Source organism: Cupriavidus yeoncheonensis, from assembly GCF_905397275.1.
Taxonomy (GTDB): Bacteria; Pseudomonadota; Gammaproteobacteria; order Burkholderiales; family Burkholderiaceae; genus Cupriavidus; species Cupriavidus yeoncheonensis.
Genome location: NZ_CAJPUY010000006.1, coordinates 220,026 through 275,518 on the forward strand (window position 1 = coordinate 220,026; position 55,493 = coordinate 275,518).

The window sequence follows — 55,493 nt, forward strand, 5'->3', positions numbered from 1 at the left end:
TCCGGTGCCGACCGCCGCGGCCGCGGTGGTGATCGCGGTGACCTGCGTGCTCGGCAACTGGCAGCTCAACCGCGCGCACGAGAAGCTCGCGCGCGCCGAACGGTTGCACGCGCTGGCCGCGCAGCCGCCGGTGACCCTGACTGCGGTGCCCGCGCCCGGCGACGTGGCGGACCGCACGGTGCGCGTCACGGGGCGTTTTGACGCGGACCGGACCGTCTTGTTGGATAATCGCCCCCACGGCAACGGTACGGACAGCCGCGCCGGCTTCCTGGTACTGACGCCCCTGCAGATCCGGAGTGACGGCGCCGCCGCCCGCAGCGTGCTGGTGCTGCGTGGCTGGCTGCCGCGCGATGTCCAGGACCGCACGCGCATTGCGCCATTCCCGACGCCAGCCGGCGAAGTGACCATCGAAGGCACGGCACTTGCCGCAGTGCCCAGGGTCTATAGCCTGGGCCAGCCCGCGAGCGCCGAAGCCGGCCACCGGATCCGGCAGAACGTGGACCTGGCTGCCTACGGGGCCGAGACCGGCGTGGCGTTGCAGCCGATCGTGATCGAGCAGCGCACCGATACCGGCGACGGCCTCGCGCGCGACTGGGCCCCGGCCGACCTGGGGGCCGACCGGCACTACGGCTACGCCTTCCAGTGGTTCGGCCTGGCCGCGCTGACGCTGGTGCTGATGGTAGCGCTGGGCTGGCGCCGCGCGCGCCGGCTTGCCGGGGCAGGACCCACTTGACGGCCATCTGGCCACGAACAACAGGCGCGCGCCATCGGGCGGGCGCCACGACCAACGAACGACAGACGTACGCATGCCACACCAAGACTCCGCCCCGGCCCCGGCCGGCACGGCATCCGCGCCGGACTCGCGCATCGACGCCCGCACTCGCCGCGGCCGCCTCCAGATGCTGCTGCTGTTGCTGGTGTGCGCATCGCCGGTGATCGCGTCCTACCTGACCTTCTACGTCTTCAAACCGGCCGGCGGCGCCACCAACTACGGCGCGCTGATCGATCCGCAGCGTCCGATGCCGGCCGTGCGCGTCGCCAACGAGCGTGCCGAAGCCGTGCCGCTCGAAAGCTTCCGCGGCAAGTGGCTGCTCGTGACGGCCGATCCGTCGGCCTGCGACGAGGCCTGCGCAAAGAAGCTCTTCACCATCCGCCAGATCCGCGCGGGCCAGGGCCAGGACCGCGAGCGGATCGTGCCGGTCTGGCTGATCACGGACCAGGGCGCCGTCGACGAACGCCTGTCCGCGGCCTACAACGAGCCGTACGCAGGCGTGCGCTTCCTGCGCATTCCGCCTGACGTGGCACGTCAATGGCTGCCTGCGGCCGAAGGCGGCCGCATCGAGGACACCATCTTCCTGGTCGATCCGCTCGGCAACCTGATGATGCGCTTCCCGAAAGATCCCGATCCCAAGAAGATGAGCGGCGACCTCAAGAAGCTGCTGCGGGTCTCGCGCATCGGCTGAGGGGCGACAGGCATGCTGCTTCAACTCGCCATCATCGGCGTCCTGATCGCGCTGTTTCCGATCTCGTATGTCCTGGTCCGCGGCGACCGCAACAAGTACCGCAAGCTGGTCTGGATCACCGCGTTCCTGACGCTCGACCTGATCATGTTCGGCAGCTTCACGCGACTGACCGATTCCGGCCTCGGCTGCCCGGACTGGCCGGGCTGCTACGGCCATTCCAACCCGCATGCGGCGATGGAGCCGATCCACGCCGCCGAGACCGCGCTGCCGAGCGGCCCCGTGACGCTGGCCAAGGCGTGGATCGAGATGATCCACCGCTATTTCGCCATGGCGGTGGGTGTGCTGATCATCACGCTGATGGTGCTGGCGTGGGTCAAGCGCCGCGAACTGAAGCAGTCGCCGTGGTTTGCCACCGGCGTGCTGCTGCTGGTGTGCGTGCAGGGCGCGTTCGGCGCCTTCACGGTGACGATGAAGCTCCAGCCTGTCATCGTCGTGACGCACCTGCTGCTCGGCATGAGCCTGCTGGCGGCGCTGATCTGGCTCGGCTCGCGCAATGATCAGCCGCATCCCGTGGCGCCGCAGGCCGGGGCGTTGCGCTGGCCCGCGCGCGCGGCCCTGTTGCTGCTGGTGATCCAGATCTTCCTGGGCGGATGGGTCAGCACCAACTACGCGGTGATGGCCTGCACCGATTTCCCGCTGTGCAACGGCCAGCTGGTGCCCGAGATGGACTTCGCGCACGGCTTCACGCTATGGCGCCAGCTCGGCATGACGGCCGCAGGCGACTACATTCCGCATGCGGCGCTGGTGGCGATCCACTGGGTGCATCGCTGCTTCGCGGTGGTCGTGCTGGGCTACCTGGCATGGTTCGGCCTGCGCGCGCGCAGGCTCGAAGGGCTGGGCGGCACGTCACGCTGGCTGCTGGCCGCGCTGGCGCTGCAACTTGCCACGGGGCTCTCGAACATCGTGCTGGACTGGCCGCTGGTGGCCGCCGTGCTCCACAACGGCGGGGCGGCGGTGCTCCTGCTGCTGCTGGTGCGACTCAACTACAATATAGGGCTCGCGACCCGACCCGCCGGCGCCGCTTCCAGCGTGCCGGCCGCCGCTCGCGCCACATGAAAGACAAACTCCCTCCCGTGGTTACTGCAACACAACCCCATCCCGTGGGCCGGGTGCGCCACCTGGTTCGCCAATATGCCGCCCTGACCAAGCCGCGCGTCACGCAGCTCGCGGTGTTCTGCGCCATCATCGGCATGTTCCTGGCCACGCCGGGCATGGTGCCGTGGCGCGTGCTGATCGGCGGCGCCGCAGGCATCTGGCTGCTGGCCGGGGCCGCGTTCGCGATCAATTGCCTGGTCGAGCAGAAGATCGACGCACTGATGCGCCGCACGGCCTGGCGCCCGTCGGCCACGGGCGAGATCACCACCACCCAGACGCTGATCTTCTCGGCCGTCCTCGGCGGCGCCGGCATGTGGCTGTTGCATGTGTTCGCCAACGACCTGACGATGTGGCTGACCTTCGCCACCTTCCTGGGCTATGCGGTCGTCTACACCATCCTGCTCAAGCCGGCCACGCCGCAGAACATCGTCATCGGCGGCCTGTCGGGCGCCATGCCGCCTGCGCTCGGCTGGGCGGCCGTGGCCAATGACGTGCCGGCCGAGGCCTGGTTCCTGGTGCTGATCATCTTCACCTGGACCCCGCCGCATTTCTGGGCGCTGGCCTTGTATCGCCGCGCCGACTACGCCAAGTCCGGGCTGCCGATGCTGCCGATCACGCATGGCGAAAAGTACACGCTGCTCAATATCCTGCTGTACACGCTGGTCATGATCGCCGCGACGCTGCTGCCGTTCGTCTACGGCATGAGCGGCTACATCTACCTGGCCAGCGCGCTGGTGTTGGGCGCATGGTTCCTGAAGTACTCGTGGACGCTGTACCGCGACTACTCCGACGAGCTGGCGCAGCGCACATTCCGCTTCTCGATCCTGTACCTGTCGATCCTGTTCGCGGTCCTGCTGGTCGATCACTACTTCAAGTTCGTGCCGCAGGCCTGAGTGGCCTGCCTGTCTGTGGCCCGCCTGTAAGTGGCCTGCGACATCTTGTCGCGGCCGCGGCGGCGCCGGGCACGGATGGGCGATACTGTGTGCTGCCCTCGCCATCGCGGTGCCGCTGCCTTTCCGGCGCCCCCGACTTCCAATCTCGCATGACCAAGCCAAGCCAATCCCCCGGGCTCCTCGCCTCGTTCCGCCGCCTTGCCGCGCTGGCCTTCCTGGCGCTGGCGCTTGCCGCCTGCGGCCAGCAGAAGGCCTCGTTCCGCAACGTCGACATCAGTGGCGGTGCGGACTTCGGCAAGGACTTTTCACTGACCGACCACAACGGCAAGGTCCGCACGATCGCGGACTTCAAGGGCAAGGTCGTGGTGATGTTCTTCGGCTATACCCATTGTCCCGATGTCTGCCCGACCACCATGGCCGAACTCAAGGCGGTGATGGAGCAGCTCGGCCCGGACGCCGACAAGGTCCAGGTGCTGTTCGTCACGGTCGATCCGGAACGCGATACGCAGGCGCTGCTGGCGCAGTACGTGCCGGCGTTCGATCCGCGCTTCCTGGGCATGCGGCCGGCCGATGATGCGGCGCTGCAGAAGGTCGCCAAGGATTTCAAGGTGTACTACGCGAAGGTGCCGGGGTCTTCGCCGAACAACTACACCATGGATCACTCGGCCGGCAGCTACGTGTTCGACCCCGAAGGGCGCTTGCGACTGTTCATTCGCCACGGGCAAGGGCCGGAGCCGATTGCCCACGATATCAAGCAGCTGCTGTCCTGAGCGCAGCGCAGGAATGGCAAAAGGCCGGTCCAGGGGACCGGCCTTTTGCATGGCGCCAGCGGATTGCCCGGGCGCCGCGCGATCAGGCAAACGCCTGCAGCGCGCCCTTCATCTTCTTCATGGCCGCCGCCTCGATCTGGCGGATCCGTTCGGCCGAGACACCGAATTCATCGGCCAGCTCATGCAGCGTGGCGCCGCCCGAGCCGTCGTCCTCGACGTGCAGCCAGCGCGCCTCGATGATGCGGCGGCTGCGCTCGTCCAGGCGCGTCAGTGCCTCTTCCAGCCCCTCGACCTGCATGCGGTCTTGACGCTTGGCTTCCAGCACGCGCGTGGGCTCGTTGTGGTTGTCCGCCAGGTAGGCGATCGGGGCGAACTCTTCCTCGCCGTCGTCGATCTGCCCTTCCAGCGCGAGATCGCCACCCGACAGGCGGGTTTCCATCTCCATCACCTCTTCAGGCTTGACGTTGAGTTCGCGCGCAACGGCTTCGATCTGCTCCGGCGTGAACGCATGGGAGCCCTTCTTGTGGCTGCGCAGGTTGAAGAACAGCTTGCGCTGGGCCTTGGTGGTCGCCACCTTGACCATGCGCCAGTTCTTCAGCACGTACTCGTGGATCTCGGCCTTGATCCAGTGCATGGCGTACGACACCAGGCGCACGCCCTGGTCCGGGTTGAAGCGCTTCACGGCCTTCATCAGGCCGATATTGCCTTCCTGGATCAGGTCGGCGTGCGGCAGGCCGTACCCAAGGTACTGGCGTGCGATCGACACCACCAGGCGCAGGTGGGACATCACCATCTGGCGTGCGGCATCAACGGAATCATGGTCGCGCAGTTCGCGCGCGAGACGCTGCTCTTCCTCGGCGGTAAGCAGGGGAATGCGATGGATCGCCTGGATATAGCTTTCCAGGTTGCCCACGGTGGCCGGGAAGGTCAAGGCAAAGCTTCCGGCGAGCTTGGGCGCCGTCGGCAGACGGCTGTTCAGCACGGTTTGGTCGGCAGGCAAGACTGCGTTCACTCAATTACTCCTTTCGCATCCGGCGGTTCGGTTGCCGGTGCGCCGCTCCGGTGGATGGGAGGGCGCAGCATTGCAACACATCTTAGCACTCAAGCCGGGTGAGTGCTAATTGGAGTCCCTAAGCTGCCGATAGTTCCTGATGATTGTCATCTATCTTCGGATAGCATTCCCCACATCAAGGTGCTTAGGCTGCATATCGGCAGTCCGGACACCTTGAGTTAGAGGGCCGTCGGGCCCCTCGGTTCGCACCGCCCGGCGGGATACTGTATTGCGCCAGCCGCTACACTGACAGTGCTGGCGCGAGCACCGCCACCGCCTCATCAAGAGCCTGTCACACGATCCGGAGTACCTATGTCTGCCATCGAACACCTGCTCAAGCCCCATGTGCGGGACCTGGGCGATTTCACCGTGCGTCGCCTGCTGCCCGCGGCTGCGACCCAGACCGTTGGCCCGTTCATTTTCTTCGACCATATGGGTCCGGTGACGCTGCCGCCGGGTCATGGCGCCGATGTGCGTCCGCATCCGCATATCGGCCTGGCCACGGTGACTTACCTGTTCGACGGGGAGATCGTGCACCGCGACAGCCTTGGCAGCGAACAGGTCATTCGCCCCGGCGACGTCAACTGGATGACCGCCGGCAACGGCATTGTCCATTCGGAACGCTCGCCCGAAGCCGTGCGTGAAGCCGGCGCGCGCCTGCATGGCATCCAGACCTGGGTGGCACTCCCCAAGGACCATGAAACCGTGGCGCCGTCGTTCTTCCACCATCCCGGCGCCACGCTGCCCAAGATCGAGCGGGCGGGCGTGCGCATGACGGTGATCGCCGGAGACGCCTTTGGCAACACTTCCCCCGTCAAGGTATTCAGCCGCACGCTATACGTGGCGATCGAACTGGATGCCGGCGCCAGCATCGAGATCCCGCCCGAGCATGCCGAGCGGGGCGTCTACCCGGTCGACGGCAGCGTGGCGCTCGACGGCGAGGCGCTGCCTGCGGAGCACATGGTTGTGCTGGCGCCTGGCCAGACGGTGACGCTGACCGCCACCGTGCCGTCGCGCGTGATGCTGCTTGGCGGGGATCCCACTGACGGCCGCCGGTTTATCTTCTGGAACTTCGTGGCCAGCAGCAAGGAAGCGATCGAGGCCGCTTCCCGGCGCTGGGAGGACGACGGCTTCCCGCATGTCCCCGGCGAGACCGAGCGGATTCCGCTGCCACCCCGCAAGACCTGAGGCGCAGGCGCCTGGTGCCGGTCAGAGCGGGCTGGCCCAGGCCACGCGCGTGCCCTGGCGCAGGCATTCCTGAATCGCGCGCACCTGCGTGGCGATCGGGGCGGGTACCGGCACCGCGCCGTCCAGCACCCTGCGCGTCCAGGCTGCCGTGTCGGCCACGTCGCTTCCCTGGGGCAGTTCCGGCACATCGGCAATCGAGCCGCTGGTGGGGTCGACGATGGTCTGCTGGTGGCCGTCGTGCAGCCAGTCGATGCGGCTGCCGCGGCGCGCGTCGGCCACCACCTCGCCTTCGGTGCCGCGCGCCAGCAGCACATTGGCGGGCTCATGCGAGAAATAGTCGGTCAGCGTTTCGCGGTACTCGGGGTGCGTATAGCTGTACAGGCGCAGTGCCTCGGCAGGGGAGTGCGCGCCGACCGGTTGCAGCATCTTGGCCACGGTGTGGGAGGAGTTGCGCAGGCCGATGACATTGCGGCGATCGAGCAACTGCGCCAGGCCCGGCGACAGCACATCGACCGGTACCACCGCCAGCGGCCCGTGGGCGCCGTCGCCATCGCGCAGGCGCGCCGTGGCGTCATCGGTCGATGCGCACAGCGATACGCCGAGCGCCTCGAACAGGCTCAGGCTGGTCACGCGGCCCTGGAATTCGCGCGAACCATGCACCAGCACCGGAATCTCCTCGCGCGCCAGCAACAGGGCCAGCAGCGGCACCAGGTTGGGCTGCTTGCGCGCGCCGTTGTAGCTCGGGATGACCACCACCTGGCGGTCGCCCGGCGCGGCCAGCGGCAGGCAATGCGCGTGCGCGGCTTCGAGCATGCCGGCCAGTTCGTGGGGGGCTTCACCCTTGATGCGGTAGGCCATCAGCACCGCGCCCAGCTCCAGGTCCGACACGCGGCCGGCCAGCATGGCATCGAACAGGGCTTGTGCGTCTTCGCGCGGCAGCGCGCGGGCGCCGTTCACGCCGCGGCCGATTTCCTTGATATAGCGTGCCGCGGAAAACGGGCCCGCGGCAGGTGTGGCGTTGGATGTGGTCATGGGCGGGCAGCGTGGGGGTGATTGGAGATCTCGCTTCATGATAGCGGAGCGCCGCCGCCACGCCCATGGCGGCAGGTGCGTCAGCGGTCGCTCAGGCCGCTTCCTGCAGGGCCGGGTTGCGCTGCTTGCGGTAGAGGAAATCCAGCACCGCCGTGCGGCAGGCGTGGTAGTCCCTGTCATCGGCCAGCGCCACGCGCTCGCGCGGACGCGGCAGGCCGACGCTCAGGATCTCGCCGATCGTGGCCGCCGGGCCGTTGGTCATCATCACGATGCGGTCGGCCAGCAGCACGGCCTCGTCCACGTCGTGCGTGACCATGACCACGGTGCTGCGGGTCCGCTCCACGATCTTCAGCAAGGCATCCTGCAGGTGCGCGCGTGTGAGCGCGTCGAGCGCGCCGAAGGGTTCATCCATCAGCAGGACCTTGGGCGCCATGGCCAGCGCGCGCGCAATGCCTACGCGCTGCTTCATGCCGCCCGAGATCTCGTGCGGGAACTTGCCTTCCGCGTGCGTCAGGCCCACCAGCGCGAGCGTGTCGTGCGTACGCGCCTTGAGCTGCGCCTTGCTTTCGCTGCTGCCGAACACGCGCTCCACGCCCAGGTGGACGTTGTCGAAGCAGGTCATCCACGGCAGCAGCGAGTGGTTCTGGAACACCACCGCGCGCTCGGGCCCCGGGCCGGCGATTTCCCGGCCCGCGCAGATCAGCGCGCCGCTGGTCGGTGTGGCAAGGCCCGCGACCAGGTTGAGCAGCGTGGACTTGCCACAGCCCGAATGGCCGATCAGCGTGATGAACTCTCCCTGCGCGATCTGCAGGTTGATGTCGCGCAGCGCCACGAATGGCCCCTTGCGCGTCTTGAAGGTCTGCCCGACGTTTTCGATGCTGACGAACTTTTCCATGGCCGTTTCCGTTGGGTTTGCGCTCGGTGCAGTCAGTTGTTGCCGTAGCTGAAGCGCCGGGCCAGCGCCAGCAGCGCATGTTCCAGCAGCAGGCCGATCACGCCGATCACGAAGATCGCGATGACGATGTGCTCGACCTTCAGGTTGTTCCACTCGTCCCACAGCCAGAAGCCGATGCCGGTGCCGCCGGTCAGCATCTCCGCGGCCACGATCACCAGCCACGCGGTGCCGATCGACAGCCGCACGCCGGTCAGCATGTACGGCAGCACGGCCGGGAACAGCACGCGCGTGAACACCTTCCATTCGGACAGGTCCAGCACGCGTGCCACGTTCAGGTAGTCCTGCGGCACGCGCGTGACGCCGACCGCGGTATTGATCACCATCGGCCAGATCGAGCAGATGAAGATGGCCCAGATCGCGGCAGGGTTGGCGGCCTTGAATAGCAGCAGCCCGATCGGCAGCCACGCCAGCGGCGACACCGGCCGCAGCAGGCTCATGACTGGCGCCGCCATCGCGTTCAGGAAGGCGAAGCGCCCCAGCACGAAGCCGGCCGGGATGCCGACCAGCGCCGCCAGCCCGAAACCCGCCCCGACACGCGCGAGCGACGCCAGCACGTTCCAGCCGATGCCCTGGTCATTGGGGCCATTGCGGTAGAACGGGTCGGCAAAGAGCGGAACGGCGGCGTTCCACGTGGCGCCAGGCGTCGGCAGCGCCGGGATCAGCGTGGCGATGCCGTGCCAGGCGAGCACGAACAGCGCAAAGCCCAGCAGCGGCGGCACGCATTTGAGCACGGCGGCGCGCAGCGCCTCGCGGCGTTCGGCGCGGCGTGCCTGGGCTTCGATTTCCAGCGCGCGGCGCCGCGCGCGTTCGCTGACGTCGGGGTCGGCCTGCAAGCCGGTGGCGCCTTCCGGCGCGGGTCTGGCGATGGCATTCACGTCTGGCTCCTTGGTTCAGGGGCAATCCGAAACGATGGCGATGGCCCGCGCATCAGGCGTCGATGCTGAAGCCGTCGGCGTAGGCCTTTGGGTCCTTGGTGGCATCCCACACCACGCCGTCGATCAGCTTCGCGGTGCGGAAGTCGCTCTTGGGCAACGGCACCTGCGCCGCGGTGGCGGCCTGCTTGTAGAGATCGATGCGGTTGACCTGCCTGGCCACGGCGAGATAGTCGGGATGGGCCTTGAGCAGGCCCCAGCGCTTGTGCTGCGTCAGGAACCACATGCCGTCCGACAGGAACGGGAAGTTGGCAGAGCCATCCTGGTAGAACTTCATCGAGTCGGGGTCATCCCAGGTTTTGCCGAGACCGTTGCTGTAGCGGCCCAGCATGCGGTCCAGGATGATGTCCATGTCGGTGTTGACGTAGGACTTGGCGGCAATGGTCTCGGCCGTCTTGCGCCGGTTCGAGGCCGATGCGTCGATGTACTTCGAGGCTTCGAGGATGGCGGCCACCATGGCGCGCGCCGTGTTCGGGTACTTCTGCACGAACTCGGCGGTGGTGCCGAGGGTCTTCTCGGGGTGGTCCTTCCAGATCGCCTGCGTGGTTTCGACCGTGAAGCCGATCTTGTCGGCAATCGCGCGCGCGCCCCACGGCTCGCCCACGCAGAAGCCGTCCATATTGCCCACGCGCATATTGGCCACCATCTGCGGCGGCGGCACGGTGATGGCCTTGGCGTCCTGCATCGGGTTGATGCCGTTGGCAGCCAGCCAGTAGTACAGCCACATGGCGTGCGTGCCGGTCGGGAAGGTCTGCGCGAAGGTGTAGTCGCGCTTTTCCCTGCTCATCAGCGCCTTCAGGCTGGCGCCGTCCTTCACGCCTTTCTCGGCCAGCTTGGACGACAGCGTGATGGCCTGCCCGTTGTGGTTCAGACTCATCAGGACCGCCATGTCCTTCTTCGGGCCGCCGATGCCGAGCTGAACGCCATAGATCAGTCCGTACAGCACGTGGGCGGCGTCGAGTTCGCCATTGACGAGCTTGTCGCGCACGCCGGCCCAGGAAGCCTCCTTGGTCGGCGTGATCCTGATGCCGTACTTCTTGTCCAGTCCGAGCGTGGCAGTCATGACCACCGAGGCGCAGTCCGTCAGCGGAATAAAGCCGATGCGCACCTCGGGCTTTTCCGGTGCGTCCGAGCCTGCCGCCCATGCGCCGGCGCGCACCAGCGGATCGACCAGCGTCATCACGCTGGCCCCGGCAATGGTGGCCAGCGCGCGGCGGCGGCCGCTGCTGGCCGGCGCCGCGTCGGCAGTGGCGAGGTCGGCATCGACCGCGGCGTGTTGCGGCTTGGCAATCCTGAGGCGAGAGGGCATTGCTGGGCTCCAAGAAAAAGGCGTCCCGATCCGCAGCCCGTGTTCGCCAGAAGACGGGTGCAGCTCAGGACGCCGTTGTCCGTGGCGTGACACGGCCCGCGTTGGCCGCGCCCGCCTGAATTTTGATCGGCCCTCGTTGGCCGATGCACGGATAACGCAATGGCTGTGCCAGGCTCAGTGGTGGCCTGGCGGCCCGTGAAAGGGTCAAGAACGGGATTCCGGGGCGAGTCATGTCCGCCGGCCGCGCAGGCCGGGCACCGGAGGAAGCGCCACTATCATGCATCGGCGCCAGATTTGTGCATTGCACCAGCCGCGTGCCGCAGCCGCACCGCACGCAGATGCTCAGCCCATCACGTCGATCACGCGCTGGGCCGCATCCACGATCTTCAGACCGCGTTCCATGGCCATGCTGCGCAGGCGCTTGTAGGCCTCGTCCTCGCTGATGCCGCGCGCCTGCATCAGCAGGCCCTTGGCGCGCTCCACCACCTTGCGCTCGGCCAGCTTCAGGCGCGTGGCGTCGAGTTCGGCGCGCAGTTGCTGGTCCAGTTGGAAGCGGGCGTAGGCGACGTCCAGCACGGTCTTGACGCGCTCGGCGCGCAGGCCATCGACGATATAGGCGGTGATGCCGGCCGACAGCGCGGTCTTGATGCGCTGCGCGTCGTCGTTGTCGGTGAACAGCACGATCGGGCGCGGCGCGTGCTGCGTGGACACGCACACGTGTTCCACGGTATCGCGCGCGGCGGACTCGGACGCGATGATGATCAGGTCCGGCTGGCTGGCCGCGATGACATCGGGCAGGCGCAGGTCGGCGTCCACGGTCTGGATGTCGGTGAAGCCGGTGCTGACCAGCCCGCCGCGGATGGTCTCGACATTGAGCGGATCGGCGTCATGCGGATCGCGCACCAGCAGGATGCGCAGCATGCGCGTGCCCGCTGCGGAGCCCTGAGTGGGCTGGCTGGACTGGCTTGGCGAGGGGGGCGGATGGCGGCGAGTCATGGGTTTCGTGGGTTGCCTTGCGTCATGCAAGATCCGCGCCGGGTACCCGGTCCGGCGCGTCCGCTGGCACATTGGGGGCTTTCCCGTATTCACTGTATGCCGTCGTACGCAGCCCTGCGGGCAAGGTGTATGCTGTTGCCCTGCTGCGCCCGGGGGTGTCTGCTGGCGACGCCGCTCACTCGTGCGCAGGGATATCAGAACAAGCCTGGAGAGATGCATGACCGAATTCGTTTTTGCCCCGCCGGCACCCGTTGGCGTGCCCGTGCGCGGCAGCAACGCTAGCTTCCCGGTGCGCCGCGTGTACTGCGTCGGCCGCAACTATGCCGCCCACGCCCGTGAAATGGGCTCGGATCCGGACCGCGAGCCGCCGTTCTTCTTCTGCAAGCCGTCGGACGCGGTCAGCTACGTGGCGGACGGCACCGAGGGCACTTTCCCGTACCCGCCGGGCACCAGCAACGTCCACTATGAAGTGGAAATGGTCGTGGCGATCGGCAAGGGCGGCAAGGACATCCCGGTGGAGCAGGCAGCCAGCCATGTGTTCGGCTACGCCGTAGGCCTGGACATGACGCGCCGCGACCTGCAAAACGAATCGAAGAAGACCGGCCGCCCCTGGGAGACCGGCAAGGCCTTCGACCGCTCGGCCCCGATCGGCCCGATCGTGCCGGTATCGGCCATCGGCCATCCCGAGAAGGGCGAGGTGACGCTGTCCGTCAACGGCGTGGAAAAGCAGCGCGGCGACCTGGCCGACCTGATCTGGTCGGTGCCGGAAATGGTGTCGTACCTGTCGAAGCTGTTCGAACTGCAGCCCGGCGACGTGATCTTCAGCGGCACGCCCGAGGGCGTAGGCCCGGTGGTCAAGGGCGACGTGATGCAGTGCCACGTCGGTGGCGTGGGCGACCTGACCATCAAGGTGGTCTGAGCCGATGAAGCTCTACAGCTATTTCCGGAGCTCGGCGTCCTATCGCGTGCGTATCGCGCTGGAGCTGAAGGGCCTGCCGTACGACTACGTGCCGGTGCACCTGCTCAAGGACGGCGGCCAGCAGCTGCTGCCCGAGTTCCGGGCGGTGAACCCGGACGGCCTGGTGCCCGCGCTGGTGCTCGACGACGGCCAGGTGCTGCAGCAGTCCGTGGCCATGATCGAGTATCTGGACGAGGTCCATCCCGAGCCGAAGCTGCTGCCCGGCAATGCGCTGGACCGCGCCTACGTGCGCGGGCTGGCGCTGGAGGTGGCCTGCGAGATCCATCCGCTGAACAACCTGCGCGTGCTGAAGTACATCAAGCGCACGCTGGGCGTGGCCGACGAGGCCAAGGACGCGTGGTACCGGCACTGGATCGAACTGGGCTTTGCCGCGTTCGAGGCCAACCTGGAGCGCCAGGGCAAGGCCGGCCGCTTCTGCTTCGGCGATACGCCGACGCTGGCCGACATCTGCCTGGTGCCGCAGGTCTTCAACGCGCAGCGCTTCAATATCGACGTGAGCCGCTACCCGACCATCGCGCGGATCCAGGAAGCGTGCATGGAACTGCCGGCCTTCCGGAAGGCGCAGCCCAAGGAGCAGCCCGACGCGGAGTGATGCGCCGGCTCAGCCATGAAAAAACGCCCCGGTCTCCGGGGCGTTTTCTTGTTGGGTCGGCGCAATCAGCCGAGCAGCGCGTCGGCGAACTCCTCGGCCTTGAACGGCTGCAGGTCTTCGACCTTTTCGCCGACGCCGATGAAGTAGACCGGCACCGGGCGCTGGCGCGCAATCGCTGCCAGGATGCCGCCCTTGGCGGTACCGTCGAGCTTGGTCACGATCAGGCCGGTCAGGCCGAGCGCGTCGTCGAACGCGCGCGTCTGCGCCAGCGCGTTCTGGCCGGTGTTGGCGTCGATGACCAGCAGGACCTCGTGCGGGGCCGTGGGCATCGCCTTGCTGATCACGCGCTTGACCTTCCTGAGTTCTTCCATCAGGTGCAGCTGCGTGGGCAGGCGTCCCGCGGTGTCGGCCATCACGATGTCGATGCCGCGCGCGCGCGCCGCATTGACCGCGTCGAAGATCACGGCGGCCGGATCACCGCTTTCCTGCGCCACCACGGTCACGTTATTGCGCTCGCCCCAGATGGTCAGCTGCTCGCGCGCGGCCGCGCGGAAGGTATCGCCGGCGGCCAGCAGCACGGACTGGCCGTAGTGCTGGAAGTGCTTGCACAGCTTGCCGATGCTGGTGGTCTTGCCGGCGCCATTGACGCCCGCGATCATCATCACCAGAGGCTGCTCGCGGCCCAGCGCCATGGTCTTTTCCAGCGGACGCAGCAGCTGGATCAGCAGGTCGCGCAGCGCGGCCTTGACGCCCTCGGCGGTGTCGATGTGCTCGCTGCGTACGCGCTTGCGCAGTTCGCCGAGCAGGTATTCGGTCGCTTCCACGCCCGCGTCGGCCATCAGCAGGGCGGTTTCCAGCTCCTCGAACAGGGCTTCGTCGACCTTCATGCCGACAAACAGCGTACTGATGTTGCGGCTGGTCTTGGACAGGCCGGTGCGCAGGCGCTGCATCCAGCCGCGGCGGGCTTCGGCCGTTTGCACCGGCGCCGGGGTCAGCTCCAGATCCTCAAGCGCGACCGGTGCCGGTGCCAAAGCCACCGGCGCGGCTGGCGCGACCGTCGCGACCGGCGCGGGGGCTGGGGCAATGGGCTGGGCCGGGCTGGCGACAGGGGAGGGCTCCGGGGCCGGGGCCGGAGCCGCGGCGGGCGGTTCTGCCGGCGCAGGGGCCGGCTCGGCCTTGCGCTTCTTCCAGAAACTAAACATTGGGGAAAGGGGTCAATACCCCGTCAGGATCGGCCGCCGTCCGGCGGCGTCGTTAATCATCAAGGCCTTACGCAATATTCCGGCACGCCACCAGCCTCTCGTTGTGGGGCGTGCCTGCTATTGCGTATAGTTCGTAACACAGCGGATTCATGGATACATGAATCGATCGGCAAAATTCTAGCAGACGGGGTTGCATGGACCATTGCACAGTCGTGACCGGAACGGGCGGCGCCCGCCCTGAACCCTTCGCCGCCCATGCCGGGGGCCGGGCGTCCCTGCAACGCCTGGCCAGGCAGGCACTGCCCGTCCTGCTGCTGGCCGCGTTGCCGTGGTCGGCCGGCGCCGAGGCGCAGCGCACGGTCGCATCGCCCATGCCGTCCGGGCAGACTGCCCCGGTTGGCGCCACGGCGCAGGGCACGACGGAATACCGCTTGTCCAACGGCCTGCGCCTGATCGTCAAGGAAGACCACCGGGCGCCCACGGTGGCGCACCAGATCTGGTACCGCGTCGGCGGCGTCGACGAGGTCAGCGGCACCACCGGCGTCGCCCACATGCTCGAGCACATGATGTTCAAGGGCACGCCCAAGGTCGGCGTGGGCGAGTTCTCCAAGCAGGTCGCGGCGCTCGGCGGGCGCGAGAACGCCATGACCAACCGCGACTTCACGTTGTACTACCAGCAGATCAGCAAGCAATACCTGCCGAAGATGATGGAGCTGGAGGCCGACCGCATGGCCAACCTCATCTTCAACCAGGGCGAGTTCGAGCGCGAGATGAAGGTCGTGATGGAGGAGCGCCGCCTGCGCACCGACGACTCGGCGCGCGGCACGGTCTACGAGCAGTTGCTCGCCGCCGTCTATGTCGCCGCGCCTTACCGGCACCCGGTGATCGGCTGGATGGACGACCTGGTCAACATGCGCCTGGAAGATGTCCAGGCCTGGTACCGCGGCTGGTACGTGCCCAACAATGCCACGGTGATCGTCACCGGCGACGTCAATCCGGCCGAGGTCCGTGCCATGGCCGAACGCTACTACGGCAAGCTCAAGCCGCGCACGCTGCCGCTGCGCAAGGACCAGGACGATCCGCCGCAGATCGGCATCAAGCGCATCTGGGTCAAGGCGCCGGCCGAGAACCCGTACATGGTGATGGCCTACAAGGTGCCGCGCCTGCGCGACGTGGAAAAGGATGTCGACCCGTACGCGCTGGAGGTCCTGGCCGCCGTGCTCAACGGCTACGACAACGCGCGCCTGACCCGCGAGCTGGTGCGCGAGCAGCGCCTGGCCGACGACGTCAACGTCGGCTACGACAGCATCAACCGCGGCAACTCCCTGTTCGTGCTCGACGGCACGCCGGCCGACGGCCATACCACCGACCAGATCGAGGCGGCGCTGCGCGAGGAGATCCAGCGCATCGCCAAGAGCGGCGTCTCGCCCGAGGAGCTCAAGCGCGTCAAGGCGCAGGTCGTGGCCAGCCAGATCTACAAGCGCGATTCGGTGTTCGGCCAGGGCATGGAGATCGGCGTGGCGGAGATCTCCGGCATCTCGTGGCGCGACATCGACCGCATCCTCGACAAGATCAAGGAAGTCACCCCGGCGCAGGTGCAGGCCGTGGCCGCGAAGTACTTCAACGACGACAACCTGACCGTGGCCACGCTGTTGCCGCAGCCGGTTGACCCCAACAAGCCCAAGGCCAAGGTCCCCGAAGGCCTGCGCCACTGAGAATCCACGCATGTCGTTAGCTGAGATGAGCGAGATGAGCGAGATGACTATTCCTTCGCCGCGCGCGCTGCGCCGGCTGGCTGGCGCGGCCCTGGGTGCGCTGGCGCTTCTGGTCGCGCACGGCGCGCTGGCCGCCATTCCGATCGAACACTGGACCGCCTCCACCGGGGCGCAGGTGTTTTACGTGCACAGCCCGTCGATCCCGATGCTGGACGTCAATGTCGACTTCGACGCGGGCAGTCGCTATGACCCTGCCGGCAAGGCCGGCCTGGCCACGCTCGCGGCGGCGCTGCTCGACAAGGGCGCGGCCGCGCGCAACGGCCAGCCGGCGCGCGACGAGGCGCAGATTGCCGACGCCTTTGCCGATACCGGTGCCGTCTTCGGCGGCGCCGCCGGCGGTGACCGCGGCGGCATCGGCATGCGCACGCTGACCGCGCAGCCGGAGCTTGACCAGTCCGTGGCACTGGCCATGCAACTGGTCCAGGCACCGACCTATCCGGACGCCGTGGTGGGCCGCGAAAAGCAGCGCCTGATCAGCGCCATCCGCGAAGCCGACGCCAAGCCGGGCGTGATTGCCGACAAGGCGCTCGCCAAGGCGATGTATCCGGGCCACCCGTACGGCGTGTCGGCCACGGCGGCCTCGGTGGAGTCGATTTCGCGCGATGACATCGTCAAGTTCTGGCGCGACAACTACGGCGCGTCGCGTGCGGTGGTCACGCTGATCGGCGCGATCGACCGCAAGCAGGCCGAAGCCATTGCCGAGAAGCTGACCAGTGGCTTGCCGCAGGGCAGTGCGGCCCCGGCCATGCCGCAGGTGCAGATGACCATCCCGGCCAGCGAGCAGCGCGTGCCGCATCCCGCGCAGCAGGCGGCGGTCGTGACCGGCCAGCCGTCGATCGCACGCGGCGACCCGGATTACTTCGCGCTGCTGGTCGGCAACTACGTACTGGGCGGAGGCGGCTTCAGCTCGCGCCTGACGGATGAAGTGCGAGAGAAGCGCGGACTCACCTACGGCGTGGACAGCTACTTTGCGCCGTCCAAGCAGCCGGGTCCGTTCGGCATCAGCCTGCAGACCAAGAAGGAGCAGACCAAGGAGGCGCTCGCGCTGGTGCGGCAGGTGCTGGCCCGCTTCGTCGCCGAAGGCCCGACCGACGCCGAACTCAAGGCGGCCAAGGACAACCTGGTCAACGGCTTTCCGCTGCGCATCGACAGCAACCGCAAGCTGCTGACCAATGTGGCCAATATCGGCTGGTACGGGCTGCCGCTCGACTACCTGGACACCTGGACGGCGCAGGTCGGCAAGGTTACCGGCCAGCAGGTGAAGGCGGCGTTCGGGCGCCATGTCCATCCCGACGCCATGGCCACGGTGATTGTCGGTGGTCCGGAGTGAACGATAGTCCTCCGGGGCCCGCCGCAGGCAGCGCGCAACGGCCAGTGATGGCCGAAGCGCCGACAGGCTCTACAATCACGGCATGAATTCGCGTTCCCGATCTCCATCGCCCGCCGCGAGCGGGCGATCGTCTTCTCCGGCGCCGCGCCAGGCGCCGTCCCAGGTCCGCATCATCGGTGGCCGCTGGAAGCGCACGATGCTGCCCGTGCCCGAAGCGCAGGGGCTGCGGCCCACGCCTGACCGCGTGCGTGAAACCCTGTTCAACTGGCTGGGGCAGGACCTGGCCGGCCTGAATTGCCTGGACCTGTTCGCGGGCTCCGGGGCGCTCGGGTTCGAAGCGGCCTCGCGCGGTGCCCAGGCCGTCACGCTGGTCGAATTCAACCCGCGTGTGGCCAGGCAGCTCCGGGACAACCAGTACCGGCTCGACGCCGCCCAGATGCGCGTGATGCAAGGCGACGCATTCGCCATCGCCGCGCAGATGCCGGACGCCAGTTTCGACGTGATCTTCCTGGACCCGCCCTTTGCCGAGGATTGGCTGCGGCCTGCACTCGAGCATGCGGCGCGGCTCCTGCGCCCCGGCGGCGCCGTGTACGTGGAGACAGACCGTTCGCTGACCGGCGCGGATGCGCCGGTGCCGGCATCGCTGGAGATCGTCCGCCAGGCACGTGCCGGTGCGGTGCATTTCCACCTGCTGCAGCACCGCAACGCCGGGAACGGCGCGGCCTGACACGGGCCGCGGCGCACGGTTCGATGCGGCAAAAGCACAAGGCGACGACTTCCAATTCACGGATTTAGCGTTACACTACGCCGCTGTTATAACGCTCGCGACGCATCAACCACCCGGCGCAGCCGGTAGGCAGGGCGGTCCGGAAAAGGGCCGGCAGCGGGCAGATCAAGGAGGAAGTATGGCCATCGCGGTCTACCCCGGTACGTTTGATCCCATGACCCGGGGGCACGAGGATCTGGTCCGCCGCGCGTCGAACATTTTCGACGAGCTGGTGGTTGGCGTGGCGCACAGCCCCAACAAGCGCCCGTTTTTCTCGCTCGAAGAGCGCATCAGCATCGCTCGTGAAGTGCTGGGCCACTACCCCAATGTGCGTGTCGAGGGCTTTGCCGGGCTGCTCAAGGATTTTGTCCGCAAGAACAACGCGCGCGTGATCGTGCGCGGCCTGCGCGCCGTGTCGGATTTCGAGTACGAGTTCCAGATGGCGGGCATGAACCGCTACCTGCTGCCGGACGTGGAAACCATGTTCCTGACGCCGTCCGACCAGTACCAGTTCATCTCCGGCACCTTCGTGCGCGAGATTGCCGTGCTGGGTGGCGATGTCAGCAAGTTCGTGTTCCCGTCGGTGGAGCGCTGGCTGCAAGAGAAAATCGCCAAACCGGAATAGAATACCGGTTTGAGACGCGTCGATTCGCGGCCAGTTCGGGCGCGGGCGCGTCAGCTGGAAGGAAACACCATGGCGCTACTGATCACCGACGACTGCATCAACTGCGACGTTTGTGAACCCGAGTGCCCGAACGAAGCCATTTCGATGGGGCCCGAGATCTATGAGATCGACCCCAACAAGTGCACCGAATGCGTCGGGCATTTCGATGAGCCGCAGTGCCAGCAGGTCTGCCCGGTTGCCTGCATCCCCAAGGACCCGAACCGCGTCGAGACCCACGAAGTCCTGATGCACCGGTACCGGCTGCTGACCGCGGCCAAGCACGCGGCCTGACTGATCGGGGCTTCGGCGAATTCGCAACAAAAAACCCGCCTTCCGGCGGGTTTTTTGTTGTCTGGGGGTCAGCGCGTCGTGTGCAGCGCCATCATCGCGCGCTCGGACTCGCCGCGTGCCAGCAGGCCCAACGGGTCAACGCAGCGGTCGATGGCTTCGTCGATCGCCTGCTGTTCTTCCTTGCGCGGCGGCTTGAGCACGTAGTTGACGACATCCTCGCGACCCGCTCCGGCGCCGCCGGGCAGGTTGCGCGGATGCCCCACGCCCAGGCGCAGGCGCCAGAATTCCTGCGTGGTCAGGTGGGCGGCAATGTCCTTCAGGCCGTTGTGTCCGCCCGCGCCGCCGCCGCGCTTGAGCTTGGCGGCGCCGGGAGGCAGGTCCATCTCGTCATGCGCGACGACGATCTCGTCGGGCAGGATCTTGTAGAAGCGGGCCAGCGATACCACTGCCAGGCCGGACCGGTTCATGAACGTGGACGGCTTGAGCAGCCAGATGTCCTGGTCCCACAGGCGTACCCGTCCTGCCAGGCCGTGGAAGCGGCCTTCCACGCGCAGCGTGGTGCCGCCCATGCGGGCAAGCTGGTCCACCAGCCAGAAGCCGGCGTTGTGGCGGGTAGCCTCGTACTCCGCACCGGGATTGCCGAGGCCGACGATGAGCTTGATCATGCGATGAACTGGATTGGATGGCGGCAGGGTTCATGTCGAACCGCGGCGCCAAGCATACGCCAAAAAAAACCGCCGGCATGACCGGCGGTTCTTTCCGTCATGCTGCCAGGCCGCAATGCGGTCTGGCAGCACAGGCAGCTTAGGCAGCCGGCGTTTCGCCTTCGCCTTCAGTGCCTTCAGCAGCCGAAGCGGCACCAGCCGGCAGCGAGATGCTGGCGACAGCCGGGTTGTCGTCGCCGTGGGTCACGACGGTCACGCCCTTCGGCAGCTTCAGGTCAGCCAGGTGCAGGGTCTGGCCCAGTTCCATCGTGCCGACGTCCACTTCGATGAACTCGGGCAGGTCGGCCGGCAGGCACGACACTTCCAGGTCGTTCACGATGTGGTTGACCAGGCCGTGGCCCAGCTTCACGCCAGGAGCGGTTTCCTGGTTCATGAAGTGCAGGGGCACCTTGACGTGGATCTTTTCGGTGGCCGACACGCGCTGGAAATCGACGTGCAGCACCATCGGCTTGAACGGGTGCATCTGGAATGCGCGCAGCAGGGCCTTTTCCGACTTGCCAGCGACTTCCAGGTCCAGGATCGACGAGTGGAAGGCTTCCTTCTTCAGGGCGTGCCACAGCGCGTTGTGATCCAGTTCGATCATCTTCGGATCGGCGGCGCCGCCATAGATGATGCCGGGGGTCTTGCCCGAATTGCGCAGGCGGCGGCTCGCACCCGTTCCCTGTACGCTACGCTCGAAAGCGACTACTTTCATGATGACTCCAAAGTAAAGAAGGCTGTCCGCGACCAGACAGCCCTGTTGTGGCGCAATCGAAACTGATGCGCCGGTCACATCACGCCGATCGTCGAAAAAACCGCAATCGGCGCAGCAAAGCCGGAAATTCTATCAGGAACCCGCGAACAGCGACATGATCGAGTCGCCCTTGACGATACGCGTGAACGTTTCGGCCAGCAGCGGGGCGGTCGACAGCTGGCGGATCTTGCCGCATTTGGCAGCCTCTTCCGACAGCGGGATGGTGTCGCACACCACCACTTCGTCCAGTGCCGAGTCCGCGATGCGGGCAGCCGCGCCGCCGGACAGCACCGGGTGCGTGCAGTAGGCGAAGACCTTCTGCGCACCGCGTTCCTTCAGCACTTGGGCCGCCTTGCAGAGCGTGCCGCCGGTGTCGATCATGTCGTCCATGATCACGCAGTTGCGGCCGTCGACTTCACCGATGATGTTCATCACCTCGGCCACATTGGCCTTGGGACGACGCTTGTCGATGATCGCCAGGTCGCAGTTCAGTTCCTTGGCCAGCGCACGCGCGCGGACCACGCCGCCGACGTCCGGCGACACGACCAGCAGGTCACCGTAGTTCTTCTCGCGCAGGTCGCCCAGCAGTACTGGCGAAGCGTAGATGTTGTCGACGGGGATATCGAAGAAGCCCTGGATCTGGTCGGCGTGCAGGTCCATCGTCAGCACGCGCTCGACACCGGCGACTTCGAGCATGTTGGCCACAACCTTGGCCGAGATTGCCACGCGCGCCGAACGCGGGCGGCGATCCTGGCGGGCATAGCCGAAGTAGGGCATGGCGGCGGTGATGCTGCGTGCCGAGGCGCGCTTGAGCGCGTCGACCATCACCATCAGTTCCATCAGGTTGTCGTTGGTCGGCGCGCAGGTGGACTGCAGCACGATGACGTGCTTGCCGCGTACGTTTTCCTGGATATCAACCTGAACTTCGCCGTCGGAGAAACGGCCAACGAGCGCCTTGCCCAGCGGAATGCCGAGGTGCTGTACGACAGCCTCCGCGAGTTTGGGGTTGGCGTTGCCGGTAAATACCATCAAGCCTTCGCTGCTCATTCGGGGCACCTGTCTTGCTGCTGGGGGAGCTTGGTGTCACCGGCAGAACCGGTGACTAATACTGAGGGTCCGTGAGGACACCATAGGAATGTAATGGCAGGGGAAGAAGGATTCGAACCTTCGAATGCCGGAATCAAAATCCGGTGCCTTGACCAACTTGGCGACTCCCCTACACAACCTTGCCGCTCTTCGTGGTACCTGAATGCTGTACCGCGCCGAACGATAACTTGCTATACGAACGCTGCGAGCGGATGATGTGCCAGACTGCGCACACATCTGCCATCCCACTCGGAAGGCAACCGCTTCAGGATCTGCTGCGCCGTCTGCTCGTCGGGAAAACGTGCAAACACGCAGGCTCCGGAACCGGTCATCCTTGCATGCTGATTGAACTGCTTCAGCCATTCAAGGGCTCGGGCAACTTCGCCGAACTTCGCTGTTGCTATCGCTTCCAGATCGTTGCGACCGAAAGCGAATTTGTTTGTGCAAGCAGCGAAGACCGCAATTATGGAGAGTGGGGTATTCCTTGTCAAGCACTCGTCCGAAAAAATTTCAGCGGTCGGCACATGTTGTTTCGGATGGATGATCACGAACCAGCTATCCGGCAACTCCACCGGGGTCAGTTCTTCGCCGATGCCTTCGGCGAAGGCGTTTTCCCCGAATACGAAGACCGGCACGTCCGCACCCAGCGCCAGCCCGATCCGCATCAGCTCCGCGCGCGCCAGGCCAAGTCCCCACAGGTGGTTCAGCGCGAGCAGCGTCGTGGCCGCGTCGGATGAACCGCCGCCGATGCCGCCGCCCATCGGCAGGATCTTGTCGATCTCGATGTCGGCGCCGTAGCGCGTGCCCGTCGCCTGCTGCAGCGCGCGTGCGGCCCGCACGACGAGGTCGGTCTGCGCTGGCACGCCCGGGATGTCGGTGGCGCGCGTCACGATACCGTCGTCGCGGCGCCGGAAATGCAGCGTGTCGCACCAGTCCACCAGCTGGAACACGGTCTGCAGCGTGTGGTAGCCATCCGGGCGCCTGCCCGTTACGTGCAGGAACAGGTTGAGCTTGGCCGGCGCAGGGCAATTGCGCAATTGCGGCGGCGGCAGTTGGATGGTTCCGGTCAAGGCGTTTCCTCCGGGTCGATCACGAGCTTGACCGACAGCGGCGTGGGGCCGCGGTCGCGCTCCAGGTCGATGCGGCGCGGTCGCGCCGCGGTCGTCTGCGCGCTGGCGGGCGCATCCTGCCAGGCCACGTAGCGCACGCTCCAGCCGTCCTGTGCCAGCGTGGCGAGGCGGCCCTGGGCATCGCGCGTGGCGTTGGCCGGGCGGCCGGCCGAAGGGCGGCCGTGCAGCCAGTCGCGCATGCCGGCCACCGGCAGCGCAAAGCCAAGCGCGTCCTCGAGCAGGCTGTCGACTTCCGGCGCATTGCGTGGCGGCTTGTTGGGCAGGTCGAGGGTCGCGCCCGAAGGCGTGGCGGTGACGACGGCCAGCGTCTGGCCGAGCGGCGACAGCAGGTCGAGGCGCACGTTGCGGCCTTGTTCCTCCCAGCGGAAGCTGCCCTGTACGCCTTCGTCGCGGCCATAGCGGACGTAGTTTGCCGAAAAGCGGCCGGTGTAGTGCCGGCTTGCAGCGGTCTCGCCGGTATCGAAGCCGCGCGAAGGCGCTACGCTGGCGCAGGCCGCCAGCAGCATGGGCGCGCCAAGGCAAAACAGGGCCAGGCGGCGGGATCGGTTCATGGTCGGCATTCAGGAAAGCGGGGCCGCCCTCGGGTGGGACGGCCCGCGACAGATGGCGCGGCCGGTCGCATGGACCGGCCCTGGGCTTACTTGGACAGCAGGACGTTGTAGCGGCGCAGGGTATCGACCAGGGTTTCGTTTTCTGGCTCGATCTTGGCGGCTTCGGTCCATGTCTTGCGGGCTTCGTCGCGCTCGCCGAGCTGCCACAGCACCTCGCCCAGGTGCGCGCCGATCTCGGCCTCGGGAGCCTTGGCGTAGGCGTTCTTGAGCAGTTCCGCCGCCGGCTGCAGTTCGCCCATGCGGAATTTCACCCAGGCCAGGCTATCCATGATGTACGGATCGTCCGGCCCGAGTTCGGAGGCGCGTTCGAGCAGCTTGCGCGCTTCGGGCAGGCGTACATTGCGGTCGGCCAGCGAGTAGCCGAGCGCGTTGTACCCCTGCTTCTGCTCGGGCTGCAGCGCGATCACGCGCCGCAGGCCCTGCTCCATCGTGTCGTAGCGCTTCTGCCGCTCGTCCAGCATGGCGAGCTCGTAGATCCAGTCGGCGTTCTCCGGCTCGGCCGTGATGCGATCGTCGAGCAGCTTGCGCGCGCGGTCGTAGGACTTGGTTTCCATCAGCGTGGCGATCTCGGCCTGGCGGATTGCCATCATGCGCTGCGAGCGCTGGGCAGGATCGGGGATGTCCTCGGCATCGCTGAGCATGTCGCCGAAGATGGCCTGGGCATCGTCGAGCTTGCCCATGCGTGCGAGCAACTGCGCGCGCTTGGCCGCGGCGGCCGGTGCCAGGCGGCTGTCCTCGATGCGTTCGAGCCACTGGATGGCGCCCGGGTAGTCCTTGCGCTCCTCGGCAATCTGCGCCAGGTACTGGAAGGCGATGTCCGGATTGGCCGTCGGCACCTTCTCGGCAAGCTGCAGGTATTCCTTCAGGTACTGCTCGGCTTCGCCGAAATCCCGGGCCTGGAGGCTGGTCAGCCCCAGCGCGAGCGGCACGCGCGGGTCGTTTGGCGCGACCTTGCGCAGTGTCTCGAATTCCTGGCGCGCAGCCGGCATGTCGTTGCGCATCAGGTACAGGCGCGCCAGCGTGATGTGGCCGCTCACCGATCGCGGCGACTTGTCGAGGAAGCGGCGCAGGCCGGCAACCGCCTTGTCGGGCTCGCTCTCGGCGCGCAATTCGGCCGCCATCAGCGCCGCGGGCTCGAAATCGGGGCGCAGCCGCAGCGCTTCGTCGAGCGCCGCGAGCGCGGCCGGCATGTCGCCCGCGATCTCCTGCGCCCGGGCAATGGCAAGCTGCGTCTCCGGCAGGCGCGCATCGTCGCGGGTCAGGTCCTGCAGCATCGCTGCCGCGCCGGCGGGATCGCTCGTGCGCGACATCTGCTGCTGAAGCTGGAGGATGCTCTCGGCACGGTGGTTGGCGGGCACGCCGGACAACTGCTGGGCCAGCAGCGGCCGCGCTTCGCTCCAGCGGCCGTTGAGCACCAGCAGGGTCGAGAGCACTTGCCGAGCCCCCGGAGAGCCTGGGGCAATGTCGCTCCACAGTCGCGCGGCGTCGAGCGCCTGCTGCGGGATGCGCGCGTTGAAGGCAATCTCCGTCGCACGCTGCGCGAAGCGCGGGTCGCGCGTGGAACGGGCCAGTTCGATATAAGTGCGGTAGGCCGGGCCGACCAGTCCGCGCTGCAGCGAGATCTCGGCGGCCATCACGCTGTACATGATGTCGCCGCTCAGCGATACGTTCGGCAGCGTGACGCCGGCGGGCGCCTTGTCGGGCTGCGCCGGCGCGGCCTGGACCGCGCCGATCGCGGCAAGCGCTAGGCAGGCGGCCGCGGTCAGGGACCGGATGTGGCGCCCCGGACCTGCCGCCGGCCGCGCGGACATGCCTGGGCGCACAGTGATGGCCTTCGCGGGGAAGTCCATGGCAGCGGGTCTCGCAACGGGATCCGGAAAAAGTTCCGACATGTGATGATTGCTCCGGCGCGCTCAGGCGTTCGAATGATAGGGGCATTGTAGCCTGCCGCTACAATGCGCTGCTTGCCGGCGCGGCAAGGCGTGCGCGCTGCCGGCAGGAGTTTGGAGCGGTAACCAACGGAGAGGTTCGATGCCTGAATTGCCGGAGGTCGAAGTGACCCGGCGCGGCCTGCTGCCGCATGTGGTGGGGCGGCGTATTGCCGACGTGACCGTGCGCCATCGGGGCTTGCGCTGGCCGATCGACGACGACCTGGAGGCGCGCCTGGCCGGACGCCTGGTGCAGCGTATCGAGCGGCGGGGCAAGTACCTGCTGCTGGAGTGCGTCGACGAAGCCGCGGGCGACGCCGGCTGGCTGCTGGTCCACCTCGGCATGACCGGCACGCTGCGCGTGCTGCCCGATGCGCCGCCCGCCGGCGCCCACGACCACCTGGACCTGGCGCTGGACGATGCCGGCGGCAACCGCATCGTGCTGCGCTTTCGCGATCCGCGCCGTTTTGGCGCCGTGCTCTGGAGCCCCCTGAACGAGGCCATGCTGCCCGGGCACCCGCTGCTGCGCGGGCTCGGCATTGAGCCGTTCGATCCGCATTTCGACGGTGGCTGGCTGCACCGCCATACGCGCGGGCGCTCCGCGGCGATCAAGACCGTGCTGCTGGCCGGCAATATCGTGGTGGGCGTGGGCAACATCTACGCCTCGGAAAGCCTGTTCCGCGCGGGCATCCGCCCGACCACGCCGGCGGGCCGGCTGAGCCTGGCGCGCTGCGAGCGGCTGGCGCTGGCGGTGCGCGAAACGCTGGCGCAGGCCATCGAACGCGGTGGCAGCACGCTGCGCGACTTTGTCGGCAGCGACGGCGCCAGCGGCTATTTCCAGCTCGACTGCTTTGTCTACGACCGCGCCGGAGAGCCTTGCCGGGTCTGCGGCACGCCGGTGCGGCAGATCGTCCAGGGCCAGCGTTCGACCTTCTACTGCACGCACTGCCAGCACTGAAGTGCGGCGCCTGAGCGGCTGTGGGAGGCCATGCCGGACCGGTGTCGATGGCTCGGCGCAACACTCTCCTGCCAAGGGGCGCGAATTCCACAAAAGGGCCCCGGAAACCTGTATCTTGTGCGCAGTCATAAAAAGTTACAAAAACACGACTCGCTTGCAAAGTCGGCACTTGCGCCAGATTGCCGGAGAGGAACCAGCCTAACCGCCGCCATGACAACGCTCGCTCACCAGTTTGAACAATACGGCGCCTGGAGAACCGGGGTACTCCAGTCGCTGGCCGAATTCCAGTCGTGGCTGCAGCAGCACGACCTCTATGATGCGACAGCCGAAGACCGCGTGCAGCGTATCCAGAGCGTGCTGCGCAGCGACCGGCTCAAGGTCGCCTTCATCGCCGAGTTCTCGCGCGGCAAGAGCGAACTGATCAACGCCATCTTCTTCGCCGACTACGGGCGCCGCATCCTGCCGTCGTCGGCCGGGCGCACCACCATGTGCCCGACGGAGCTGCGCTACGACGAGCAAGAACCGCCCAGCATCCGCCTGCTGCCGATCGAAACCCGGCTGCAGGAAGCCTCGACCGCGGATTTCCTGGAGGCCGGCACGTCGGCCTCGCACTGGCACTCGGTGCCGCTGGACCCGTCGTCGCCCGAGGGCATGCTGGCGGCGTTCCAGCATGTGGTCGAGACCATCCGCGTGCCGCCGGCCCAGGCCCAGGCGCTGGGCCTGTACCACGAGGAAGACCCGGACGCCGCTTATGCGGTGGATGCCGAAGGCATGGTCGAGATCTCGCGCTGGCGCCACGCGGTCATCAATTTCCCGCATCCGCTGCTGCGCCAGGGGCTGGTCATCCTCGATACGCCGGGGCTGAATGCGATCGGTACCGAGCCCGAGCTGACGCTGCGCCTGATCCCGGATGCGCACGTGGTGGTGTTCGTGCTGGCCGCGGACGCCGGCGTGACCAAGAGCGACCTGGAACTCTGGCGCGGCCACGTGGGCGCCGGCCATCGCCGCGGCTGCCTGGCCGTGCTCAACAAGATCGACGGCCTGTGGGACCCGCTGAAGTCTCAGGCCGAGATCGCGAAGGAGATCTCGGGCCAGGTCACCTCGACGGCGCAGGTGCTCGGCATCGAGCAGGGGCGCGTCTATCCGGTGTCGGCGCAGAAGGGCCTGGTGGCCAAGGTCACGCATGACCAGACGCTGCTGGCACGCAGCGGCCTGCCGCATTTCGAGCACGTGCTGTCCGATCAGCTGATCCCGCGCCGGCGCGAGATCGTCGCCGACCAGGTCCACCGCTCCGTGCAGGACATGGCGCGCGGCGCGCAGCAGCTGCTGCAGAGCCGCCGCCGCGACATCGTCGAACAGCTGTTCGAGCTGCGCGGCCTTCGCGGCAAGAACCACGCGATGGTCAAGCACATGCTGATGCGCGTGCAGGGCGAGAAGGAAGAGTTCGAGCAGAGCATCAGCAAGTTCCAGGCGTTGCGCCTGGTGTTCGGCCGCCACAGCGCCGACATCATCAAGAGCCTGCAACTGCGCGACGTGCGCCGCACCATGCGCAACGCGCGCGAGCAGATGAAGGAGCGCTTCTTCTCGCGCGGCCTGCGCGAGGACATGGACGCGCTGTTCGCGCAGCTGACCACGCTGATCACCGATGCGGATAACAAGATCAGCCAGCTGCACCAGCTCATCGACAGCATGTACCGGCGCTTCAACGCCGAACATGGCTTCACGCTGCCGGCGCCGATGCAGTTCGTGACCTCGCGCTATGTCGCCGAACTCAGCGAGATCCTGCAACTCGTGCAGTCGCACTTCGGCGCGGTCAGCATGCTGACGCGTTCGCGGCCGAACCTGGTGCAGGGCGCGTTCGATACCATGGCCAGCCGCGTGCTGGAGAATTTCCGCGACCTGAACCGTGATATCGAAGTCTGGCTCAAGTCCGTGATGACGCCGCTGGAAGCGCAGGTACGCGAGCACCAGAAACAGCTGCGCCGCCGCGTGGATTCGATCGAACGCATCCACGAGGCCACCGACACGCTGGAAAGCCGCATCGCCGACCTGGAAGAGGTGCTCAATGGACTGGACGAGCGCAGCGGGCGCATCGAAGCCCATACCCAGCGCATCATCCGTCCGGATGGGGCTGACACGGTAGGCGCGCAGCTCGCCGTGGCCTGATCCCCGGCCGGCCGGTATATCATGTGGCGCCGCCTCCGTGCGGCGCTTTTTCTTTTGCGCGGCCGCTTTGCCTGCCGCGCAATTCATGCCCCCGATTGCTCCCGATGCCCCGCAAGTCCGCCCCCGCCCCCGCCGCGCCCGCCAATGCCAGTGCCGTTGCCGTGCCGCCCGATATCCATGTTCCCGCCGACTTCGGCGCGCGCGTGGTCGACTGGCAGCGCGTGCACGGCCGGCACGACCTGCCGTGGCAGAACACGCGCGACCCGTACCGGATCTGGCTGTCGGAGATCATGCTGCAGCAGACGCAGGTGAGCGCGGTTATCGACTACTTCCAGCGCTTCGTCGCGCAGCTCCCGACGGTGCAGGCACTGGCTGCCGCGCCTGCCGACCAGGTGATGGCGCTGTGGGCGGGGCTGGGCTACTACTCGCGCGCGCGCAACCTGCACCGTTGCGCCATGCAGGTGGTCAGTGACCATGGTGGCCGGTTTCCCACCGATCCCGCCGTACTGGCCACGCTGCCGGGCATTGGCCGCTCCACCGCCGCGGCGGTCGCGGCCTTCAGTGCCGGCGTGCGATCCCCCATCCTGGACGGCAACGTCAAGCGCGTCTTTGCACGCGTGTTCGGCATTCACGGCCACCCGGGGGAACGCATCATCGAGAAACGCATGTGGGAGCTGGCGGAGGCCGCGCTGCCCTCGGCGGGGCCGCGCCAGGCGGACGACATGGTGGCCTACACGCAGGGCCTGATGGACCTGGGCGCGACCGTCTGTTCACGCGGCAAGCCGGCATGCCTGGCCGATGCCGCGGCCTGCCCCCTGTCGGCGGATTGCGTGGCGCGCCGCGATGGCCTGACCGCTACGCTGCCAACACCCAGGCCGCGCGCGGCGGTACCGGAGCGCAGCACCGTGATGGTCATGGTGCGCCATGGGCGCGACGTGCTGCTGCAGCTTCGCCCGGACAGCGGGGTCTGGGGCGGCTTGTGGAGCCTGCCCGAAATGCCGGTGGCAACGGTGCCGTTCGACGCGGAACTCGCGGAGGACGATGCCCTGGGCTATGCGCGCGCATTCGGCGAACCCGCGCGCGCGGCGCTGGCCGGCGAACTGGTCCACGTCTTTACGCACTTCCGGCTGCTGATCCGCGCGATCCGGGTCGACATGGCCGCGCTGTCGCTGCGCGAACCGGATGCGGGGCCGGCCCAGAGGTGGCTTTCGCTCGATGATCTCGACGCGCTCGGCACGCCGGCGCCGGTGCGCAAGCTGCTCGAACTGCAGGCCCGCGGCGGACTGTTCTGATTCGCGCGCAGGGAACTGGGCCCGCTACACCATGTGGTGCTGCCGCATGTAGCGGTGCACGATCTCGATGCGCATGCCCGCGTCGGGCAGCGCCATCAGCATCTGCTTGGCCTTGAGCGGCACCGGCAGCAGTTCGCACAGGCGGTTGGTGACCCAGCTCGGGTCGTCCCACAGGTAGGGCTCGGCAACCGGCATGCGGTCGGGCTGCTCGGCATGCAGCCGCGTGACGATCCGGCGCAGCACCGACAGGCATTCGCCCAGCAGTTCGAGCTTGCAGTCGATGATGTCGGCGGGCAGCAACTCGGCGCTGGCAACGATCAGGCCGTCGTCGCGCTTGCGGTGCTCGATCACGCGGAAGCGCTGGCGTCCGCGCGTTTCGATCAGCAGCACGCCAAGCTGCTCCATGTTGCAATCAACGATCTCGGCCAGGCAACCGATCGATTCGGGCACGGTTGCCTGGCCGGAGCGCGCGACTTCCTCGCCACTGGCGATCAGGCATACGCCGAACGGCACCGCGTCGCGCAGGCAATTGCGCACCATGTCCACATAGCGCCTCTCGAATACGCGCAGCGGCAGGCGGCCGTCCGGGAACAGCACCGTATGCAGTGGAAAGAGGGGCAGGTCATCCAGCGTCGGCGGCGTCTCGTCGACGGGAGTGGTGTGGCGGAGAAGGTCTGTCGAAGACATGCGATGGCTGGCGTTCCACTGGATCGGGGAAACCGGCCGCCGGATCGGGTGCGGCGACCGCCATGGCTGCCAGGCTTGACGTACCTGGCGACAGAGCAAAAACGCACGCAGGCAGCTATGCCGCCGGTGCGAGTTCGCGGTGTCTCACCAGCACATTACCATGCGCGCGGAAATAGTTGGCGAGCCTTTCCGCAATATAGACCGAACGGTGCTGCCCGCCGGTACAGCCGATGGCCACGGTCAGGTAGCTGCGGTTATCCGCAATGAAACTCGGCAGCCACTTTTCGACATAGGCGCGGATGTCCTCGGCCATCGCCAGCACCATCGGCTGGGCCTGGAGGAAGTCGATCACCGGCGCGTCGCGGCCGGTCAGCGGGCGCAGCGCCAGGTCGTAGTAAGGGTTGGGCAGCGAGCGCACGTCGAAGACCAGATCGGCGTCGCTGGGCACGCCATGCTTGAAGCCGAACGACTCGAACAGCAGCGTGAGACGCTGGCTGTCCTCGCGGATCAGCTCCTTGATCCAGCTGCGCAGCGTATTGGTGCGCACGTTGCTGGTGTCGATGCGGTGCGCGGACTCGGCCAGCGGGCTGAGCAGTTCGCGCTCCATCTCGATGGCTTCCATCAGCGCGCGGTCGTTGAACGCCGCCCGTTCGTCTTCGGAGGCGGGGGCGCCATTGGTCAGGATCGACAGCGGGTGCCGGCGCCGCGTTTCAGAATAGCGTTGCACCAGCGCGTCGGTGCTGGCCGTCAGGAACACGACTTCGACCTGATGGGTCTCGGCCAGTTCGCGGACCGTATCGGGCAGGTGCTCCAGCGATTCGCGGCTGCGGATATCGGTGGCTACGCCGAGGTGCGTATAGCCCTCGGCCGCAAGATAGCGGGCCAGGTCGGGAATGAATTGGGCCGGCAGGTTATCGACGCAGTAGTAGCCTGCATCTTCAAGCACGTTCAGTGCGACGGATTTGCCGGAGCCGGAGATGCCGGTGATGAGGATGATGCGCATAGCATCGCAAGCATAGCATCCGGAAGTGGCCGCGTCATGACAGTGGCCGCTCGGACAAAAATGGCGAACCGCGTGGTTCGCCATCCTGGTCAGAGTCGACCGCTGATTACTTCGACAGGCAATCCTTCATGAACGACTTGTAATCGTCGCCCTTCTTGCCCTTGCCTTCCTTGCTGCAGGCCGACATCTTTTCCTGCTGGGTCTTGGTCGGCTGCACGCCCTTGGCCGAGAGGCACTGCTTCATGAAGGCCTTGCGATCGTCGCCTTTCTTGTCGGCAGCCTGCGCGTTGCAGTCCTTCATCTTCTGTTGCTGCGCGGTGGGAGCCTTTGCGGCGGATGCCGGCGCGGTCTTCGACATGGCGGCGGGCGCTGCCGGGGCCGCGGGTGCGGGCGAAGTCGCGGGAGCGGCCGGCTGGGCAAACGCGCCGGTGGCCAGCAACGGCGTCACCAGCACGCACATCGCGATCAGTTTCTTCATGCTTGCTCTCCTGGCTGTGGAAGACTTCATGGCCGCTTTTTCGCCAGCCGATGGCGGACGCGCGGCTCAGGACTGGGCTCGATGCCCATTACAGCACAAAACGGAGGGTGCCCCCACCGCGTTGACTAAATTGTCAACGCCGATGTAAGCAATTGAAAACGTGTCGCGATGCCCGCTCAGAGCAGGCGGCCCTGTCCGCGCGAGACCGCATCGGCCTGCATCGCGGCGCGCTGGCGATCCATGAAATCGCGCAGGGTATCGATGCCGCGCAGGCGCAGGATGGTGTTGCGCACGGCGGCCTCGACCAGCACGGCGAGGTTTCGGCCGGCCGCCACCTGGATCTTGACCATATGGATCGGCAAGCCCAATACGTCCAGGTACTGCGAGTCGAGCGGCAGGCGCTCGAACTCGCCGTCGTTGCGGCGCACCAGCTGGACCACCAGCTTGATCTTCATCTTCCGCCGCACGGCGGTCTCGCCGAAGATGGTCTTGATGTCGAGCAGGCCCAGGCCACGCACCTCCAGCAGGTTCTGCAGCAGCGGCGGGCAGCGGCCTTCAATGAAATCGGGCCCCAGGCGCACGAAATCCACCGCGTCGTCGGCCACCAGGCCGTGGCCGCGCGAGATCAGCTCCAGGCCGAGTTCGCTCTTGCCCAGGCCCGACTCGCCCATGACCAGCACGCCCATGCCGAGGATGTCGAGGAACACGCCGTGCATGGTCACGCGCGGCGCCGAAATGCGTGACAGGTACAGCCGCAGGTGGTCGATGACCGCCGCCGAGGAAACCGGCGTGGTGAATAGCGGCGTGGAAGAGCGCGTGCAGCGCAGTTCCAGGTCCGGCGGTGGCTCCATGCCGTCGGCCACCACCAGGAACGGCGGCTCGAGCAGGATCAGCTCGCCCATCTGGCGCTTGCGGGTCTCGTCGTCCAGGCGCTGGTAATAGGTGATTTCTGGCTTGCCGAGCACCTGGATCCGGTTCGGGTGGATCAGGTTCAGGTGGCCAACCAGGTCCGCGGCCGACGTGGCCTCGCGGGCAAACTCCACGTCGAAGGCGCGATCCGCACCCTCCAGGCCAGCCACCCACGAGAGTTTGATGTCGGCTGCGTTGTCGTCGAAGATCGACTGGGAGGTGACGCCGGTGAGTTCCATGCGTTATGACTTTCGGGGCGGGGACCGTGCCGGACTTTACGATTGTCCGGTCTGTTGCGAGCCCGGGGGGAGGATCAGGGATGCCACTGCGTCAGGAGCTGATGAACCGCTTCCGGCGTGGCCAGTGTTGCCAGCCCTTCGCGCATGTCGCGATCCGATAGCAGCTGGGCGATTTCAGAAAGGATTTCTAGGTGCTGCTGCGTGGCCTGTTCCGGCACCAGCAGAAAGATCAGCAGCGAGACAGGCTTGCCATCCGGCGATTCGAACGGGATCGGCTCGGCCAGCCGCATGAAGGCAGCCAGTGGTTGCTTCAGCCCCTTGATGCGTCCATGTGGAATGGCCACGCCCGCGCCGAGACCGGTCGAACCCAGCGACTCGCGCGCGAACAGGTTGTCGGTCACGGTCGCCCGCGCCACACCATGGTTGTTCTCGAATAGGAGCCCGGCTTGCTCGAATACACGCTTCTTGCTGGTGACGCTGACGTCGAGGTTGATATTGCCGGGTGGCAGCAGTTTGGCCAAACGATTCATGGGCGATGCGAGGATTTCAGTTAGCAGGCAGATCGGACTGCCCAGCCCGGAAACGAAGTGGGGCCGGGTTGCGGCCAGGCCATGGTTTAACAGGCGTTCGGCCATTATAGAGCAGCGTCTCTCCTGTTCTTGTGCAATGCAACGCCGGTCCCCGTATGGCACCGGTCGGTGCTCGTGCCGCCACACCTGGGTAGGGCGGGCGCACCGGAGTCACCACCAGCTATGTCTTGGAGAGCATACACCGTGCTGCGCCAGTTGCGAAACACTTGCGTCCAGGGCTTGCGCGAGACGGAAGCAACAGATGCAAAAAAGCCGCGCTACATGGCGCGGCTTGCTTTTATCAGTCCAGTTTCAGCGGCCAGCCTTGCAACCGGCAGGCTTGATCATTGCTGTAGTTGTGATTCGGCCATCTGGTACTTGACCGCCTCGCGGTCGTGGCCTTGCACGCGATCCTTGTAACGAAGCACCTGACGGTCCAGCTTGTCGACGAGTGCGTCGATTGCCGCATATAGGTCTTCGTGGTGGGCTTCAACAAAGATGTCCTTGCCCCGGAGGTGCAGATTGATTTCCGCGTACTGCCGCCTGTCCTTTTCCTTATGATTGTCGACTGAGAGTAGCACGCTGACGCCAATGACTTGATCGAAATGCCTGACGATACGCTCCAGCTTCGTTTCCACGTACTCACGCAGAGGCGGCGTGATGTCCAGGTGGTGTCCACTGATCTTGAAGTTCATAGCGCTTCTCCTTCTGAAAGAGCTGCACCAGGCAGGCGGTGCAACTCGGCTACAAAGTCTTGCGGAGATTGACAGCAGGGATCTTCAGGGCTTCGCGATACTTGGCGACGGTACGGCGCGCGACAACGAAGCCTTGTTCACCGAGCAATTCGGCAATTCGGCTGTCGGAAAGAGGGCTCCTCGGGTCTTCGGCTCCTATAAGTTGCTTGATCAAGGCGCGGATCGCCGTTGATGAAGCCGCCCCACCGGTTTCGGTGGAAACGTGGCTGCCAAAAAAGTACTTCAGTTCGAAAGTACCCATCGGCGTTGCCATATATTTATTGGTCGTCACCCGGGATATGGTTGACTCGTGTAATCCCAGTGTATCGGCAATCTCCCGCAAAACCAAGGGGCGCATCGCGATTTCGCCGTGCGTGAAGAAGTTCTTCTGACGCTCGACAATCGCCTGCGAAACTCGCAGGATCGTGTCGAACCTTTGCTGGATATTCTTGATCAGCCAGCGCGCTTCCTGCAGCTTTTGCTGCAGGCCCGCGGCGCCGGATTCCCCCTTGGCACCGCGGAGGATCTGCGCGTACATGTCGTTGATGCGCAGGCGCGGCATCACGTCGGGGTTGAGCTGCGCGAGCCAGCCACCGCCGCCCTTGCGCACGAATACGTCCGGCACCACGAAGTCGGCTTCAGGGCGGCTGTATGCGTGGCCTGGGTAGGGCGCGAGCGAGCGGATCAGTTCATGCGCGGCCTTTAGCGCCGCTTCGTCCACCTGCAGTGCTTTTTTCAGGCGCGTGTAATCGCGCACGGCAAGCAGTTCCAGGTGGTGGTTGACGATCGACAATGCCAGCTCGCGCTGCGGGTGCTGCAGCCGGCGCAATTGCAGGCTCAGGCATTCGGCAGCATTGCGCGCGCCCACGCCGGGCGGGTCGAAGCTTTGCAGCAGCGTGAGGATCGCGTGCACTTCGTCGAGTTCGAATTCGAGTTCCTCTGGCAACTCGGTGCAGATCTCTTCGAGCGACGCGCTCAGGTAGCCATCGTCGTCGAGCGATTCGATCAGGAAGATCGCAAGCCCCTTGTCGCGCGTCGAGATCTTCAGTGGCGCGAGCTGCTCCATCAGGTGTTCGCGCAGGGTGGGCTCGGCATCGCGAAGCTGCATGGGCGTCTTCTCGTCGTCCTCGCCCTGCGGGCGCCGCGCGAAATCGTCCAGGCTCCAGTCGCTGCTGTAATCGTCGCCACCGCTGTCGCCGCCGTAGCCTTCTTCCTCGCTGCCCCCGCTGCTGGCGTTCGCCTCGCCATTGCCTTGCGGCTCGGCAGGTGCGGGTGCCGGTGCGCTCTGCAGATTGACCGAGCCATCGGCACCCACGCGCAGCGGGCTTTCGATCCAGTCGTTCTCGCGCTCCAGCAGCGGGTTTTCCGTCAGTGCCTGCTCGACTTCCTGCTGCAGCTCCAGCGTGGAAAGTTGCAGCAGCCGGATCGACTGCTGCAGTTGCGGCGTGAGTGCCAGATGCTGGGAGAGACGGAGCTGTAGCGACGGTTTCATGCGACCTATTCTATGCGCATCTTTCCGATGTTGGAACGGAAATTGCTATCGCTGTTGCTGCCTGATCGTTTCCACCGAGGGCAGCTGTCGCTCACGGCCTCACATGCGGAAGTTCTCGCCCAGGTAGACGCGGCGGACCGACTCGTTGGCGATGATCTCTTCGGGCTGGCCCGACGCGAGTACGGTGCCTTCGCTGATGATGTACGCGTGGTCGCAGATGCCAAGCGTCTCGCGCACGTTGTGGTCGGTGATGAGCACGCCGATGTTGCGCGCCTTCAGGAAGCTGACGATGCGCTGGATCTCGCCGACGGCGATCGGGTCCACGCCGGCGAACGGTTCGTCGAGCAGGATGAAGCGTGGCGACGACGCCAGTGCGCGCGCGATCTCCACGCGGCGGCGCTCGCCGCCCGACAGCGACAGCGCAGGGTTGTTGCGCAGGTGGGCGATCTGCAGGTCGTCCAGCAGCGTGTCAAGGCGGCTGTCGATCTCGGCCTTGGGCAGCGGCTTACCTTTTTCGAGCTGCAACTCCAGCACCGCGCGGATGTTCTCTTCCACATTGAGCTTGCGGAACACCGACGCTTCCTGCGGCAGGTAGGACAGGCCCATGCGCGCGCGCTCGTGGATGGCCAGGCCGCTGATGTGCTGGCCGTCGAGCACGATATCGCCCTCGTCCAGCGCCACCAGGCCCACGATCATGTAGAACGAGGTGGTCTTGCCCGCGCCATTCGGGCCGAGCAGGCCCACCACCTCGCCGCTTTTCACCTCGAGCGACACGTCCTTGACCACCGTGCGCGACCCGTAGCGCTTCTTCAGGTGGCGCACGACCATCGTGCTGCTGTCGGCACGGGCGTCGGTGGCGGCGGAAGCGGTGGTGGGGGCGAGCATTGCGGTATCGGTCATGGTGGCGGTGATGCGCTCGGGCGCGTGATTCAAGGCTTGCTGGACGGCGCGGGCGCCGGCTTCAGGTCGAGGGGCGGGGCAGCGGCCGCACCGCTTGCCTCCCGGCGCGGCGAAAGCACCGCGCGCACGCGTCCCGACGGGTTACCGGCCGAAGTGTTGTCGCCACCGCCGGCCGCTGTGTAGAACTCGTTGCGGCTGTCGTAGGTCAGCACCGCGCCGCGGATCTCGTCGACCAGCTTGGCACCCTGCAGCCGCGCCATGCGGGCGTGGCCGATCAGCTTGGACATTTCCTGCTTGCCGTCGTATTCGATGCGGTCGCCCCAGCCGTCGATATATTCGTCCACGCCGTCACGCTTCTGGCGGATATAGGCCTGCTTGCCGCCCTTGGCCGTCGCCACCGCGTACTGGTAGCCCTCGGGGTCGGTGCGGATCTCGGCCGCGTCCGACTTCAGCACCATGGTGCCCTTGGTCAGGACCACGTTGCCGGTCAGCGTGTAGATCTGCTTGACGTCGTCGTAGCTGGCGTTGTCGGCTTCCAGGACCAGCGGCTTGTCCTTGTCCGCGCGTTCGGCATGGGCACCCAGCGGCGCCAGCGCCGATAGCGCCAAGAGCGCGGTGGCCACGGCCAGCAGCAGCGGGGCGGCGCGCCGGCGGGACAGGGTCGTCAGGGAAGCAATCATGTTGGCAAGGGTCGGAGGAAGGCGGAAGCTCGGGCGCGATGCCCAGATCCGCGGTGCCGCCCCGTCGCGCGCGGGCGGCTGTTGTTGTCAGGATCCCGGAGTCCGGGTGGGCGCACCGGTGATGATGGTGCCGCGTACGTTGCCCAGCAATTGTACTTCGCGGGTAACGTTGTTGAAGATCAGCCCGTTGGCGGTCATGACCGACGGGCCGCGCGTGAGCTTCACGGCCTTGTCGGTCTTGACGATGTCGTCATTGACCAGGACCTGGAAGTACTCCGACGCGGCCGTCATCAGCGGGTCCTTGGCGGCATCGGCGCCCTTTTGCCGCTCGATGAAGCCGTTGCCGTACAGGTCGATGACGGAGCCTTCGGCATTCATGCGGCCGCGATCGGCGCGCGCAGTCACCGGCGGGCGCTCGGGCTGGTAGGCGCGCATGGCCGGACGGGCCACTTCGTAGGTCTGGTCGTCGCCGAAGTGGACCATCTTGTCGCCGGTGAAGCGCATCTTGGTGCTGCCGTCCTGTGCGAGCTCGGTGGCAGAGAAGCGTTCCATGTAGTAGTCGGGCTCGTGCTTGCGTACGATCGGCGCCGTGGTGCCTTCCTGCTGCGTATTGATCTGCACCAGCCAGAACGTGCTGCCGGCCACCACTGCCATCAGCAGCAGCGGCAGCAGCCGCAAGACGATCCCGGTGAGGGAGGACAGGAGAGCCTGCATGGTCTCGTTGCGTGCGCGCCGCGGTTCAGATGACCTTGGCCCGGGTCAGGTCGTGGATGTGCAGCGCGCCCACCAGGCGCCCGTCATGGTCGACCACCAGCAACTGGTTGATGCGGTTGGCTTCCATGACCTGCACGGCTTCGACGGCGAGCTGGTCTTCATGGACCACGTGCGGGTTCCGGTGCATCACGTCGCCGATCGGCACGGTCCTCCAGTCGCGCGGCGTTTCCAGCAGGCGGCGCAGGTCGCCGTCGGTGAACACGCCAATGGCAACGCCGTCCGGGTCGACCACCGCGGTCATGGCCATGCCCTTGCGCGTGATTTCCATCAGGGCCTGGGCCAGCGGCGTGTTCTCGCGGACTTCAGGCACGGCATTGCCGCTGCGCATGACGTCGCGCACGTGGGTCAGCAGCTTGCGCCCGAGCGCGCCGCCCGGGTGCGAGCGGGCAAAGTCTTCTTCACCGAAGCCGCGCGCATCGAGCACCGCCACCGCCAGCGCGTCGCCAAGCGCCAGCGCCGCGGTGGTGCTGGCCGTCGGCGCCAGGTTCAGCGGGCAGGCTTCCTTTTCGACGCCGGCATCCAGATGGGCGTCGGCCAGCTTGGCAAGGTTCGATTCCGGGTTGCCGGTGATCGAGATCAGGCGGGCGCCGATGCGCTTGACGATCGGGACGATCGACAGCAGCTCGCCGGTCTCGCCGGAATTGGAGAAGGCGATCAGCACGTCGTCGCGCGTGACCATGCCGAGGTCGCCGTGGCTGGCCTCGGCCGGGTGCACGAAGAAGGCCGGGGTGCCGGTGGAGGCCAGCGTGGCGGCCATCTTGCGGCCGATATGGCCCGACTTGCCGATGCCCGACACCACGACGCGTCCGCTGCACTGGAGGACGAGCTGCACGGCGTGCGCAAAGTCGGCGGTCAGGCGCCCGGAAAGCGCGGCGACCGCGTCGGCTTCAATCTGGAGGGTACTGCGGGCGAGCCTGAGTGCTCGATCCGCATCGAAATTGGCTATCATGGCGACGAAGTATACCAACGAATGCGGCGACGCCCGGGCCGTCCCGGCGAGCGCCGCGCTTGCCGTGTTCCGCCGGCAGGGCGCCCGGGGCACAGCCGGCCAGCCCTGTCGGTTCATCCTGAGCGTCTTGATGCATTCTCCGCTGGAACTGACCCTGGTGCTGCTGGCTGCCGCCGTATTCGGCGTGGTCGCGTTCCGCATGCTGCAGCTGCCGCCCATCCTCGGTTATCTGGCGGTCGGCATCCTGATCGGCCCGCATGCGCTGGGCCTCGCCAGCGACACGGCCCAGACCAAGTACCTGGCCGAGTTCGGCGTGGTTTTCCTGATGTTCTCGATCGGCCTGGAGTTCAGCCTCAGCAAGCTGCGCGCCATGAAACGGCTCGTGTTCGGGCTGGGCGGCTCCCAGGTGGTGCTGTCGATGCTGGCCGTGGTGCCGGCGAGCTGGATGTTCAACTGGCTGTTTCCCTTGTCGTGGCAGGCGTCGGTGGCGCTCGGCGGGGCCCTGGCCATGTCGTCCACGGCCATCGTCTCGAAGATGCTGTCCGAGCGCGTGGAGCTGGAAAGCGAGCACGGCCGCAACATCATCAGCGTGCTGCTGTTCCAGGACCTGGCCGTGGTGCCGCTGCTGATTGTGATCCCGGCGCTGTCGCGCGACCCGGGCGACCTGATGGCGGCGCTGGGCATGGCCACGGCCAAGATCGCCGTGGCACTGGGCGTGATCTTCTTCCTCGGCCAGCGCTTGATGAGCCGCTGGTTCCACGTGGTGGCGGCGCGGCGCTCGCAGGAACTGTTCATGCTGAACCTGCTGCTGGTCACGCTCGGCATGGCCGCGCTGACCGAGCGGCTGGGGCTGTCGATGGCGCTGGGCGCGTTCATGGCCGGCATGCTGATCTCGGAAACGCCTTACCGGCACCAGGTGGAAGAGGACATCAAGCCCTTCCGCGATGTGCTGCTCGGGCTGTTCTTCGTCACCATCGGCATGCTGCTCAATATCCAGGTGGTGCTGGAGCACGCATGGCTGGTGCTGGTGCTGCTGGCGGTACCGATCCTGTTCAAGCTGGTGCTGATCGCCGTGCTGGCAAGACTATTCGGCTCGCGCCAGGGGGTGGCGATCCGTACCGGCCTGGGGCTGGCGCAGGCCGGCGAGTTCGGCTTCGTGCTGCTCAACCAGATCGACGGGCTGAACCTCGTGGACCCGGTGCTGATCCAGGTGATCCTGGCGTCGATGCTGCTGTCGATGCTGGCCGCGCCGTTCCTGATCCAGTACAGCGACGCCATCGTGCTGCGCTTTGCCGCGAACGAATGGCTGATGCAGTCGCTGAACATGACCCGCATCGCCGCGCAAAGCCTGCAGACGGAAAAGCACGCCATCATCTGCGGCTTTGGGCGCAGTGGCCAGAACCTGGCCCATATGCTCGAGAGGGAGGGCATCACCTACGTGGCCCTCGACCTCGACCCGGATCGCGTGCGCGAAGCCGCGGCGGCCGGCGATACCGTGGTCTATGGCGATGCCGGCCGGCGCGAGGCGCTGATCGCCGCGGGCATCCACCGCGCCGCAGCGATCGTCGTGACGTACGCCAACACGCCGTCCGCGCTCAAGGTGCTGCACCATGTGCAGGAACTGGCGCCGGCGCTGCCGGTGATCGTGCGCACCGTGGACGATTCGGAACTCGACACGCTGCAGAAGGCCGGCGCCACCGAGGTGGTGCCGGAGATCATCGAGGGCAGCCTGATGCTCGCCTCGCATGCGCTGGTGCTGCTCGGGGTGCCCATGCGGCACGTGCTGCGCGGCGTGCAGGAAGCGCGCGACGCACGCTACAGCCTGCTGCGCGGCTACTTCCACGGCCGCGACGATGAGGAAGACATGGTCGAGCGCGACACGGTGCGCCTGCATTCGGTGTCGCTCGGGCCGGCCGCCACGTCGGTCGGCCGGCGCATCGGCGCGCTGGGGCTGGAGCGGATCGGGGCCGAGGTCACGGTCGTGCGCCGCCGGGGCATCCGCGCCTTTGATCCGGAGCCCGACACGATTCTCGAAGCGGGCGATATTGTCGTGCTGCGCGGCACGCCGGAGGCGCTTGAGGCGGCGGAGGCGCGAATCCTCAGCGACTGAGTGGGTTCCGGGGAGGCCGGCGCGCGTCTAATGAGCCGCTCCGACCGGCGCCTCCACCCATGAAGGCGGCAGGCTGTCGAGCACCGAGCGCGCGTCCAGCGAGCCGATCGGGACGCCGGTATCGGCCGGAATGCGTCCCTTGCCTTGCAGCATCAGGTAGCGCAGGCAGCACACGCGCAGGAATGACGAGAAATTGCCGGCCACGGCTTCATCGCCGCGGTGCGCGGTGAGTTCGTCGTGCAGCCGGGTGATGAGCTGGTTGACGGTCATGCCGTCGCGCTGCGCCAGCTCGTCAAGCACTTCCCAGAAAAGGTTCTCGAGCCGGATGCTGGTGGCGACGCCATGCAGCCGCAGCGATCGCGCCTGGCACTCGTAGGACTGCGGGTTGGCGCGGATGAAGATCTCACACATCGTAACTCCCGTGCTGGCGGCGCCTGCCAGGGCCGGCTGCGCCGCGTTCGGAAGCCTCTAATGTACGATCCGCGTCCCCAGCACGGCAAGGAACTGGGCCAGCCACGCGGGATGTGCGGGCCACGCCGGCGCCGTCACGAGATTGCCGTCGGTGTGGGCCTGGTCGACGGGGATATCCGCATACTTGCCGCCGGCCAGCTTCACTTCCGGCGCGCAGGCGGGGTAGGCGGAGCAGGTGCGCCCTTCCAGCACGCCGGCGGCGGCCAGCAACTGGGCGCCGTGGCAGACCGCCGCAATGGGTTTGCTGGCGCCGGCGAAGTGCTGCACGATCTCCAGCACGCGCGCGTTCAGGCGCAGGTATTCCGGGGCGCGCCCGCCGGGGATGACCAGGGCGTCATAGGCGGCCGGGTCGATCTCGGCAAAGGTCGCATTGAGCGTGAAGTTGTGGCCGCGCTTCTCGGTGTAGGTCTGGTCGCCTTCGAAATCGTGGATGGCGGTGGCGCAACTGTCGCCGGCCTTCTTGTCCGGACATGCCGCGTGCACGGTGTGGCCCACCATCTGCAGCGCCTGGAACGGGACCATCGTTTCATAGTCTTCGGCAAAGTCGCCCACCAGCATCAGAATCTTTTTTGCCATCGCGGTCTCCTGTATGGTTACGGGTGTTCGGCCGGCCCTGTCGGGCCCGGCACGGCACCGGCAGGGCCATTTTGCGTGCGGCCCGCGCGGACCGGGTGGTAACCCGTTACCACGGCCGCTGCCGGGCTGCCGGGGCCGGCGTTTCCGGCGCGCCCGTGGCGCAACCTACATTTCACCATTTCCATGGCAGATTCCATCATCCAGTCCCCCGACCTCGGCGACGTCACAGGCTACCTGCGCGACCGCATCCGTACCGTGCCGGACTGGCCATTGCCCGGCGTGCAGTTCCGCGACATCACGCCGCTGCTGCAGAACCCCAAGACCCTGCGCGTGCTGATCGATGTCTTCGTGCACCGCTACATGGATGCGCAGCTCGACCTGGTTGCGGGCATCGACGCGCGCGGCTTCATCCTGGGTGCCATCGTCGCGTATGAACTGAACCTTGGCTTTGTGCCGATCCGCAAGAAAGGCAAGCTGCCGTTCCAGACCGTGGCCGAGGAATACGAGCTCGAATACGGCAGCGCCACGGTCGAGATCCACGCCGATGCCTGCAAGCCGGGCGACCGCGTGCTGCTGGTCGACGACCTGATCGCGACCGGCGGCACCATGATGGCCGGGCGCAAGCTGCTGGAGCGGCTGGGCGCCACGGTAGTGGAGGGCGCCGCGATCGTCGACCTGCCCGAACTGGGCGGCTCGCGCCTGCTGCAGAACGGCGGGCTGCCGCTGTTCACGGTGTGCCGGTTCGACGGCCATTGACATGACCACGCGCTGACGCGCCAGCCGCCCGATCCATTCCGACGGAGACCCCATGCCCGACTTGCTGCTGTTCCTGGTGACCTCGATCGCCATCACCCTCGCCCCCGGGCCGGACAACCTGCAGGTGCTGGCGCGCGGCATGGCGCAGGGCCGGCGCGCGGGCGTGGTGGCCGCGCTCGGGTTTGCGGTTGGCTGCCTGTTCCACACGATGGTCGCCGCGGTCGGGCTGGCGGCGGTCCTGCGTTCGTCGCCGCTGGCGTTCCAGCTGATCAAGTATGCGGGGGCCGCCTACCTGATCTGGATCGGCATCCAGGCGCTGCGCGCGAAGGGCGGGCTCGCGCAGGGGGCCGACGTGGCCGCGGTGCCGCTTCGCAAGGTGTTCCGGCAGAGCGTGCTGGGCAATATGATGAACCCGAAGGTCACGCTGTTTTTCCTCGTGTTCCTGCCGCAGTTCGTGCATGCGGACGCCGCGCACCCGGCGCTGCAGTTCGTGCTGCTGGGCCTGGTGTTCATGCTTCAGACCGCCGTGGTGTTCTCGCTGTTCGGCCTGTGCGCGGGCTGGCTCGGCGCATGGCTGCGCCAGCGTCCGGCCACGGGACGCTGGCTTGACCGCGCGGCCGGCGCGATCTTCGTCGGCCTTGGCATCAAGGTCGCGCTGCCCTGAGCCGACGCTTTATCGATACATCCGGCGTGCGCCGGATGCGTGCGCCTCACGCCCCATGGCGTTGCCCCGGTCCCGTGACGCGCGCATAATGAGCCCTTGACAACAACATGATGACCGGGCGGAGCCTCCGAGCCGTAGCCGACACCGGTCACACAGGGGCGCACGATGGGCGTACTTCTGCATCTTCTTTCCGGCGTGGCCCTGCTTGTCTGGGGCACGAACATCGTCAAGGTCGGGATCCTGCGCGTCTACGGCGCCAATCTCCGGCACGTACTCTCGACCAGCGTCGCCAACCGCTTCACCGCCTTCGTGGCCGGGCTGGGCGTCACCGGTCTCGTCCAGAGCAGCAACGCCACCGCCGTCATCGTCAGTTCCTTCGTGGGCCAGGGCCTGATCGCCGTGGCGCCGGCGCTGGCCATCATGCTCGGCGCCAACGTGGGCACCGCGATCATGGTGCAGATCTTCTCGCTGGACCTGTCGTGGCTGTCGCCGCTGCTGATCTTCGTCGGCGTGATCCTCCACCTGTCGTGGAAAGGCAGCAAGCCTGGCCACGTGGGCCGCGTGCTGATCGGCCTGGGACTGATCACGCTGGCGCTCGAACTGATCTCGATCGCCACGCGCCCCATGGTGCAGGCCGCGGGCGTCAAGGTCCTGTTCGGCACGCTGACCGGCGACGCGGCGCTGGACATGCTGATCGGCGCGTTCCTGACCATCCTGTGCTATTCGAGCCTGGCGGTGGTGCTGTTCTGCGGCGCACTGGCCTCGGCCGGCGTGGTGTCGATCCCCGTGGCGCTCGCGCTCGTGCTCGGCGCCAACCTCGGGTCCGGCATTTCGGCGCTGCTGACCACGTCGGGCAACAACCAGCCCGGCAAGCGTGTCACGCTCGGCAATCTGCTGTCGCGACTGCTGGGCTGCCTGGTGGCGTTGCCGTTCCTGAGCGAGGCCGAAAGCCTGCTCGCACTGATCGACCATGATCCGCAGCGCCTGATCGTCAATTTCCACCTGTTGTTCAACGTGGCGCTGGCCGTCCTGCTGCTGGGCGCGACCGCGCCACTGGCCAGGCTGTGCGAAGCGATACTGCCCGGGCGCAACACCGGCGAAAGCCAGGTCACGCCGCGCCACCTTGATCCCGCGGCATTGCCCACGCCGACGCTCGCGCTGGCCAATGCCGCGCGCGAGGTGCTGCGCATCGGCGACCGCATCGAGCAGATGCTCGACAACATGCTGCGCGTGCTGCGCACCAACGACGCCAAGCTGGCGGCCGCCACCTGCCGCATCGACAACGAGGTGGACGATCTCTACACCGCCATCAAGCTCTACCTGACCCGCATCAGCCTGGAAGCGCTGGACGAGCGCGACGGGCAGCGCTGGACGGAAATCATCTCGCTGACGATCAACCTGGAACACGCGGGCGACATCATCGAGCGCGTGCTGATCGACGCGAAGGAAAAGAAGATCGCCCACAACCTGATGTTCTCCGAAGCGGGCATGCAGGAAATCGCCGAGATGCACGCGCGGCTCGTGGCCAACCTGCGGATCGGCCTGTCGGTGTTCCTCAACGGCGATCTCAAGAGCGCCCAGACGCTGATGGCCGAGAAAGCCAACTTCCGCGAACTCGAGCAGAAATACGCACGCACCCACCTGCAGCGCGTGGCCGTGCAGACGGCGGAAAGCGTGGAAACCAGTTCGCTGCACCTTGACGTGATCAGCGAACTCAAGCGCCTGAACTCGCTGTTCTGCGCCACGGCTTACCCGGTGCTCGAGCAGGCGGGCGTGCTGAACCGCAGCCGCATGAAGGAAGACGATGCGCCGGGCGCGCCGCCGATGCAACAGCTGAGCACCGCGGCGCGGCAGTAAGCTACAGCTTGTAGCCGATCTTGCGCAGCAGCTCGCGCCGCTCGCGGATATCCGAATCCGTCTCGATGCCCAGCGGCGATGCGCCATCCACCACGCCCAGCACGGCCCGCCCGCCATCGGTCTGCGCGATGACGATTTCGGTCGGGTTTGCCGTCGCGCAGAAGATCCGGCAGACCTCCGGCACCGCACGCACGGCGCCAAGCACATTGACCGGGAAGAACCCGTCGCCCAGGAAGATAAAGAAGGAGTGCCCCGCGCCGATCGTGCGCGCGTTCTCGCAGGCCAGGTCGATCAGCGCCTCGTCGTTGCCCGACCAGCGCACCAGCCGCTTGCCCGAAGCCTCGCAGAACGCCAGCCCGAAGCGGATGCCGGGCACGGTGCCCACCAGCGCCTCATGCAGGTCTTCCACCGTCTTGATGAAGTGCGACTGGCCGAAGATGAAGTTGGTCGCTTCCGGCTTGGTCACCGGTACCGACAGGAGTTCCATGGCGGGCCTCCAAGCGTTGGCGGGAACGGCCATCGTGGCCGACCCCGCCGTTCATGGTAGGCCTTGCGGCACCGAATGCAAGCCGGTGCCGCTGCCTGGAGCGGCTCAGGCCCGCTTGAGCAATGGCGCCAGATACTTGCCCGTAAAGCTCGCCTTGCTCTTCGCCACGTCCTCCGGCGTGCCGCGCGCAATCACCTGCCCGCCGCCGGCGCCGCCTTCGGGGCCCATGTCGATCAGCCAGTCCGCGGTCTTGATCACGTCCAGGTTGTGCTCGATGATCACCACGGTATTGCCCTGGTCGCGCAGCTTGTGGATGACCTTGAGCAGCAGCTCGATATCGTGGAAGTGCAGGCCCGTGGTGGGCTCGTCGAGGATATAGAGCGTGCGGCCGGTGTCGCGCTTGGACAGCTCCAGCGACAGCTTCACGCGCTGCGCTTCGCCGCCCGACAGCGTGGTGGCCGACTGGCCCAGGCGGATATAGCCGAGGCCCACGTCGAGCAGCGTCTGCAGCTTGCGGCGCACGACCGGCACCGCGCTGAAGAACTCGACCGACTGCTCGACCGTCAGCTCCAGCACCTCGGAGATGTTCTTGCCCTTGTACTGGACTTCCAGCGTCTCGCGGTTGTAGCGCTTGCCGTGGCACACGTCGCACGGCACGTAGACGTCGGGCAGGAAGTGCATCTCGACCTTGAGCACGCCGTCGCCCTGGCAGGATTCGCAGCGGCCGCCCTTGACGTTGAACGAGAAGCGGCCCGGATCGTAGCCGCGTTCCTTGGCCGACGGCACGCCGGCGAACAGTTCGCGGATCGGCGTGAACAGGCCCGTGTACGTGGCCGGGTTCGAACGCGGCGTGCGCCCGATCGGGCTCTGGTCGACGTTGATGACCTTGTCGAAATGCTCCAGCCCCTCGATGCGGTCATGCTGCGCCGGTTCCGCCGTGGAACCGTACAGGTGGCGCGCCACCGCGTGGTAGAGCGTGTCGTTGATCAGCGTGGACTTGCCCGAGCCCGACACGCCCGTGATGCAGGTCAGCAGCCCGACCGGAACCTCCGCCGTGACGTTGCGCAGGTTGTTGCCGCTGGCGTTGACGATGCGCAGCAGGCGTTCGTCGTCAGGCGCCGCACGCTTGCCCGGGACTTCGATGCGCCGCTGGCCGGACAGGTACTGCCCCGTCAGCGACGCGGGCGAGTCCTCGATCTGGCGCGGCGTGCCCTCGGCCACGATCATGCCGCCGTGCACGCCGGCACCCGGGCCGATGTCCACGACGTAGTCGCTCGCGCGGATCATGTCCTCGTCATGCTCGACCACCAGCACCGAATTGCCGATGTCGCGCAGATGCTTGAGCGTGCCGATCAGGCGGTCGTTGTCGCGCTGGTGCAGGCCGATCGACGGCTCGTCGAGCACGTACATCACGCCGGTCAGGCCCGAACCGATCTGCGAGGCCAGGCGGATGCGCTGCGCTTCGCCGCCCGACAGCGTGTCGGCGCTGCGCTCCAGCGACAGGTAGTCGAGCCCCACGTTGTTCAGGAAGTTCAGCCGCGCGGTGATTTCCTTGATGATCTTGTCACCGATCTCGCGCTTGGCGCCATGCATGTCGAGCGTGAGGAAGTAGGTCAGCGTATCGCGCAGCGGCCAGCCGTTGATCTCGAAGATGGCGCGCGCCTGCTCGCCTTCGCCGACCTTGACGTGCCGCGCCTCGGTGCGCAGGCGCGTGCCATGGCAGACCGGGCAGGGCTGGTTGTTCTGGTACTTGGCCAGTTCCTCGCGCACGGCCACCGAATCGGTCTCGCGGTAGCGGCGCTCGAGGTTGGGAATGATCCCTTCGAACACGTGCGCGCGCACCGTGGTGCGGCCGCGTTCGTTCATATAGGTGAACGGGATCTCCTCTTCGCCCGAGCCGTGCAGCACCACCTGCTGCACATTGGCCGGCAGCTCTTCGAACGCGGTCTCCGTGTCGAAGTCGTAGTAGGCCGCCAGGCTCTGCAGCATCTGGAAGTAGAACTGGTTGCGCCGGTCCCAGCCCTTGATCGCGCCGGAGGCCAGCGACAGGTTCGGGAAGGCTACCACGCGCTTCGGGTCGAAGAACGTGATCTGGCCCAGGCCGTCGCAGCTCGGGCAGGCGCCCATCGGGTTGTTGAACGAGAACAGGCGCGGTTCGAGTTCCTGCAGCGAGTACGAGCAGATCGGGCACGCGAAGCGCGAGCTGAACATGTGCACCTTGCCGGTGTCGAGTTCCAGCGCGAGGGCGCGGCCGTCGGCCAGGCGCAGCGCGGTCTCGAACGATTCGGCCAGGCGCTGCTTGATGTCCGGGCGCACCTTGACGCGGTCCACCACGACTTCGATGGTGTGCTTCTCCGTCTTCTTCAGCTTGGGCAGCGCATCGACCTCATAGACCCTGGCCTCGGCTTCATGCGTGGTGCCGCCGCCCGAGCGGATGCGAAAGCGCACGAAGCCCTGCGCCTGCATGGTGTCGAACAGGTCGGAGTGCTCGCCCTTGCGGTCGGCCACGACCGGCGCCAGGATCATCAGCTTGGTGTCTTCGGGCAGCGCCAGCGCGGCGTCCACCATCTGCGCCACGCTCTGCGCCTGCAGCGGCAGGTTGTGGTCGGGGCAGTAGGGCGTGCCGGCACGCGCGTACAGCAGGCGCAGGTAGTCGTGGATCTCGGTCACCGTGCCGACCGTGGAGCGCGGGTTGTGGCTGGTGGCCTTCTGCTCGATCGAGATCGCCGGCGACAGGCCCTCGATCAGGTCCACGTCCGGTTTTTCCATCAGCTGGAGGAACTGGCGCGCGTAGGCGGACAGCGATTCTACGTACCGGCGCTGGCCTTCCGCGTACAGGGTATCGAACGCCAGCGACGACTTGCCCGAGCCGGACAGGCCGGTGATCACGATCAGCCGGTTGCGCGGCAGGTCGAGATTGATGTTCTTCAGGTTGTGGGTGCGGGCCCCACGGATCTTGATTTCTTCCATATGCCGAAAAGGCCCAAAAGTCGTCGCCGGGCAGGCCGCCAGTCGGCGCCGTGCGCATGGACAGGTCGGTCTAACGGAAATCCCAAACTGCAATGTAGGTGCTTCATGCCCCATTCCGAGGCGGTGCCGCGCGTGGTCCGGTCGCCGCGATCTGCCGGCGAATGCATGCGCCGACGGTCACCCGGCGCGGCCGGGTGACCCGGAAAGCGCGGAGAAGCAAACCTGTTAATATACCGAACTTCGGTTTCCCGGGTTGCCTGCGCAAGGCGCGCACCACTGAGAACCGGGCCGAATGCCGCGCTTGCCTGGTCGCCCGGGATGGCAACTTCTGCCCCGGATGCCGATCGAAACAGCCATTGCCGCCAGCGCCGGCAACCAGCGTGACCCATTCCCACGATCGCCATGTCGCCGATCCCGTCTTCTTCCCCAGATGCCGCCGTTGCCGGCGATTCCAAGACCGTGCCCCAGCGCGAGCGCATGACGCGTACCGAGTTGCGTGCCAGCCTCTCGCTGGCGAGCATCTTCGCGCTGCGCATGCTGGGCCTGTTCCTGATCCTGCCGGTCTTCGCGGAGTACGCGCGCGGCCTGCCGGACGGCCATGACGCCCAGCGCGTCGGCCTGGCCATGGGCATCTACGGCCTGATGCAGGCTTTCCTGCACATCCCGCTCGGCTGGCTGTCGGACCGCATCGGCCGCAAGCCGGTCATGGTGGCCGGCCTGCTGCTGTTCGTGGCCGGCGGCCTGGTGGCCGCGTTTTCGCACACGCTGTCCGGCATCACCGTGGGCCGGGCGCTGCAGGGTACTGGCGCGATTTCCGCCGCGATCACGGCCTGCATCGCCGACCTGACGCGCGAACGCCACCGCACCAAGGCGATGGCCATGGTCGGCGGCAGCATCGGGCTGACCTTCGCGCTATCGCTGGTGATTGCCTCGCCGCTGCTGCATGCCATCGGCATGCCGGGCATCTTCGCGCTGATGTCGGTGCTGGGCGCGGTGGCGATCATCGTGACGCTGTTCGTGGTGCCGAGCCCGCCGCCGCCGCATCCGGTACGGCTGCCGTTCCGCCAGGTACTGCTCAATCCGGACCTCGTGCGCCTGAACGTCGGCGTGCTGGCGCTTCACGCGTCCCAGGTCGCCATGTTCATGGTGGTGCCCGCCATGCTGGCCGACGCGGGCATGCCGCTCGACCAGCACTGGAAGGTCTACCTGCCGGTGGTGCTGGTGTCCTTCGTGCTGATGCTCGGGCCGATGATGGCCGCGGAGCGCTATGGCCGCGTGCGGCCCGTGCTGCTGGGCGCCGTGGGCCTGATGACCGCGGTGCAACTGCTGTTCGCCGCCGTGCATGGCCTGTGGGCGATCGTCGTCGTCCTGCTGATGTTCTTTGTCGCTTTCAACGTGCTGGAGGCCATGCAGCCGTCGCTGGTCTCGCGCTACGCGGCCGCCTCGCGCGGTGCGGCGCTTGGCGTGTACAACACCACGCAGGCGCTCGGCCTGTTCCTTGGCGGCGTGGTGGGTGGCTGGCTGCTCAAGCACGAAGGCCGCAGCGCCGTGTTCGTCGGTTGCGCGGTGGTCCTGCTGGCCTGGCTTATAATCGCCTGGAGCATGAAGCCGCCGCCGGCCAGGGGACAGGCAAGTGCACCGGCGACCGCCTGACGCGGTGTCAGCCGCATCACTTTGCAACATTTCCTGGCCGAATATGGGCTAGCATGACCGCGCCTCCCGACTGTCTGGCCGGGGGCGCGTTGTTCGTTTACGCTGTCGCTTTTGCAGTCGTCGCAAGCCTCGCAATGACTGCGGGATCCTGGCAGTGGCCCCCGCGGTAGCCTCACCTGCAGCAATCCGATTCAACCTACATACTGAGCGTATGCCACGCTTTTCAGCACAGCGCGTGGCTTTTGGAGAACATTCACATGGCATCGGTCAACAAAGTCATTCTCGTCGGCAACCTGGGCGCGGACCCGGAAACCCGCTACATGCCCAGCGGCGACGCCGTGACCAACCTGCGCCTGGCGACCACTGACCGCTACAAGGACAAGCAGTCCGGCGAAATGAAGGAAGCCACCGAGTGGCACCGCATCTCGATGTTCGGCAAGCTGGCCGAAATCGCCGCCCAGTACCTCAAGAAGGGCTCGTCGGTCTATATCGAGGGCCGCATCCGCACCCGCAAGTGGCAGGACCAGAGCGGCCAGGACAAGTACAGCACCGAAATCGTCGCCGACCAGATGCAGATGCTGGGCGGACGTCAGGGCGCTGGTGGCGGCGGTGATGAAGGCGGCTTCGGCGGTGGTGGCGGCGGCGGTAGCTACGGCCGTGAAGCGTCGGGCGGCGCTGGCGGCGGCTACGGCGGCGGCCGCGCTCAGGGCGGCGGTGGCCAGGCTGGCGGCGGCCAGCAAGGCGGCGCGCGACGCCAGCAGCAGGCACCGTCGAACGGCTTCGAGGATATGGACGACGATATTCCGTTCTGATCCTGCGTAAGCAACACGCATAAAGAATGAGCCCCGCCAGCAAGCGGGGCTTGTTCTTTTCTGCTCAGCGGTTTTTACGACTTCTGGAACGTTTTCGATAACAGGCATCTGCCAGTGGATGCTTTCTTTAGCGAATCCAGGTCCCGATCGGATCGCTTGTCCCTGGCTGCTTGCCCGGTTCATCGATCCTTCACCAGAGTGGCCAGAACCTCCGGTGCTGTCCCGCCAGAAACAAGAAAGCCCTCCGCGATCGCGGAGGGCTGCCGGTACTGTCAATACCTCGCTTACGGCCGGTTGATCGAGATGCTGTAGAACACGTTGCTTGGGTTGACGCTGATGACTGCGCTGAGGCCGGAGTTGGCGAGATTCAGCGAGACCACTTCATTGACGCCCTGAGCCGGTGCGCGATAGCGCACGCCGACGAAGGGAACGTTGATTTGCCAGGTGTCGAAATGACCGTCCGCGTGCTGGCGCGTATAGGTGTTGGCAGCGGTATCCACCGAAACGACCGTGTTCGAACCGTCCGTGATATTGGTTGCACCGGTCGGGTTCAGCGCCGCATCCCAATACGTATTGACCGTTCCGACAGCCGGCAGGCCGAGCGTCCGCGGACGCGCCGCGAGCATGAAGCCGTTCTGGTGGACGATGGCGATGGCGAGTTGGCCATCTACGCCCTTGAACGCGAAAGCGCGGGCCGTGCCGCTCGGATCGGCGATGTTGAAGCCGCCGTCCGGATTGGCGGAGGCCGCGGGCAGATCGGCGGCTGCCCATGCGTCGCAGGACGACAGGCTGCAGTCCGCACCGCTCGTGAACTTGCCAGTGCTGTCCATGCTGAACTTGACCAGCCCGGTACCGAGGTTGCTGGCGTTGCCGTCGCGTTCGAATGCCAGCGCCACCCAGTCGCCGGCGAGTTCGCTCAACGGGATGCTCTGCTCCGGGATCACAAGGCTGGATGAGTTGGTATTGACACCGGCACGGCGCTCGAGCGCGATGCCGGACTTCGAGGCCAGCAGCCTGAAGTCGTTATTGCCGAAGCGGCAGGCTTCGCTGTTGTTCGCCGCGAACTGTTCGACGGCGTTGGTCGAGTCGTTCGTCTGCGTCAGCTTGATGGCATCGATCGTGTACCGCTGCACGACATTGGTGGTGAGGCCGATCTTCTGGTACTTGCCGCTGCGGAACGACGCGCAGGTGGTGGAAGCGGGCTGCAGGATGGTCTGCACGCCGCCGGCCGAGCCCGAATTGGACGCTACCGCGGTCGACAGGTCCGAGATGGACGTCTGCGAAGCCTTGAGGGTTTCGCCGAGGGTATCGAGCTTCTGGTCAAGCGCGTTGCCCGGCGTGTTGCCGTGCGCGGCGACGAGGGTGTCCTTGAGCGGATCGATGCCCGCCAGGTCAACCGTGCCCGTCAGGATCAGCTTGACGTTGTCGAGCGCGGTGGATACGCCATCCGTGGTCAGCTTCGCCTGGGCCTGCTCGTCGAAGCTTGCGAAGAATTCATTGGTGCTCTTGCCGGCGATCGACGCGGTGATCAGCTCGGTCAGCGGCGTGATGTTGGCCGTGGCGGTCATGCCGCTGCCGGCTTCGACCACGGAGTGGAGCGTGGTGCCGTCGGGCGTCGAAACGCTCAGCACGCACGGACGCCTGGCGTTCGGGATGTCGATCGAGAACGTACCGTCGGCCGCCGTCGTGGCGGTGCCGCTGCCCGAGGCGCACTTGGCCTGGACGGTCGCGTTGGCAAGCGCCGCGCCTACTGCCGCCGTTCCCGCGATCTTGGTCGTGGGCGTCGAGGGCGTCGTCGCGGCAGGCGCGGACGGCTGGCTGTCGGAGCCACCGCCGCAAGCGCTCAGCGCCGCCGCGGCAAGAGTGGACACAAGCAATTTGATCTTCATATTTTTTCTTCCTCCCCGTTGTAGGAACTGGCTGTACTCACGCTCTATCCGGATACGCATCCATCCGTGATGGAAGCCGGGGGCGATACTACAAAGTTCCGAAATGCCGGTCGTCACCAATTTTGGTGATAGACATCCAATACATTGGGCGGCGCGCCGATGCGCGGCACTGCCATCGAGGCGAGAGGCTGATCGCGAAAGAGCGGAACCCTTCTGAAGTAGGGGCATGAAGCGCCAGCCGGCGCCGCTATCTTTGGTAGGCTCCGCCATAACGGCCACCTGACGCTGCCGCCGGGGAACGTGCGCTACAGCCCGGCGAGCCGATCGGGCGGTGAACAGGACAGTCCACGACCACGGGGAGAGTGACGTGCCGTCAGTGAAATTCCGCCGCGCGATGGAAGCGGCCGATCGTATCGCCGATGCATCGCCGCCTTGGGACGATATCCTGACCACGGCGCGCGACCTGATTGGCGCGGACAGCGGCTCGCTCATCATGATGGACGGCGCGGGTCAGTTGCTGAACATCACGCACGTGGACATGTCGGGCCAGGCGCTCGATGAATACGTCCGGCATTTTCACAAGGTAGACTTCATGGCGGAAGCCGCCTCGCGCCTGGCTGCCGGCGCGTGGATCGACAGCAACGACGTCATGCCGCTCCTGAAGTCGCGACAGGCGGAATTCCACGCGGACTATATGCGCAAGCATGGCCAGGCCCAGAGCCTTGCCCTGATTCTTGAGCGGGACAGCGAGCGGCGCACCGGCCTCACGTTCCAGCGGTCCACGGTGGCCGCCAATGCCACGGACCGGCTGACCGAAGGCGAAGCTGGCGCCTATGTTCGCCACTTCCGCAAGGTGTTGTCCACGCGGCGCCGGGCCATGGCGAACAAGGTGCAACTGCTGGAGGACTCATTCGCCGCGCTGGGCGAGGCGACATGCCTGTTGTCGGCATCCGGGCTGGTACTCCATGCCTCGGCGCTTGCGCATGAACTGCTGGACAACCGGCAGGGGCTCTGCATTCGTCAGGGTCGGCTCTACCACGCGGAGCCGGCCGTGCTCGCCCGCCTGCTCGGAAAGCTGCAAGACGCGCTGCGCACCGGCCAGCGCATGGCGGCGACCGTGGCGCTGGACTGGGGCAAGACCCTCGGCATCGACATGGTGCCCGCGGATGCGCAGGTGAAGCTGTCGGACGAGCCGCTGGCGCTGGTTCGCCTGCGCGTCAGCAGTGCGTTCAATGAGGTCAGCATTGACGACCTGATCTGCACCTTCAAGATCACGGCTGCCGAAGCAAGGGTGCTGGCCGCGCTGATGGCGGGGCATACGCCGGCCCAGTTCGCGGCGCAGAACGGGCTGTCCGAGAACACGGTGCGCACGCACATCACCAATCTGAAGGGAAAGATGAACTGCCGGCGCGTCGTGGAGCTGGTGAAGCTCGCTACGCTGGTACAGCGTTGAGTTTCTGGTGATGGCCACGGTGGCTTGCGTGCGTGCCGCCGCCGCTATCGCATCATCGCCTTCGGCTGCCGCGTGGCGGTCGGCATAGCGGTTCGCATCAACGTCGCTGGCGCCGACGCTTCTCCTTCGTGTCGCTCCGGCGAGAAGTGACTTGCCGGCTACGCCGGCGAAATTGCCCCGCCTTTCCGGCACGAAAGCTCTCCAACGGCCATCCAGCTCACTCGAAGAAAGCGCCCCACATTTATTTGACAGCATCTCAAATAAAGCCTAGATTATTGACACGGTGCCATTTACCAAAGGAGACAGCGTGACAGATCAACAGAAGCCGGAAGTCACGGCAGGCATGCGAGGCGCTTCGTGGGACGCCCGACTGATGGACCGTCCGTATCAGATGGTCCCCTATGCGCTG

The 55,493-nt window shown here is 66.6% G+C and carries 54 protein-coding genes and 1 tRNA gene (2 of these 55 cut by a window edge); 25 read left to right on the forward strand and 30 right to left on the reverse strand.

Features of this window, described 5'->3' with window-relative positions; translation table 11 throughout:
- The 5 genes from KHO22_RS10495 to KHO22_RS10515 all read left to right on the forward strand — a co-directional run.
- On the forward strand, positions 1-733 hold the 3' portion of the coding sequence (locus KHO22_RS10495; RefSeq protein ID WP_211947068.1) for an SURF1 family protein. The gene continues 23 nt to the left of window position 1, outside the view; 733 of the gene's 756 nt are visible here — the last part of the coding sequence; its start codon lies off the left edge, out of view; the stop codon is at positions 731-733.
- A 73-nt stretch (positions 734-806) separates the two neighbouring features.
- Positions 807-1,463: an SCO family protein gene (locus KHO22_RS10500; protein WP_211947069.1), complete on the forward strand. Its 657-nt coding sequence runs from the start codon at positions 807-809 to the stop codon at positions 1,461-1,463.
- 12 nt (positions 1,464-1,475) lie between these two features.
- A complete protein-coding gene (locus KHO22_RS10505) occupies positions 1,476-2,579 on the forward strand; it encodes a COX15/CtaA family protein (RefSeq protein WP_211947070.1) in 1,104 nt (367 codons plus the stop codon).
- On the forward strand, positions 2,576-3,511 hold the full coding sequence (gene cyoE, locus KHO22_RS10510; protein WP_211947071.1) for a heme o synthase: 936 nt from the start codon (positions 2,576-2,578) through the stop codon (positions 3,509-3,511). The genes KHO22_RS10505 and cyoE overlap by 4 nt, the downstream gene beginning before the upstream one ends.
- 149 nt (positions 3,512-3,660) lie before the next feature.
- A complete protein-coding gene (locus KHO22_RS10515; protein WP_211947072.1) occupies positions 3,661-4,281 on the forward strand; it encodes an SCO family protein in 621 nt (206 codons plus the stop codon).
- Positions 4,282-4,363: 82 nt separating this feature from the next.
- Here KHO22_RS10515 and rpoH read toward each other — a convergent pair whose 3' ends face one another.
- Entirely contained in the window at positions 4,364-5,293 is a 930-nt protein-coding gene (gene rpoH, locus KHO22_RS10520; protein WP_211947073.1) for an RNA polymerase sigma factor RpoH, read from the reverse strand.
- A gap of 351 nt (positions 5,294-5,644) precedes the next feature.
- On the opposite strand from rpoH, the gene KHO22_RS10525 reads away from it, so the two are divergent.
- The gene (locus tag KHO22_RS10525) at positions 5,645-6,520 is read left to right on the forward strand and encodes a pirin family protein (RefSeq protein ID WP_211947074.1); all 876 of its coding nucleotides are present in this window, start codon (positions 5,645-5,647) and stop codon (positions 6,518-6,520) included.
- A gap of 21 nt (positions 6,521-6,541) precedes the next feature.
- On the opposite strand, the gene ybiB is transcribed toward KHO22_RS10525, so the two are convergent.
- From ybiB to KHO22_RS10550, 5 genes are all read right to left on the reverse strand, one after another.
- Complete coding sequence (ybiB, locus tag KHO22_RS10530) at positions 6,542-7,552, reverse strand: DNA-binding protein YbiB (protein ID WP_211947075.1); 1,011 nt, start codon at positions 7,550-7,552, stop codon at positions 6,542-6,544.
- 91 nt (positions 7,553-7,643) lie between these two features.
- Positions 7,644-8,447: an ABC transporter ATP-binding protein gene (locus KHO22_RS10535; protein ID WP_211947076.1), complete on the reverse strand. Its 804-nt coding sequence runs from the start codon at positions 8,445-8,447 to the stop codon at positions 7,644-7,646.
- A gap of 32 nt (positions 8,448-8,479) precedes the next feature.
- Positions 8,480-9,382, reverse strand: a complete 903-nt coding sequence (gene ntrB, locus KHO22_RS10540) for a nitrate ABC transporter permease (RefSeq protein ID WP_211947077.1) — start codon at positions 9,380-9,382, stop codon at positions 8,480-8,482.
- 52 nt (positions 9,383-9,434) lie between these two features.
- Positions 9,435-10,748: a CmpA/NrtA family ABC transporter substrate-binding protein gene (locus KHO22_RS10545; RefSeq protein WP_211947078.1), complete on the reverse strand. Its 1,314-nt coding sequence runs from the start codon at positions 10,746-10,748 to the stop codon at positions 9,435-9,437.
- 342 nt (positions 10,749-11,090) lie between these two features.
- Positions 11,091-11,744 carry an ANTAR domain-containing response regulator gene (locus KHO22_RS10550; protein WP_211947079.1) on the reverse strand — a complete coding sequence of 218 codons (654 nt, stop codon included), beginning with the start codon at positions 11,742-11,744 and terminating at the stop codon, positions 11,091-11,093.
- Positions 11,745-11,961: 217 nt separating this feature from the next.
- On the opposite strand from KHO22_RS10550, the gene KHO22_RS10555 reads away from it, so the two are divergent.
- Positions 11,962-12,663: a fumarylacetoacetate hydrolase family protein gene (locus KHO22_RS10555; protein WP_211947080.1), complete on the forward strand. Its 702-nt coding sequence runs from the start codon at positions 11,962-11,964 to the stop codon at positions 12,661-12,663.
- 4 nt (positions 12,664-12,667) lie between these two features.
- Positions 12,668-13,315, forward strand: coding sequence for a maleylacetoacetate isomerase (gene maiA / locus KHO22_RS10560; protein WP_211947081.1), 648 nt, complete (start codon positions 12,668-12,670; stop codon positions 13,313-13,315).
- Between the two features lie 65 nt (positions 13,316-13,380).
- On the opposite strand, the gene ftsY is transcribed toward maiA, so the two are convergent.
- Positions 13,381-14,517, reverse strand: a complete 1,137-nt coding sequence (ftsY, locus tag KHO22_RS10565) for a signal recognition particle-docking protein FtsY (protein ID WP_211947082.1) — start codon at positions 14,515-14,517, stop codon at positions 13,381-13,383.
- A gap of 194 nt (positions 14,518-14,711) precedes the next feature.
- Between ftsY and KHO22_RS10570 the strand changes: the two genes are divergently transcribed.
- The 5 genes from KHO22_RS10570 (at position 14,712) to KHO22_RS10590 (ending at position 19,343) form a co-directional block, all read left to right on the forward strand.
- Positions 14,712-16,232 carry a M16 family metallopeptidase gene (locus tag KHO22_RS10570; protein WP_211947083.1) on the forward strand — a complete coding sequence of 507 codons (1,521 nt, stop codon included), beginning with the start codon at positions 14,712-14,714 and terminating at the stop codon, positions 16,230-16,232.
- Between the two features lie 43 nt (positions 16,233-16,275).
- Entirely contained in the window at positions 16,276-17,622 is a 1,347-nt protein-coding gene (locus KHO22_RS10575) for a M16 family metallopeptidase (protein ID WP_211947149.1), read from the forward strand.
- Positions 17,623-17,704: 82 nt separating this feature from the next.
- The gene (rsmD, locus tag KHO22_RS10580) at positions 17,705-18,349 is read left to right on the forward strand and encodes a 16S rRNA (guanine(966)-N(2))-methyltransferase RsmD (protein ID WP_211947084.1); all 645 of its coding nucleotides are present in this window, start codon (positions 17,705-17,707) and stop codon (positions 18,347-18,349) included.
- A 178-nt stretch (positions 18,350-18,527) separates the two neighbouring features.
- A complete protein-coding gene (coaD, locus tag KHO22_RS10585; RefSeq protein ID WP_211947085.1) occupies positions 18,528-19,013 on the forward strand; it encodes a pantetheine-phosphate adenylyltransferase in 486 nt (161 codons plus the stop codon).
- Between the two features lie 69 nt (positions 19,014-19,082).
- A complete protein-coding gene (locus KHO22_RS10590; RefSeq protein ID WP_211947086.1) occupies positions 19,083-19,343 on the forward strand; it encodes a YfhL family 4Fe-4S dicluster ferredoxin in 261 nt (86 codons plus the stop codon).
- 68 nt (positions 19,344-19,411) lie between these two features.
- Here KHO22_RS10590 and pth read toward each other — a convergent pair whose 3' ends face one another.
- The 7 genes from pth to KHO22_RS10625 form a co-directional block, all read right to left on the reverse strand.
- Entirely contained in the window at positions 19,412-20,008 is a 597-nt protein-coding gene (pth, locus tag KHO22_RS10595) for an aminoacyl-tRNA hydrolase (protein WP_211947087.1), read from the reverse strand.
- Between the two features lie 139 nt (positions 20,009-20,147).
- On the reverse strand, positions 20,148-20,762 hold the full coding sequence (locus KHO22_RS10600) for a 50S ribosomal protein L25/general stress protein Ctc (RefSeq protein WP_211947088.1): 615 nt from the start codon (positions 20,760-20,762) through the stop codon (positions 20,148-20,150).
- A gap of 132 nt (positions 20,763-20,894) precedes the next feature.
- Positions 20,895-21,848 (reverse strand): ribose-phosphate pyrophosphokinase, encoded by a 954-nt coding sequence (locus tag KHO22_RS10605; protein ID WP_211947089.1) that lies wholly within the window; start codon positions 21,846-21,848, stop codon positions 20,895-20,897.
- Positions 21,849-21,942: 94 nt separating this feature from the next.
- Positions 21,943-22,019 (reverse strand) — tRNA-Gln (locus KHO22_RS10610).
- A 59-nt stretch (positions 22,020-22,078) separates the two neighbouring features.
- Positions 22,079-22,957: a 4-(cytidine 5'-diphospho)-2-C-methyl-D-erythritol kinase gene (gene ispE, locus KHO22_RS10615; RefSeq protein WP_230426823.1), complete on the reverse strand. Its 879-nt coding sequence runs from the start codon at positions 22,955-22,957 to the stop codon at positions 22,079-22,081.
- Positions 22,954-23,568 (reverse strand): outer membrane lipoprotein LolB, encoded by a 615-nt coding sequence (locus tag KHO22_RS10620; protein ID WP_211947090.1) that lies wholly within the window; start codon positions 23,566-23,568, stop codon positions 22,954-22,956. The genes ispE and KHO22_RS10620 overlap by 4 nt, the downstream gene beginning before the upstream one ends.
- Positions 23,569-23,654: 86 nt before the next feature.
- A complete protein-coding gene (locus KHO22_RS10625; protein WP_211947091.1) occupies positions 23,655-25,520 on the reverse strand; it encodes a tetratricopeptide repeat protein in 1,866 nt (621 codons plus the stop codon).
- Between the two features lie 139 nt (positions 25,521-25,659).
- On the opposite strand from KHO22_RS10625, the gene mutM reads away from it, so the two are divergent.
- The 3 genes from mutM (at position 25,660) to mutY (ending at position 29,972) form a co-directional block, all read left to right on the forward strand.
- Positions 25,660-26,514: a bifunctional DNA-formamidopyrimidine glycosylase/DNA-(apurinic or apyrimidinic site) lyase gene (mutM, locus tag KHO22_RS10630; RefSeq protein ID WP_211947092.1), complete on the forward strand. Its 855-nt coding sequence runs from the start codon at positions 25,660-25,662 to the stop codon at positions 26,512-26,514.
- Between the two features lie 210 nt (positions 26,515-26,724).
- Positions 26,725-28,680: a dynamin family protein gene (locus KHO22_RS10635; RefSeq protein ID WP_211947093.1), complete on the forward strand. Its 1,956-nt coding sequence runs from the start codon at positions 26,725-26,727 to the stop codon at positions 28,678-28,680.
- 104 nt (positions 28,681-28,784) lie between these two features.
- Positions 28,785-29,972, forward strand: coding sequence for an A/G-specific adenine glycosylase (gene mutY / locus KHO22_RS10640; RefSeq protein WP_211947094.1), 1,188 nt, complete (start codon positions 28,785-28,787; stop codon positions 29,970-29,972).
- Positions 29,973-29,996: 24 nt separating this feature from the next.
- Here mutY and KHO22_RS10645 read toward each other — a convergent pair whose 3' ends face one another.
- The 11 genes from KHO22_RS10645 to KHO22_RS10695 form a co-directional block, all read right to left on the reverse strand.
- Positions 29,997-30,659: an LON peptidase substrate-binding domain-containing protein gene (locus tag KHO22_RS10645; protein ID WP_211947095.1), complete on the reverse strand. Its 663-nt coding sequence runs from the start codon at positions 30,657-30,659 to the stop codon at positions 29,997-29,999.
- 115 nt (positions 30,660-30,774) lie between these two features.
- Entirely contained in the window at positions 30,775-31,662 is an 888-nt protein-coding gene (rapZ, locus tag KHO22_RS10650; RefSeq protein WP_211947096.1) for an RNase adapter RapZ, read from the reverse strand.
- A 106-nt stretch (positions 31,663-31,768) separates the two neighbouring features.
- Positions 31,769-32,140 carry a PsiF family protein gene (locus KHO22_RS10655; protein ID WP_211947097.1) on the reverse strand — a complete coding sequence of 124 codons (372 nt, stop codon included), beginning with the start codon at positions 32,138-32,140 and terminating at the stop codon, positions 31,769-31,771.
- Between the two features lie 176 nt (positions 32,141-32,316).
- The gene (hprK, locus tag KHO22_RS10660; RefSeq protein WP_211947098.1) at positions 32,317-33,288 is read right to left on the reverse strand and encodes an HPr(Ser) kinase/phosphatase; all 972 of its coding nucleotides are present in this window, start codon (positions 33,286-33,288) and stop codon (positions 32,317-32,319) included.
- Between the two features lie 74 nt (positions 33,289-33,362).
- Positions 33,363-33,818, reverse strand: a complete 456-nt coding sequence (ptsN, locus tag KHO22_RS10665) for a PTS IIA-like nitrogen regulatory protein PtsN (RefSeq protein ID WP_211947151.1) — start codon at positions 33,816-33,818, stop codon at positions 33,363-33,365.
- A 383-nt stretch (positions 33,819-34,201) separates the two neighbouring features.
- Entirely contained in the window at positions 34,202-34,552 is a 351-nt protein-coding gene (gene hpf, locus KHO22_RS10670) for a ribosome hibernation-promoting factor, HPF/YfiA family (protein ID WP_211947099.1), read from the reverse strand.
- A gap of 49 nt (positions 34,553-34,601) precedes the next feature.
- Positions 34,602-36,083 (reverse strand): RNA polymerase factor sigma-54, encoded by a 1,482-nt coding sequence (locus KHO22_RS10675; RefSeq protein WP_211947100.1) that lies wholly within the window; start codon positions 36,081-36,083, stop codon positions 34,602-34,604.
- Positions 36,084-36,182: 99 nt separating this feature from the next.
- Positions 36,183-36,983: an LPS export ABC transporter ATP-binding protein gene (gene lptB / locus KHO22_RS10680; protein WP_211947152.1), complete on the reverse strand. Its 801-nt coding sequence runs from the start codon at positions 36,981-36,983 to the stop codon at positions 36,183-36,185.
- Between the two features lie 29 nt (positions 36,984-37,012).
- A complete protein-coding gene (gene lptA, locus KHO22_RS10685; RefSeq protein ID WP_211947101.1) occupies positions 37,013-37,663 on the reverse strand; it encodes a lipopolysaccharide transport periplasmic protein LptA in 651 nt (216 codons plus the stop codon).
- An 87-nt stretch (positions 37,664-37,750) separates the two neighbouring features.
- Positions 37,751-38,377, reverse strand: a complete 627-nt coding sequence (lptC, locus tag KHO22_RS10690) for an LPS export ABC transporter periplasmic protein LptC (RefSeq protein WP_211947102.1) — start codon at positions 38,375-38,377, stop codon at positions 37,751-37,753.
- 25 nt (positions 38,378-38,402) lie between these two features.
- Entirely contained in the window at positions 38,403-39,386 is a 984-nt protein-coding gene (locus KHO22_RS10695) for a KpsF/GutQ family sugar-phosphate isomerase (RefSeq protein ID WP_211947103.1), read from the reverse strand.
- A 130-nt stretch (positions 39,387-39,516) separates the two neighbouring features.
- On the opposite strand from KHO22_RS10695, the gene KHO22_RS10700 reads away from it, so the two are divergent.
- The gene (locus tag KHO22_RS10700) at positions 39,517-41,496 is read left to right on the forward strand and encodes a monovalent cation:proton antiporter family protein (RefSeq protein WP_211947153.1); all 1,980 of its coding nucleotides are present in this window, start codon (positions 39,517-39,519) and stop codon (positions 41,494-41,496) included.
- A 27-nt stretch (positions 41,497-41,523) separates the two neighbouring features.
- Here the strand turns inward: KHO22_RS10700 and KHO22_RS10705 are convergent, their stop codons facing one another.
- Both KHO22_RS10705 and KHO22_RS10710 read right to left on the reverse strand, forming a co-directional pair.
- Positions 41,524-41,907: a ribbon-helix-helix domain-containing protein gene (locus KHO22_RS10705; RefSeq protein WP_211947104.1), complete on the reverse strand. Its 384-nt coding sequence runs from the start codon at positions 41,905-41,907 to the stop codon at positions 41,524-41,526.
- Positions 41,908-41,964: 57 nt separating this feature from the next.
- Positions 41,965-42,543: a DJ-1/PfpI family protein gene (locus tag KHO22_RS10710; RefSeq protein WP_211947105.1), complete on the reverse strand. Its 579-nt coding sequence runs from the start codon at positions 42,541-42,543 to the stop codon at positions 41,965-41,967.
- Positions 42,544-42,726: 183 nt separating this feature from the next.
- Here KHO22_RS10710 and KHO22_RS10715 point away from each other — a divergent pair, with 183 nt between their 5' ends.
- From KHO22_RS10715 to KHO22_RS10725, 3 genes are all read left to right on the forward strand, one after another.
- A complete protein-coding gene (locus KHO22_RS10715; RefSeq protein WP_211947106.1) occupies positions 42,727-43,299 on the forward strand; it encodes an adenine phosphoribosyltransferase in 573 nt (190 codons plus the stop codon).
- 52 nt (positions 43,300-43,351) lie between these two features.
- Entirely contained in the window at positions 43,352-43,963 is a 612-nt protein-coding gene (locus tag KHO22_RS10720; protein WP_211947107.1) for a LysE family translocator, read from the forward strand.
- A gap of 165 nt (positions 43,964-44,128) precedes the next feature.
- Entirely contained in the window at positions 44,129-45,820 is a 1,692-nt protein-coding gene (locus tag KHO22_RS10725) for a Na/Pi cotransporter family protein (protein ID WP_211947108.1), read from the forward strand.
- A gap of 1 nt (position 45,821) precedes the next feature.
- On the opposite strand, the gene KHO22_RS10730 is transcribed toward KHO22_RS10725, so the two are convergent.
- Together KHO22_RS10730 and uvrA are read right to left on the reverse strand one after the other, a co-directional pair.
- Positions 45,822-46,307, reverse strand: a complete 486-nt coding sequence (locus KHO22_RS10730) for an adenosine-specific kinase (protein WP_211947109.1) — start codon at positions 46,305-46,307, stop codon at positions 45,822-45,824.
- Positions 46,308-46,412: 105 nt separating this feature from the next.
- A complete protein-coding gene (gene uvrA, locus KHO22_RS10735; protein WP_211947110.1) occupies positions 46,413-49,277 on the reverse strand; it encodes an excinuclease ABC subunit UvrA in 2,865 nt (954 codons plus the stop codon).
- A 402-nt stretch (positions 49,278-49,679) separates the two neighbouring features.
- Here uvrA and KHO22_RS10740 point away from each other — a divergent pair, with 402 nt between their 5' ends.
- The 3 genes from KHO22_RS10740 to KHO22_RS10750 all read left to right on the forward strand — a co-directional run bounded on the left by KHO22_RS10740 (position 49,680) and on the right by KHO22_RS10750 (position 52,040).
- On the forward strand, positions 49,680-50,930 hold the full coding sequence (locus KHO22_RS10740; RefSeq protein WP_211947111.1) for an MFS transporter: 1,251 nt from the start codon (positions 49,680-49,682) through the stop codon (positions 50,928-50,930).
- Between the two features lie 257 nt (positions 50,931-51,187).
- Entirely contained in the window at positions 51,188-51,742 is a 555-nt protein-coding gene (locus KHO22_RS10745; protein ID WP_211947112.1) for a single-stranded DNA-binding protein, read from the forward strand.
- 118 nt (positions 51,743-51,860) lie between these two features.
- Positions 51,861-52,040, forward strand: a complete 180-nt coding sequence (locus tag KHO22_RS10750; protein WP_211947113.1) for a chromate resistance protein ChrB domain-containing protein — start codon at positions 51,861-51,863, stop codon at positions 52,038-52,040.
- Here KHO22_RS10750 and KHO22_RS10755 read toward each other — a convergent pair.
- On the reverse strand, positions 52,027-53,631 hold the full coding sequence (locus KHO22_RS10755) for a hypothetical protein (RefSeq protein WP_211947114.1): 1,605 nt from the start codon (positions 53,629-53,631) through the stop codon (positions 52,027-52,029). The genes KHO22_RS10750 and KHO22_RS10755 overlap by 14 nt on opposite strands.
- A 367-nt stretch (positions 53,632-53,998) precedes the next feature.
- Here KHO22_RS10755 and KHO22_RS32455 point away from each other — a divergent pair, with 367 nt between their 5' ends.
- A complete protein-coding gene (locus KHO22_RS32455; protein ID WP_230426824.1) occupies positions 53,999-55,084 on the forward strand; it encodes a helix-turn-helix transcriptional regulator in 1,086 nt (361 codons plus the stop codon).
- Between the two features lie 307 nt (positions 55,085-55,391).
- Positions 55,392-55,493, forward strand: partial view of an alpha/beta hydrolase gene (locus tag KHO22_RS10765; protein WP_230426825.1) — the start only. It continues 1,170 nt past the right edge of the window; 102 of the gene's 1,272 nt are visible here — the first part of the coding sequence; its start codon is at positions 55,392-55,394; the stop codon falls past the right edge of the window.

What these genes read in the sequence shown, in the direction of transcription:
- KHO22_RS10500 (WP_211947069.1), top strand. Translation starts at nt 807, where the DNA reads ATGCCACACCAAGACTCCGCCCCGGCCCCGGCCGGCACGGCATCCGCG.
- KHO22_RS10505 (WP_211947070.1), top strand. Translation starts at nt 1,476, where the DNA reads ATGCTGCTTCAACTCGCCATCATCGGCGTCCTGATCGCGCTGTTTCCG.
- cyoE (WP_211947071.1), top strand. Translation starts at nt 2,576, where the DNA reads ATGAAAGACAAACTCCCTCCCGTGGTTACTGCAACACAACCCCATCCC.
- KHO22_RS10515 (WP_211947072.1), top strand. Translation starts at nt 3,661, where the DNA reads ATGACCAAGCCAAGCCAATCCCCCGGGCTCCTCGCCTCGTTCCGCCGC.
- KHO22_RS10525 (WP_211947074.1), top strand. Translation starts at nt 5,645, where the DNA reads ATGTCTGCCATCGAACACCTGCTCAAGCCCCATGTGCGGGACCTGGGC.
- ybiB (WP_211947075.1), bottom strand. Translation starts at nt 7,552, where the DNA reads ATGACCACATCCAACGCCACACCTGCCGCGGGCCCGTTTTCCGCGGCA.
- KHO22_RS10535 (WP_211947076.1), bottom strand. Translation starts at nt 8,447, where the DNA reads ATGGAAAAGTTCGTCAGCATCGAAAACGTCGGGCAGACCTTCAAGACG.
- KHO22_RS10545 (WP_211947078.1), bottom strand. Translation starts at nt 10,748, where the DNA reads ATGCCCTCTCGCCTCAGGATTGCCAAGCCGCAACACGCCGCGGTCGAT.
- KHO22_RS10550 (WP_211947079.1), bottom strand. Translation starts at nt 11,744, where the DNA reads ATGACTCGCCGCCATCCGCCCCCCTCGCCAAGCCAGTCCAGCCAGCCC.
- KHO22_RS10555 (WP_211947080.1), top strand. Translation starts at nt 11,962, where the DNA reads ATGACCGAATTCGTTTTTGCCCCGCCGGCACCCGTTGGCGTGCCCGTG.
- maiA (WP_211947081.1), top strand. Translation starts at nt 12,668, where the DNA reads ATGAAGCTCTACAGCTATTTCCGGAGCTCGGCGTCCTATCGCGTGCGT.
- ftsY (WP_211947082.1), bottom strand. Translation starts at nt 14,517, where the DNA reads ATGTTTAGTTTCTGGAAGAAGCGCAAGGCCGAGCCGGCCCCTGCGCCG.
- KHO22_RS10570 (WP_211947083.1), top strand. Translation starts at nt 14,712, where the DNA reads ATGGACCATTGCACAGTCGTGACCGGAACGGGCGGCGCCCGCCCTGAA.
- KHO22_RS10575 (WP_211947149.1), top strand. Translation starts at nt 16,276, where the DNA reads ATGACTATTCCTTCGCCGCGCGCGCTGCGCCGGCTGGCTGGCGCGGCC.
- rsmD (WP_211947084.1), top strand. Translation starts at nt 17,705, where the DNA reads ATGAATTCGCGTTCCCGATCTCCATCGCCCGCCGCGAGCGGGCGATCG.
- coaD (WP_211947085.1), top strand. Translation starts at nt 18,528, where the DNA reads ATGGCCATCGCGGTCTACCCCGGTACGTTTGATCCCATGACCCGGGGG.
- KHO22_RS10590 (WP_211947086.1), top strand. Translation starts at nt 19,083, where the DNA reads ATGGCGCTACTGATCACCGACGACTGCATCAACTGCGACGTTTGTGAA.
- pth (WP_211947087.1), bottom strand. Translation starts at nt 20,008, where the DNA reads ATGATCAAGCTCATCGTCGGCCTCGGCAATCCCGGTGCGGAGTACGAG.
- KHO22_RS10600 (WP_211947088.1), bottom strand. Translation starts at nt 20,762, where the DNA reads ATGAAAGTAGTCGCTTTCGAGCGTAGCGTACAGGGAACGGGTGCGAGC.
- KHO22_RS10605 (WP_211947089.1), bottom strand. Translation starts at nt 21,848, where the DNA reads ATGAGCAGCGAAGGCTTGATGGTATTTACCGGCAACGCCAACCCCAAA.
- KHO22_RS10620 (WP_211947090.1), bottom strand. Translation starts at nt 23,568, where the DNA reads ATGAACCGATCCCGCCGCCTGGCCCTGTTTTGCCTTGGCGCGCCCATG.
- KHO22_RS10625 (WP_211947091.1), bottom strand. Translation starts at nt 25,520, where the DNA reads ATGTCGGAACTTTTTCCGGATCCCGTTGCGAGACCCGCTGCCATGGAC.
- mutM (WP_211947092.1), top strand. Translation starts at nt 25,660, where the DNA reads ATGCCTGAATTGCCGGAGGTCGAAGTGACCCGGCGCGGCCTGCTGCCG.
- KHO22_RS10635 (WP_211947093.1), top strand. Translation starts at nt 26,725, where the DNA reads ATGACAACGCTCGCTCACCAGTTTGAACAATACGGCGCCTGGAGAACC.
- mutY (WP_211947094.1), top strand. Translation starts at nt 28,785, where the DNA reads ATGCCCCGCAAGTCCGCCCCCGCCCCCGCCGCGCCCGCCAATGCCAGT.
- KHO22_RS10645 (WP_211947095.1), bottom strand. Translation starts at nt 30,659, where the DNA reads ATGTCTTCGACAGACCTTCTCCGCCACACCACTCCCGTCGACGAGACG.
- rapZ (WP_211947096.1), bottom strand. Translation starts at nt 31,662, where the DNA reads ATGCGCATCATCCTCATCACCGGCATCTCCGGCTCCGGCAAATCCGTC.
- KHO22_RS10655 (WP_211947097.1), bottom strand. Translation starts at nt 32,140, where the DNA reads ATGAAGAAACTGATCGCGATGTGCGTGCTGGTGACGCCGTTGCTGGCC.
- hprK (WP_211947098.1), bottom strand. Translation starts at nt 33,288, where the DNA reads ATGGAACTCACCGGCGTCACCTCCCAGTCGATCTTCGACGACAACGCA.
- ptsN (WP_211947151.1), bottom strand. Translation starts at nt 33,818, where the DNA reads ATGAATCGTTTGGCCAAACTGCTGCCACCCGGCAATATCAACCTCGAC.
- hpf (WP_211947099.1), bottom strand. Translation starts at nt 34,552, where the DNA reads ATGAACTTCAAGATCAGTGGACACCACCTGGACATCACGCCGCCTCTG.
- KHO22_RS10675 (WP_211947100.1), bottom strand. Translation starts at nt 36,083, where the DNA reads ATGAAACCGTCGCTACAGCTCCGTCTCTCCCAGCATCTGGCACTCACG.
- lptB (WP_211947152.1), bottom strand. Translation starts at nt 36,983, where the DNA reads ATGACCGATACCGCAATGCTCGCCCCCACCACCGCTTCCGCCGCCACC.
- lptA (WP_211947101.1), bottom strand. Translation starts at nt 37,663, where the DNA reads ATGATTGCTTCCCTGACGACCCTGTCCCGCCGGCGCGCCGCCCCGCTG.
- lptC (WP_211947102.1), bottom strand. Translation starts at nt 38,377, where the DNA reads ATGCAGGCTCTCCTGTCCTCCCTCACCGGGATCGTCTTGCGGCTGCTG.
- KHO22_RS10695 (WP_211947103.1), bottom strand. Translation starts at nt 39,386, where the DNA reads ATGATAGCCAATTTCGATGCGGATCGAGCACTCAGGCTCGCCCGCAGT.
- KHO22_RS10700 (WP_211947153.1), top strand. Translation starts at nt 39,517, where the DNA reads ATGCATTCTCCGCTGGAACTGACCCTGGTGCTGCTGGCTGCCGCCGTA.
- KHO22_RS10705 (WP_211947104.1), bottom strand. Translation starts at nt 41,907, where the DNA reads ATGTGTGAGATCTTCATCCGCGCCAACCCGCAGTCCTACGAGTGCCAG.
- KHO22_RS10710 (WP_211947105.1), bottom strand. Translation starts at nt 42,543, where the DNA reads ATGGCAAAAAAGATTCTGATGCTGGTGGGCGACTTTGCCGAAGACTAT.
- KHO22_RS10715 (WP_211947106.1), top strand. Translation starts at nt 42,727, where the DNA reads ATGGCAGATTCCATCATCCAGTCCCCCGACCTCGGCGACGTCACAGGC.
- KHO22_RS10720 (WP_211947107.1), top strand. Translation starts at nt 43,352, where the DNA reads ATGCCCGACTTGCTGCTGTTCCTGGTGACCTCGATCGCCATCACCCTC.
- KHO22_RS10725 (WP_211947108.1), top strand. Translation starts at nt 44,129, where the DNA reads ATGGGCGTACTTCTGCATCTTCTTTCCGGCGTGGCCCTGCTTGTCTGG.
- KHO22_RS10730 (WP_211947109.1), bottom strand. Translation starts at nt 46,307, where the DNA reads ATGGAACTCCTGTCGGTACCGGTGACCAAGCCGGAAGCGACCAACTTC.
- uvrA (WP_211947110.1), bottom strand. Translation starts at nt 49,277, where the DNA reads ATGGAAGAAATCAAGATCCGTGGGGCCCGCACCCACAACCTGAAGAAC.
- KHO22_RS10740 (WP_211947111.1), top strand. Translation starts at nt 49,680, where the DNA reads ATGTCGCCGATCCCGTCTTCTTCCCCAGATGCCGCCGTTGCCGGCGAT.
- KHO22_RS10745 (WP_211947112.1), top strand. Translation starts at nt 51,188, where the DNA reads ATGGCATCGGTCAACAAAGTCATTCTCGTCGGCAACCTGGGCGCGGAC.
- KHO22_RS10750 (WP_211947113.1), top strand. Translation starts at nt 51,861, where the DNA reads ATGCTTTCTTTAGCGAATCCAGGTCCCGATCGGATCGCTTGTCCCTGG.
- KHO22_RS10755 (WP_211947114.1), bottom strand. Translation starts at nt 53,631, where the DNA reads ATGAAGATCAAATTGCTTGTGTCCACTCTTGCCGCGGCGGCGCTGAGC.